This window comes from Modestobacter sp. VKM Ac-2983 (assembly GCF_026967885.1).
Taxonomy (GTDB): domain Bacteria; phylum Actinomycetota; class Actinomycetes; order Mycobacteriales; family Geodermatophilaceae; genus Modestobacter.
On record NZ_JAPVBK010000002.1, the window covers coordinates 514,256 to 569,427 of the forward strand.

Here is a 55,172-nt window from a genome sequence, read left to right on the forward strand (position 1 = left end):
TCACCTGCACCGGGTGCCCGGCCAGCAGCATCTCGCTGCGCAGGGACTCGGTGAACCCGCGGACGGCGAACTTGCTCGCGCTGTAGGCGTTGAGCGATGCCTGGCCCATGACCCCGTTGAGGCTGGACACGTTGACGACGTGCCCGTCCCCGGAGGCGATCAGGTGGGGGAGGAACGCCTTGGTGCCGTGCAGGACGCCGAAGAGGTTGATGCCCAGGATCCGGTCGTAGTCGGCCCACTCGCTGTCCAGCACCGTGCCGCCGCCCGCGACCCCGGCGTTGTTGTAGATCTGGTGCACCACGCCGAAGTGGTCGGCCACCGTGGTGGCGTACGCCAGGACGGCGGCGCGGTCGGCGACGTCGAGGACGTCGCTGTGCACCTCGGCACCGAGTGCCCGGGCGCGGGCGGCGGTCGCGGCGGACCGGTCCGCGTCCACGTCGGACACCGCGACGCGCGCACCGCGCCGGGCCAGTTCCAGGGCCAGCTGCCGGCCGATGCCCGACCCGGCGCCGGTGACGACGGCGACCTTGCCCTGCACGCTGCTCATCGGGGGTCTCCTGTCGGTGCCAGCGGCGCGAGCGGGGCGCCGGTGCTGCGGGCGAGGTCGGTGGTGAGCTCGACGAGCTGGTCGACGACGCCGGGGGCCAGGTGGTGCCCCAGGTCGGGGAGCTCGACGAACCGGGCGCCGGGGACGGCGGCCGCGGTCGCCCGGCCGCCGGTCGGGTGCACCATCCGGTCGGCCGACCCGTGCACCACGAGGGTGGGTGCGGTGATCCGCCGCAGCTCCGCCGTCCGGTCGCCGGAGGCCTGGATCGCGCTGATCTGCCGTGGCACACCGGCCCGGGCCCGCGCCCCGCCGCCCCGCTCCCACAGCCCCAGCGCCCAGGTCCGCTCCAGGTCGTCGTCGGGCAGGGCGGTCGGGGAGCCGATGTGCCGCAGCAGGGCGAGGTGGCGCTCGACCGACTCCTCGACCGTGCGCGCCGGCGCCTACGCCAGCCGCGCCAGGGTGGACCGGGCCGGCTGCCCGATCCGCCGGTTCCCGGTGGTGGAGAAGATCGACGTCAGGCTGGCGACCCGGTCCGGGTGCCGCGCGGCGAGCGTCTGGGCGATCATGCCGCCCATCGACATGCCGACCAGGTGGGCGCGGTCGACGTCCAGGTGCTCCAGCAGCCCGTGGGTGTCCGCCGCCATGTCCGCGAGGTCGTAGGCGTCCGGCCGTGGCCGGGCCAGCAGCTGGCGCAGCCGCCCCGGGGACCGGGTGCCGATCACGCTGGAGCGGCCGATGTCGCGGTTGTCGAGGCGGACGACGCGGAAGCCGTAGCCGGTGAACCCGTCGACCATCCGCTGTGGCCAGGAGGTGAGGTCCAGGCCGAGGCCGGCGACGAGCAGCAGCGGGACGCCGTCGTCCGGGCCGTCGGTGCGGTAGCAGAGCCGCGGCCCGGCGGGCAGGTCGACGAACCGGTCCAGGTCCGCGGCGCTCACGCGGCCACCTGCTCGGCCGCGCCGCTGCGGGCGAAGACGAGCTCCGGGTCGACGACGCTGTCGACCCGGAGCAGCTTGACGTCCGACCGGTAGTCCATCGAGGTCAGCCAGGGCATCCGGTCACCCTGCCGCGGCAGCTGGTGGACGGCCCGCTGGACGTAGCCGGCGGCGAAGTCGAGGAACGGCCGGGTGGGCATCTCCGGGTCGCGGGGCTCGGGGCGGACGCTGTCGTACCCGTGCGCGTCCAGGTGGGTGAGCAGCCGGGTGAAGTGCTCGCAGAGCAGCCCGATCTTCAGCGTCCAGGAGCTGTTGGTGTAGCCGACCGCGAAGGCGAGGTTGGGCACGCCGGAGAGCATCATCCCCTTGTAGGCGACGGTCTCGGGCAGCCGCACCTCGCTCCCGTCGACGGTGAACCGGACCCCGCCGAACGCCTGCAGGTTCAGCCCGGTGGCGGTGACGATCACGTCGGCCGGCAGCTCCCGGCCGGACGCCAGCAGCACCCCGGTCTCGGTGAAGGTGACGATCCGGTCGGTGACGACCTCGGCCCGGTCCTCACGGATCGCGCGGAACAGGTCGCCGTCCGGGACGGCGCACAGCCGCTGGTCCCAGGGGCCGTACGGCGGGTTGAAGTGCTCGTCGACCGGATAGCCCGCGGGGAGCTGCTTGGCGTTGACCCAGCGGATGAGCTTCCGGGCCCGCTCCGGGTGCCGCTGGCAGAACTGCCAGACCAGCCGGCTCGTGGCGATGTTCTTGCGGCGGATCAGCGGGTGGGCGCGCTCCTCGCCCAGCACCCGGCGCAGCCGGTTGGCCAGCTTGTCCTCGGCCGGCACCGGCATGACGTAGCTGGGCGTGCGCTGCAGCATCGTCACGCTCGCGGCGGTCTCCGCCAGCGCCGGGACGAGGGTGACCGCGGTGGCCCCGCTGCCGATGACGACGACCCGCTTGCCCGCGGTGTCCAGCTCCTCGGGCCAGTGCTGCGGGTGCACGATCTCGCCGCCGAACCGCTCGCGCCCCTCGAAGTGCGGGGTGAAGCCCTCGTCGTAGCGGTAGTAGCCGCCGGCGACGAACAGCCAGCCGCAGGTCAGCGCCGTCCGCTCGCCGGTGTCGGTGCGCTCCACCTCGACGGTCCACCGGGCCCGCGCCGACGACCACGAGGCGGCGACCACCCGGGAGTGGAAGCGCACGTGGCGATCGATGCCGTGCTCGGCGGCGGTGCCGCGCAGGTAGTCGAGGATCCGGTCGGCACCGGCGATGGACTGCGGGTCGCGCCACGGCGCGAACTCGTAGCCGAAGGTGTGCAGGTCGGAGTCCGAGCGGATGCCCGGGTACCGGAACAGGTCCCAGGTGCCGCCGGTGGCGCCGCGGGCCTCCAGCAGCGCGAAGGAGCGCTGCGGGTGGTCGCGCTGCAGGTAGTACGCGGCGCCGATGCCGGAGAGGCCGGCGCCCACGATCAGGACGTCGAGGTGCTCGACGGCGGTCGGGGTGCTCATGGTCGCTCCAGGTCAGCAGGGAGGGCGCTGTCTCGACCTTCCGGGACTGGAGAGCGTTCCGCCAGCACGATCCGCACCATCCTCGACGCCAGAGGGTGCACGATGAACCGGTGACCTCCGAGTGGCCCACCCCCTCGCCGGCCGTCCGGGAGCTCTTCCGGCGTGGCGCGGAGCTCGCCCTGGACCCCCGGGCCGAGTGGGTCGCGGAGCTGCACACCGCGGCGTTGAGCGGGTCCGGGATGCGCCCGGTCGCCGAGGACCCGGTGCTCGCCGAGGGGGCCCGGCGGGCCAACCGCGCCAACCTGCTGCGCTGGGCGGCGGCCAACGTGCAGCGCCCCGGTGAGCGGGTGACGGTCGACCTGGGGCCCGAGGTGCTGGAGGGGGCCCGGGACCTGGTCCGACGCGGGCTGGACCACCGGGGCCTGGACGCCTACCGCACCGCCCAGGCGGTCGCCTGGCGCCGGTGGATGGACATCTGCTTCCAGCTCACCGCGGACACCGCCGAGCTGCGTGAGCTGCTGGACGTGTCGGCGCGGTCGATCAGCACGTTCATCGACGACACCGTGGCCGCGGTGTCCGCCCGGATGGCCGCCGAGCGCGCCGAGCTGACCCGTGGTGCGCACGCCGAGCGCCGCGCCACGGTGTCGCTGCTGCTGGAGGGCGCGCCGCTGTCCCGGGCCCGGGCCGAGGCGCAGCTGGGCTACGGCCTCACCGGGCCGCACACCGCCGTCGTCGTCTGGAGCGATGCCGCCGGCGCCGGTTCCGGCCAGCTGGAGGCCGCGGCCGAGGCGGCGATGCGGGCCGGCGGCGCCACCCGCCGGTTGACCGTGGTCGCCGGTGCGACCGCACTCTGGGTGTGGCTGCCGATCGGCCGTGCGCCCGAGGTGGACGCGGTGGCCGCCGGGCTGGCCGGTGCCCCCGACGTCCGGGTGGCGGTGGGACGGCCGGGGCTCGACGTCGAGGGCTTCCGGCGCAGTCACCTGGACGCGGCGACCACCCAGCAGATGCTCGACCGGCTGACCTCACCGCAGCAGGTCGCCCGCTACGAGGACGTGCAGCTGGTGGCGCTGCTCACCAGCGCTCCCGACCGGGTCGAGGGGTTCCTCACCGACACCCTCGGCGGCCTGCTCGGGGCGGAGGCGGACACCCGCGAGACGGTGCGGGTCTACGTCCGGGAGCTCGGCAACGCCACCCGAACGGCGGCGCGGCTGTTCACCCACCGCAACACGGTGCTCCGCCGGCTGGCCCGCGCCGAGGAGCTCCTGCCGCGGCCGCTGGCGGAGAACACGATCGCCGTCGCTGCGGCGCTGGAGGTGCTGCGCTGGCGCGGCGCCCGGCCCTGATCGGGAGGCCGCCGGCGCCATCCGGGTCGGCGGCGGCCGCGCAGGTGCGCCGGAGGCCGCCGACGGGGGATGCTCACCCCCGAGCTCGCTCTTTCTGCAACGACGCGGAAGACCAGAGGTGCTGCATGACGCCTGACCTGCCGGAGCACGACCCGGACGCCGTCGTCCCGGTGTTCTTCCTGTCCGACAGCACCGGGATCAGCGCCGAGACGATGGGCAACGCGCTGCTCATCCAGTTCCCCGACGTGCACTTCGAGCGCACCCTGATCCCGTTCATCTCCTCGGTCGAGGAGGCCCGCGAGGTGGTGGCCCAGCTCGACGAGGCGATGGACGGGCCGGTCACCCCGCTCGTGTTCACCACCGCCGCGGTCGACGAGGTACGTGAGGAGCTGCTGAAGACCAAGGCCCCGATCATCGACTTCTTCGGCATCCACATGGACCGGGTCGAGGAGCAGCTGGGCACCCGCGGGCTGCGGGAGGCCCGGCGGCTGCACGGGGTCGGCGACGTCCGGCGCTACAACAGCCGGATGGCGGCGATCGAGTTCGCCATCGAGCACGACGACGGGCTGAGCCCGCGCGGGCTGGACCGGGCCGACGTCGTCCTGCTGGCGCCGTCCCGCTGCGGCAAGACGCCGACCGCGATGTACCTGGCGCTGCAGCACGGCCTGTTCGTGGCCAACTACCCGCTGGTCGACGAGGACCTGGAGACCACCGACCTGCCCCGCCCGGTGAAGGAGCTCCGGGACCGGTGCTTCGGGCTGACCACCACGGTCTCCCGGCTCAGCCGGGTCCGGCAGGAGCGGCGCCCGGACTCGCGGTACGCGTCGGAGGACCAGTGCCGCTACGAGCTGCGCCGGGCGACGGCGATGTACGAGACGCACTCCCTGCCCACGGTCGACACCTCGGCGGCCTCCGTCGAGGAGATCGCCGCCGTGGTGATCCAGACCCTGGCCCGGCAGCGGCGCGGCTCCGGCCGCCCGTCAACGGGCCACGACCTCCGGCGCGGAAGGACCACCCGAGCATGAGCACCGACACCACACCCGAGGCCCCGGCCGGCAGCACCCCGAACGGTGGCGTCCCGGGAGGCAGCGCGGACGAGGCCGACAACGTCCGCTGGTTCGCCGAGCTGGGGCTGGCCGACCTGGAGGTCGTGGGCGGCAAGAACGCCTCGCTGGGCGAGATGATCTCGAACCTGGCCGACGCCGGGGTCAGCGTCCCGGACGGCTTCGCCACCACCGCGGCGGCCTACCAGCGCTTCCTCGGTGACACCGGGCTGGCGGCCCGGATCGCCGAGCGGCTGCGCACGCTGGACACCGACGACGTCCGGGCGCTCTCCGCCGCCGGCACCGAGATCCGCCGGGAAGTGGTCGAGCAGCCGTTCCCGTCGGCGCTGGAGGCCGACATCCGGGCCGCCTACGAGAGGCTCGCCGGGGACGACGCCGAGGCCTCCTTCGCGGTCCGCTCGTCCGCCACGGCCGAGGACCTGCCGGATGCCTCCTTCGCCGGCCAGCAGGAGACCTTCCTCAACGTGCGCGGCATCGACGCGGTGCTCCAGGCGGTCCGGGAGGTCTACGCCTCGCTCTACAACGACCGGGCGATCGCCTACCGGGTGCACCACGGCTTCGACCACGAGTCGGTGTCGCTGTCCGCGGGCGTGCAGCGGATGGTCCGCTCGGACGTCGGGGCGTCGGGCGTGCTGTTCACGATGGACACCGAGTCCGGTTTCCGGGACGCCGTCTTCATCACGTCGGCCTACGGGCTGGGGGAGGGCGTGGTGCAGGGCGCGGTCAACCCGGATGAGTTCTACGTCTACAAGCCCGCCCTGCGCGCCGGGCGCCCCGCCGTCCTCAAGCGTGGCGTGGGGGAGAAGGCCACCAAGATGGTCTACACCGCGCACGCCGAGGTCGGCCGGACGACGGAGTTCATCGACGTCGACCCCGCCGACCGCCGGAGGCTGTCGCTCACCGACGACGAGGTGCACGAGCTCGCCCGCCAGGCGTTGAAGATCGAGGAGCACTACGGCCGGCCGATGGACATCGAGTGGGGCAAGGACGGCCTGACCGGGCAGCTGATGATCCTGCAGGCCCGCCCGGAGACGGTGCAGTCCCGCGCCGGCACCACGTCCGAGCGCTACCGGCTCACCGGCACCGGGGACGTCGTGGTCGAGGGGCGGGCGATCGGGCAGAAGATCGGCGCGGGTGCCGTCCGGGTGCTCACCGACATCGACGAGATGGACTCCTTCACCCCCGGTGACGTGCTGGTCGCGGACATGACCGACCCGGACTGGGAACCGATCATGAAGCGGGCCTCGGCGATCGTGACCAACCGCGGCGGCCGCACCTGCCACGCGGCGATCATCGCCCGCGAGCTCGGCATCCCCGCCGTCGTCGGCACGGGCACCGCGACCCGGGCGCTGCGCGACGGCGACCCGGTCACCGTCTCCTGCGCCGAGGGCGACACCGGGCTGGTCTACGCCGGCGAGGTGGGTTTCGAGGTGGCCGAGACGGAGCTGGACGCCATGCCGGAGATCCCCACCAAGATCATGATGAACGTGGGGACGCCGGAGCAGGCGTTCGCGTTCTCCCGGCTGCCGCACGCCGGGGTCGGGCTGGCTCGGCTGGAGTTCATCATCAACCGGCAGATCGGCATCCACCCGCGTGCGCTGCTGGAGCTGGAGACCCTCGAGCCGGAGCTGAAGGCGCAGATCACCGAACGGATCGTCGCCTACCCCTCGGCGCGGGACTTCTTCGTACAGCGCGTCGCCGAGGGGGTCTCGATGATCGCCGCGGCGTTCGCGCCGGAGCCGGTGATCGTGCGGATGAGCGACTTCAAGTCCAACGAGTACGCCAACCTCCTCGGCGGGGAGCGCTACGAGCCGCACGAGGAGAACCCGATGCTGGGCTACCGCGGGGCGTCGCGGTACCTGTCGGCCGACTTCGCCGACTGCTTCGCGATGGAGTGCGAGGCGCTGCGGTACGTCCGGGACGAGATGGGGCTGACCAACGTCAAGATCATGATCCCGTTCGTGCGGACCGTGGCGGAGATCGAGGGCGTGGTCCGCCTGCTCGGTGAGCACGGCCTGCGCCGCGGGGAGAACGGCCTGTCGGTGGTGATGATGTGCGAGCTGCCGTCCAACGCGCTGCTGGCTCATCAGTTCCTGGACCACGTCGACGGGTTCTCCATCGGCTCCAACGACATGACCCAGCTGGTCCTCGGCCTGGACCGCGACTCCAGCCTGGTGGCCGGCAGCTTCGACGAGCGCAACCCGGCCGTCCTGGCCGTGCTGGAGATGGCGATCACGGCCTGCCTGGAGCGCGGCAAGTACGTCGGCATCTGCGGCCAGGGCCCCAGCGACCACCCCGACCTCGCCGAGTGGCTGGTGGCCCAGGGGATCGAGTCGATGTCGCTGAACCCGGACACCGTCGTCGACACCTGGCTGCACCTGGCCAGGACCTCCCGCCCGGCCTGACGGCCTGTGGCCTGGACCGATCGGGGGTCTAGGCCAGGCCGTTGACGCTGATGCCGGCGGCGCGCAGGTCGTCCATGCCGGTCAGCCCCGTCGCATCGGTCTCGTCCAGCCCCAGGTTGACCAGCGTCCGGACCTGGACGAGCGGGGTGAGGTCGGTCAGCGGGTTGGCGCCCAGCTGGAGCTCCTGCAGCAGCGGCGCATCGGCCAGCCCGTGGACGTCGGCGATCTGGTTGCCGAAGACGTCGAGGACCAGCAGCGTGGGGACGGTGCCCAGCGGTGCCGGGTCGACGATCCGGTTCTGTGCCAGCCGCAGGGTGTCGAGGTTCGGCAGCCCGGCCAGCGGGGTGACGTCGGTGATCGTGTTGTCGGAGAGGTCCAGCATCCGGAGCGCGTCGTGGCCGGCCAGTGGGCCGATGTCGGTGACCTGGGCGGCTGCCACCCCCAGGGCGTTGAGGGTGGTCACCTCGGTGAGTGGCGTCAGGTCGCTGATCGGGTTCTGGGACAGGCCCAGGTCGAACAGCGCGAGGCCGGCCAGGGGCGCCAGGTCGCTGACCGCGTTGTCCGTCAGCGTGACCGTGCCCAGCTGGGACAGGTCGGCCAGCGGTGTCAGGTCGCTGATCTCGTTGCGGGGTGCGTCCAGGACGTCGAGGGCCACCAGCCGTTGGAGGCCCTCGAGTGACCGGATGGGTCCGAGTGTGGAGCTCTGACCATCGCAGTGCAGCTCCCGGACCTCGCCGAGGTCTGCGGCCGAGACGGCCACGGTCGCGTCGGACAGGCCGGTCGCGGCAGCCACGCACGCGGCCAGCGCAGGGTCGGCGATCACCTGCTCCACCGGCTGAGCGGGCCCTCCCAGCTGCTCGTCAGCGGGTGCGGCACAGGCGGCGAGCCCGGTCAGCAGGGTCAGGCATGCGCCGGCCACTGATCGGCGAACCGGCCTCGAGCGTGTGCTGTCGATGGTCGTACCTCCTGCTGGGAGGCTAGGACCCGGCGTCTCCTCCCGGCGGTCGACTCGCCACCTGGGTCCTCGTCGGCGGTGCTGCCCGCACGAGCGACCGATGGACGAGCCGTCGTGGGTGGCGGGGACAGACGCTGCTCAGTCCCGGCGGTGCGCCGGCCCGCGCTTGGTCCGGTACATGGCGGCGTCCGCGCTGGCGAGCAGCGATGCCGGGTCGTCGGCGTCGGCGGGGAAGACCGCGGCGCCGGAGCTGGCCCGGATCCGCAGCACCGTCCCGGGCAGCTGGAGCGGCGTGTCCAGGGCGGCCCGCAGGTGCTCCTGGACCCGCTGGACCATCTCCGCCGCGCTGGGGCGGCCGGCGTCGTCCGGCTGCGCGCCGCCGGGGAGCCCGGCGAGGACGACCAGGAACTCGTCGCCGCCCAGCCGGCCCAGCAGGTCGCCGGCGCGGACGGCCGAGCGCAGGCGAGCGGCCGCCCCGACGAGTGCGGCATCGCCCACGGCGTGGCCGAAGCGGTCGTTGACCGCCTTGAAGTCGTCGAGGTCCAGCAGCACCGCCGCCACGCTCCCGCCGCTGCGGCGGGCGCGACGCAGCTCCAGGTTCAGGTGCTCCAGGACGTGTGCCCGGTTGGGGAGCCCGGTGAGCTCGTCGTGGTGCGCCAGGTGTGCCGTCCGTCGCTCCCGGTCGACCCGTGCGGTCACGTCGAACTGGCTGCCGATGAGGTGGGTGACCTCGCCGTGGGCGTCCCGGACGGCGCTGATGTGCATCTCGTTCCAGAACGCCGAGCCGTCCCGCCGGTAGTTCAACAGGACCGCGTCGACGTCCCGGCCGGCGACCAGCCGCCGCCCGATCGGGTGCACCTGGTTCCGGTCGGTGTCCGGCCCCTGCAGGAAGCGGCAGTTGCGACCTAGCACCTCCGCCTCCGGGTAGCCGGTCATCCGCAGGAACGCGGCGTTCGCGTAGACCAGGGGCTGGTCGGGGCGGCGGGCGTCGGCGATGACGATGCCGTTGCGCGCGACCGAGACGGCTCGCAGCATCAGGTCTGGCAGCTCGGCCTCGGTGACCCGCGGGACGGGCTCGCCGGCGGCGGGGGCGGGGCGCGGCGTCGGGGCCGTCCCGGTGGTGGCCGGGCGGGTCTTCTCCAACAGCAGCCCGGCCGCCTCGAGCACGCGCCGCCGGTCGTAGGTGAGCACGTAGTCGAGTCGGCGACCGGCGGTGCCCACCGCGGCGCCCGGCCCGGTCCGGTCGCCGCGTTCGTCCAGCGGGACCTCGCGGGCGGCCAGCGCGGCCGCGAAGTGCGGGCTCACCACCGTCACGACCCACTGGTCGGTCAGCGGGTCGTCCACGTCCAGCGCAGTGCCCACCACGCCCGGCGCGGGCTCGTCGGGCATCCCCGCTCCGGTCACCGCGGTCAGTGCGGTGAGCCGGCCGAGCGTCTCGTACCGACGGCGGGTGCGGGCGCTCATCAGCTCGGCGTGCTGGAAGTTCGCGAGGACGACGGTCTGCTCGTCCAGCAGCAACGCCTGGCGCTCGACCTGGCGGGTCATCGATGCCAGCAGCGGCACCCCGGCCCGCTGCGGGTCCGAGCCCGCGGCCAGGACGGCGAACGGGGTCACCGGACCGGAGACCCCGGCGCCGTGCGCAGGGGGGACCGGCCGCAGGGGCAGGGCGCCCATGCCGCTCGTCGGCAGGTCCCCGGGACGGCCGAACATCCAGCCCTGACCGAGGCGCGCGCCCATCGCCAGGGCGCGGTCCAGGTGCTCCTCGGTCTCGATCCCCTCGGCCAGGACGAGCGCGCCGGAGCGCTCGGCGTCGGCACGCACGGCGTTGACCACCGAGGCCGCCTGCAGGCTGGTGCGGCCGCGCACCAGCGCCAGGTCCAGCTTGATCACGTCCGGCCGCAGGAACGACACGAGCGCGAGGCCGGCCGGCTCCGCGCCGACGTCGTCCAGCGCCACCCGCCAGCCGATCTCACGGGCGCCCCGCACGCCGCGGACGAGGTCGGCGGGGCGCTCCAGGAGGTCCCGCTCGGTCACCTCCAGGACCACCTGCACCCCGGCCGGGGTGAGCTCGGCCAGCTCGGCCAGGTCGGCGCCGGACAGGGTCGACAGCGTTGCCGGCTCGATGTTCACGAACAGCGTCGTCGGCCCGGCCACGGTCGCCACCCCGCACAGGGCGGCGCGCAGGCAGGCGGTGTCCAGCGCGGCGGTCGCCCCGGCTGCGGCGGCAGCTGCGAACAGCTCGGTCGGGGACTCGGGCGACCCGGCCCCGCCCCGGGACAGCGCCTCCACCGCCACCAGCGTGCCGTCGGACAGGTCGACGATCGGCTGGAACAGCGACCGCACAGCGTGCCCTTCGCACACCCGTGAGGTCATGGGTCGAGCCTTCCACGCCGGACGGGTCGGCGCCGGGTCGTGCGGCCGTGCCGATCCGGCGGGCGCAGGAATCCCGCTGCACCGTTCCCGCTGGTCGGCCCGGTACCCCGAGAGGAGGCCGGCGTCCCCCGCTCCGGGATGCTGTGCTCGTCAGCCTCGCCGGTGGCGGGCGCGACCCCGCCCGGGGTGCTGGCTGATCGGAACGACGGAGGAGACCCCCATGCCGGCTGACCAGCTGCTGGACGAGGCCACGCGGATCGCCGATGCGCTGCTCGACGTCCAGACCCGGGTGAACGCCCAGATCGATGCCGCACTGACCGAGCTGCTGCCCGGGGTGCAGCAGCGACTCGGTACGGCGCCGGCGCCGGACGTCGACGTGAGCGACCTGGGGAACGCCCGGATCACCGGCCTGAGCGTCGTCGTCACCCCGGCCGCGGTGGCGACCGTCGTCCCGCTGTCGGCGGAGTCGGCCGCCACGACCCGGGACGCGCGCCGGGTCACGGCCGCCATCGTCGGCGGCGCCGACGACCGGCTGGCCGTCATCGCCGGCCCCTGCTCGATCCACGACCCGGCCGCCGCCCTGGAGTACGCCGCCTTCCTCGCCCGGATGCGCGCGCGGCACGGCGCGGACCTGGAGATCCTGATGCGGACCTACACCGAGAAGCCGCGGACCGAGGTGGACTGGAAGGGGTTCGCCTACGACCCGTTCCTGGACGGCTCCAGCCGGATCAGCGTCGGCCTCGTCGCCACCCGGATGCTGATGGGCGCGATCACCGCGCTGGGCGTCCCGGTGGCAGCCGAGCCGCTGAACGCGCTCACCCCGCAGTACGTCGACGGGCTGGTCACCTACAACGGCGTCGGGGCCCGCAACGTCACCGACCAGACCGCCCGGGAGCGGGTGTCCGGCTTCTCCTCCGTCGTCGGCTTCAAGAACTCCCCGGAGGGCAGCATCGACGTGGCGGTCCAGGCCGTGCTGACCGCGCGGGCGCCACACCAGTTCCTCGGCGTCGACCACCACGGCGTGAGCGCGCAGCTGTCCACGAGCGGCAACGACACCGGCCACGTCATCCTGCGCGGCGCCAAGGACGGCCCCAACTACTCGGCCACGCACATCGCCGCCACCAAGCGGGCGCTGGCCGCCCGCGGCCTCCCGGAGGTCCTCGTCGTCGACGCCTCGCACGGCAACAGCCAGAAGGACCACCGCCGTCAGGTCGAGGTCGTCCACGACCTGGCCGGGCAGGTCGCCGGCGGTGAGCAGGCGATCCGCGGGGTGATGATCGAGAGCAACCTCGTGGCCGGGCGGCAGGACCTGGACCAGCGGCACCCCGAGCGCCTGGAGCACGGCAAGAGTGTCACCGACGCCTGCGTCGACCTCAGCACCACCGAGGAACTGCTGGCGGAGCTGGCCGAGGCCTCCCGGGCGCGGCGCGCGGCCTGACCGGCCGCGGCGTCAGGCCGTCGAGGCGAGCCGCCCGGCCAGGGTGACGTCGACGGTCAGCACGCAGGGGAGCCGGTGCAGCCGGGCGGCTACCAGGTCGACCTCATCGGGGGTGGCGATCAGGTCGACGCTGATCGTCCAGCGGTCGGTGCCGGCCTCCTCGGCCGACAGCCGGGTGAAGGCGTGGTGGCGCCCGGTCAGCATGGTGAGGACGCGCTGCAGGCCGAGTGCGTCGGTGACGACGACGCGCACCTTGGCCGCGTCGTGGGCGGAGCTGTGGCGGGGGGACATGGGGAGCCTCCGGGCCGGGTGGCCCTGGTCAGCGGGGGAGCGACCTCGATGGACGTGCCCACGGACCCGCCGGTGCGAGGGTCAGTCGCCGACGGGCCCGCACGGAATCCGCTGCCCAGCCACAGCCGCACGGTAGCCCCGGTGGTCGCCGCGGGACAAGGGGGCTCGACCGGTCAGGAACGGAGAAGCGCAGGCGGTGGGGACGCTCCTAGCGTGATGGCCCGGGGAGCACCGCCGGCCGGGCGCGAGCTCCCCACCGCACGCCGATCTGCGGCACGCTGGCCCCGCCGCCGCACCAGGACGCCGCATCCGCGACCACCGGACCTGCCCCGAGGAGACACGTGAGCACCGCACCGGAGCACGCTGCCGACACCCACGACCTGATCCGGGTGCTCGGCGCGCGGGTGAACAACCTCAAGGACGTCAGCGTCGAGATCCCGAAGCGCCGGCTGACGGTGTTCACCGGCGTCTCCGGCTCGGGCAAGAGCTCGCTGGTGTTCGACACGATCGCCGCGGAGTCCCAGCGGCTGATCAACGAGACCTACAGCGCCTTCGTGCAGGGCTTCATGCCGACGCTGGCCCGGCCGGAGGTCGACCTGCTGGAGGGGCTGACGACGGCGATCCTGGTCGACCAGGAGCGGATGGGCGCCAACCCCCGCTCCACCGTCGGCACCGCGACCGACGCCAACGCGATGCTGCGCATCCTGTTCAGCCGGCTCGGGACGCCGCACGTCGGCCCGCCCACGGCGTTCTCCTTCAACGTCCCGACGCGGAAGGCGAGCGGGGTGATGAGCAGGGAGAAGGCGGGTGGCCGGGTCGAGAAGGCCGTCGTGAAGGACGCCGTCTACCTGGGCGGCATGTGCCCGCGCTGCGAGGGCATGGGCTCGGTCTCCGACTTCGACCTCACCGCGCTGTACGACGAGAGCAAGTCGCTGGCCGAGGGCGCGCTGACCGTCCCCGGCTACAGCATGGACGGCTGGTACGGCCGGATATTCACCGGCGCGGGCTTCGACATGGACAAGCCGATCGGGAAGTTCACCAAGAAGGAGCTGCACGACCTCCTCTACAAGGAGCCGACCAAGATCAAGGTCGAGGGCATCAACCTCACCTACGAGGGCGTCATCCCCAAGATCCAGAAGTCGATGCTCGCCAAGGACGTCGACGCGATGCAGCCGCACATCCGGGCCTTCGTCGAGCGCGTGATCACCTTCCAGACCTGCCCGGAGTGTGACGGGACGCGGCTCACCCCGGAGGCCCGGTCCTCGATGATCGAGGGCAGGAACATCGCCGACCTCTGCGCGATGCAGATCAGCGACCTCGCCGCCTGGGTCCGCGAACTCGACGACGCATCGGTCGCCCCGCTCCTCACCGGTCTGCGGCACCTCCTCGACTCGTTCACCGAGATCGGGCTGGGCTACCTCTCCCTCGACCGGCCGGCCGGGACGCTGTCCGGCGGTGAGGCGCAGCGCACCAAGATGATCCGCCACCTGGGGTCCGCGCTCACCGACGTCACCTACGTGTTCGACGAGCCGACCATCGGCCTGCACCCGCACGACATCGAGCGGATGAACGACCTGCTCCTGCAGCTCCGCGACAAGGGCAACACCGTGCTCGTCGTCGAGCACAAGCCCGAGACCATCGCGATCGCCGACCACGTCGTCGACCTCGGTCCCGGCGCCGGCACCGGCGGTGGGGAGGTCGTGTTCGAGGGCACCGTCGACCGGCTGCGGACCAGCGGCACGCTGACCGGCCGGCACCTCGACGAGCGCGTCGGTCTCAAGTCCGCGGTGCGCGCCCCCACCGGGGCCCTCGAGGTGCGCGGTGCGGACAGCCACAACCTGCAGGGCGTCGACGTCGACATCCCGCTCGGCGTGCTGGTGGTGCTCACCGGCGTGGCCGGGTCGGGGAAGAGCTCCCTGGTCCACGGCTCCGTCGCGGACCGGGACGGCGTGGTCGTGGTCGACCAGGGCGCGATCCGCGGCTCCCGGCGGAGCAACCCTGCGACGTACACCGGGCTGCTCGACCCCATCCGCAAGGCCTTCGCCAAGGCCAACGGGGTGAAGCCGGCGCTCTTCAGCTCCAACTCCGAGGGCGCCTGCCCGACCTGCAACGGCGCCGGCGTCATCTACACCGAGCTCGGCGTCATGGCCACCGTGGAGTCCCCCTGCGAGGAGTGTGAGGGGAAGCGGTTCCAGGCCTCGGTGCTGGAGCACACGCTCGGCGGCCGCGACATCGCCGAGGTGCTCGCCATGTCGGTGACCGAGGCCGAGCAGTTCTTCGGCGACGGCGAAGCACGCACCCCGGCCGCTCACACGATCCTGGACCGGCTGGCCGACGTCGGGCTCGGCTACCTCACGCTCGGCCAGCCGCTCACCACGCTGTCCGGCGGCGAGCGACAGCGGCTCAAGCTGGCCACCCGGATGGCCGAGAAGGGTGGCGTCTACGTCCTTGACGAGCCGACCACCGGCCTGCACCTCGCCGACGTGGAGAACCTGCTCGGACTGCTCGACCGGCTCGTCGACTCCGGCACGTCGGTCATCGTCATCGAGCACCACCAGGCGGTGATGGCGCACGCCGACTGGATCATCGACCTCGGCCCCGGCGCGGGGCACGACGGCGGCCGGATCGTCTTCGAGGGCACCCCCGCCGACCTCGTCGCCGGCCGCGCCACCGTCACCGGGGAGCACCTCGCGGCCTACGTCGGCGGCTGACCGCGGCCGGCGCTCAGCGCAGGACGGCGGCGACCTTCCCGGCGGCGGCGACCACGGCCTGACCGACCTGCTCGACGTCGCTGTTCTCGTCCACGAACACCACGGCGAGCGCCGCGCGGGCCCCGCCGTCGGGGCCGAGGACCGGCGCGGCGATCGACCGGATGCCGGGGATCACCTCACCGTGCGAGCTGGCCCAGCCGGTCCGGCGGGCCTGCTGGAGTGCCGCCCGGTCGTCGTCCGCCGGTGGCTCCGGCATGAGCAGGGCCAGGCCGGGGGCGCCGCGGCCGACCGGGTGCCGCGTGCCCGGCCGGTAGGTGACGTGCGCCCGGGTGTCCTGCGGCTCGACGCTGGTCACCGTCACCGCCTCGTCGCCGGCCCGCACCACCAGGAACGCCGTCATGCCCAGCTCGGTGGACAGCGAGTTGAGCCGGGGGAGCGCAGCGGCGTTGAGGTCCGTGCGCACCCCGCGGGCCAGCGCGGCCACCCCCAGGCCGAGGCCGTAGTGGCCCAGCGGGTCGCGTTCGACGAGCTGGTGGTCCTCCAGGGTGCGCAGCAGCCGGTAGGTGATCGACCGGTGCAGGTCCAGGGCACGGCCGATCTCGGTCACCGGCTGCGGGGTGCCCGCACTGGCCAGGTGCTCGAGGATCCGGATGCCGCGGTCCAGCGTCTGCGACTGCGGAGCACCCCCGCTGTCGTTCGCTGGCATCGCCGTCCCCCTGTGGTCGTGGTGGTCCACCCTAGGCCGCGGGCACCGCCGCGGCCTCAGCCGTTGATCACCTGGGGGACCGCCACGGCCTTGAGGCCCTCCGCGCCGAACTCGAGTCCATAACCGGACTTCTTGTGGCCGCCGAAGGGGATCATCGGGTGCACGCCGCCGTGCGCGTTGATCCAGACGGTGCCGGCCTCCAGCCGGGCGGCGACGGCGCGGGCCGCGTCCCGGTCGTTGCTCCAGACCGAGGCGCCCAGGCCGACGTCGAGCCGGTTGGCCATGGCGACGGCGTCCTCGAGGTCCTCGTAGCGGATGATCGGCAGCGCCGGCCCGAACTGCTCCTCGGCCACCAGCGGGTTCTCATCGTCGATGTCGGCGACCAGGGTGGTGGGGTAGAAGTGGCCGGGGGCGTCGGCGTCGGGGTCGCCACCGGTCAGGATCGTGGCGCCGGAGTCGCGGGCGGCGTCGACCAGCCGGGCGACGATCTCGTACTGGGCGCGGTTCTGCAGCGGGCCGAGCACGTTCTGCTCGTCCAGGCCCCGGCCCATCGGCATCGCCTTCGCCACCTCGACCAGGGCCGCGCAGACCTCGTCGTAGACGTCGGTGTGCACGTACAGCCGCTTGAGCGCCGCGCAGGTCTGGCCGGTGTTGATGAAGGCGCCCCAGAACAGGCCCTCCGCGATCGCCTTCGGGTCGACGTCGGGGAGGACGATCCCGGCGTCGTTGCCGCCGAGCTCCAGGGTCAGCCGCTTCACGGTGTCCGCCGAGCTCCTGATGATCGCCTGGCCGGTGCGGGTGGAGCCGGTGAACATGACCTTGTCCACGTCGGCGTGGCTGGACAGCCGCGCACCGACGTCACCCTCGCCGGCCACGCCGGTGAGGACGTCGGCGGGGAGGACGCCGTTGAGGACCTCCAGCAGCGCGAGCACGCTCAGCGGGGTGTGCTCGGAGGGCTTGACCACGACGGTGTTGCCCATCCGGAGGGCGGGGGCGACCTGCCAGATCGTGATCATCATCGGCCAGTTCCACGGCCCGATGGCGCCGACGACGCCGACCGGTCGGTAGTGCAGCTCGGCGTGGGTGTCCCCGTCGTCCACGACGGTCTCCACGGGCAGCTCGGTGGCGGCGGTGGCGCGCAGCCACGCCGAGCAGGCGCCGACCTCGAACCGGGCGTTCGGGCCGTTGAGCGGCTTGCCCTGCTCCCGGGACAGCAGCTCGGCCAGCGGCTCGGCCGCGGCGTCGATCGCGTCGGCGGCGCGCAGCAGCAGGTCGATGCGCTCGGAGTCGGCGCGGGCCGCCCAGGCCGGCTGGGCGGCGCGGGCGGTGGCCACGGCGCGGTCCACGTCCTCGGCGGAGCCGAAGGCGACCCGGCCGACGACCTCACCGGTGGCCGGGTCGAGGACCTCCCGGCCGTCGGGGTCGGTGACGGCGGCCAGCAGGCGCTCGTACGTCGGGGTGTCCGCGTCGGTGTCAACGGGCGTGGCAACTGTGGGAGTGGTCATCGTCGGCCTCTCGGGTCGGGGGTGGTGCAGTGCGGGCAGGGGACGGTGCGGTCAGCGGGCCGGTTCGACCCGGCCGGTGACCTCGCCGAAGGCGATGCGGGTGCCGTCGGGGCCGGGTGCGGTGGCGGTGATGACCACCTCGTCGCCGTCCTCGAGGAAGGTGCGGGTGGAGCCGTCGGCCAGGGTCAGCGGCTCCTTGCCGCCCCAGGACAGCTCGATGAACGAGCCGCGCTGGTCCGGGCGGGGGCCGGACACCGTGCCGGAGGCGAACAGGTCGCCGGTGCGCAGCGACGCCCCGTTGACGGTCATGTGCGCCAGCTGCTGCGCCGGTGTCCAGTACATGAGGTCGAACGGCGGCCGGCTGAGCACCTCGCCGTTGAGCCGCACCTCCAGGCTGATGTCCAGCCCCCAGCGATCGTCGTCGTCCCGCAGGTAGGGCAGCGGCTGCGGGTCGCGGGCCGGCGGGTCGACGCGGGCCGACTCCAGCGCGGCCAGCGGCACGACCCAGGGGGAGACCGAGGTGAGGAAGGACTTGCCGAGGAACGGGCCCAGCGGCACGTACTCCCAGGCCTGCAGGTCGCGGGAGGACCAGTCGTTGACCAGGCAGACCCCGAACACGTGGTCGGCGAACCGGCCGACGGGCACCGCGGTGCCGAGCTCGGAGCCCGCGCCCACCACGAACCCGACCTCGGCCTCGATGTCCAGCCGCTGCGAGGGCCCGAAGGTCGGGGCGTCGTCGGCCGGGGCCTTGCGCTGACCGCAGGGGCGGACGACGGGGGTGCCGGAGACCTGCACCGTGCCGGCCCGGCCGTGGTAGCCGATGGGAAGGTGCTTCCAGTTCGGGGTGAGCGCCGCGGAGTCCGGGCGGAACATCGCCCCGAGGTTCTCCGCGTGGTGCTGGGAGCTGTAGAAGTCGACGTAGTCGGCGACCTCGATCGGCAGGTGCATCGTCACGTCGGCCCGCGGCACCAGGTGCGGTTCCACCTCGGCGCGGTGCGAGGAGTCGGTGAACCAGGCGACGAGCTGGGCGCGCAGCGCCGCCCAGGCCGCCGGCCCCTGTGCCAGGAAGGCGTTGAGCGTGCCGGTGGCGTGCACGTCCTTGCCGGTGGCTGCGGCGAGGTCCAGCACCTGGTCGCCGATCGCGACACCCGTCCTCGGCGCCGTGCCCACGGTGGAGAAGACGCCGTGGGGCAGGTTGGCCAGCCCGTAGCCGGTGTCGGCGGGCAGCTCCAGCCAGCTGTCGGTCACGCCTGTCGTGCCGGTCACGCCGACGGCCCGCGGCCGGACCAGGACCAGGCGTACTTCCCGTCGTCGGAGGCGACGCCGGCCTCGCCGAGGTCCAGCGGCCGGAAGGTGTCGACCATGACGGCGGTCTCGTCGAAGTACTCGGCGCCCAGCGACCGCTCGACCGCGCCCGGCTGCGGCCCGTGGCTGTGCCCGCCGGGGTGCACGGAGATCGAGCCCTTGCCGATGCCGGAGCCCTTGCGGGCCTCGTAGTCGCCGTCGACGTAGAACATGATCTCGTCGGAGTCGACGTTGGAGTGGTAGTAGGGCACCGGCACCGCGAGCGGGTGGTAGTCGACCTTGCGGGGCACGAAGTTGCAGATCACGAAGTTGTTGCCCTCGAAGACCTGGTGCACCGGCGGCGGCTGGTGCACCCGGCCGGTGATCGGCTCGTAGTCGGCGATGTTGAAGGCGTACGGGTAGAGGCAGCCGTCCCAGCCCACCACGTCGAAGGGGTGCTCCGGGGTCACGTGCACCGTGCCGGCCAGCCCGCCGGGGCCGTTGCCGCGGTGCTTGACGTAGACCTCGACGTCGGTGCCCTCGGCCACCAGCGGCTCGGTGGGGCCGCGGAGGTCGCGCTCGCAGTACGGGGCGTGCTCCAGGAACTGCCCGTACCGGGACAGGTACCGCTTGGGCGGGGCGATGTGCGAGTTCGCCTCGATGGCGTAGGTGCGCAGCGGCTCGGTGCCGGATGCCGAGCTGCCGGTCGGGACCCAGCGGTGCGTCGTCGTCCGCGGGATGATCACGTAGTCGCCCTGGCCGACCTCCAGCGCGCCGAAGGAGGTCTCCAGGACCGCCGACCCGCGCTCCACGTAGACGCACTCGTCACCGGTGGCGTTGCGGTAGTACGGGCTGGTCAGCGAGCTGACGGCGTAGGAGATCCGGACGTCGGCGTTGCCCAGCACGAGCCGGCGCCCGGTCACCGCGTCGGTGGCCTTGTGCTCCTCGCCGGGGAACAGGTCGTGCAGCTTCAGGTGTCGGGGCACCAGCGGGGCGTTGGGGGTCAGTGTCTGGTCGGGCAGTTCCCACGGACGGGCGTCGACCAGCGCCGAGGGGATGCCGGAGTGGTAGAGCAGCGCGGAGTCCGAGGAGAACCCCTCCTCGCCGACCAGCTCCTCGGAGTACAGGCCGCCGTCGGGCCGGCGGTGCTGGGTGTGCCGCTTGGGTGGGACGCTGCCCACCTGCCGGTAGAACGCCATCGGGATCTCCTGGGTCTCGCCACCAAAATGGCCATTTCGGTGGCAGGGGTGGGGTCAGGCGGGGACGGGGCTGGGGACAGGTCGGGAGAGCAGTCGGGCCACCGCGGGGGCGACGTCGGCGGGGCGGGTGAGCACGGCGGCGACGTGCGCGTCGGGGCGGAGCACCCAGGTCTCGTCGGGGCGGAGACCCAGCGCCTCGCGCAGGGTGCCGTCGGGGTCGAGGTCGCGGACCCGGTGCACGGCGACCGGCAGGCCGCCGGGCGGCTGCTCCGGCAGCGGGGCCAGCGCGGCGTCGTCCCCGACCAGCACGGTCACCCCCGCCCGGGCCAGTTGCCGCAGCCGGACGACGTCCGGCCGGCCGGGGACGGTGACCGGCGCGTCGGGCGCCAGCACCCCCGGCGCCGGCACCGGGACGTCGCCACGCACCGGCCGGCCGGGGAACGGGCGCCGGCCGTCGGGGGTGGTGAGCGGGGAGTCGACGTACCAGAAGGGCTCCGCCAGACGGCCGGAGTCGACCTCCGCCCGGGCCGCGGGATCGGTGGTGGCCCGCTCGAGCACCGTGAGCCGGTGCTCGGCCTCCGCCGGGGTGCCCGGCACGAGGAACCGCATGGTGGCGCCGGTGACGTCCAGGTTCTCCACGGCCGCGGCGTGGCGCTCGTCGTGGTAGCTGTCCAGCAGGCTGTCCGGCGCCCAGCCGCGCAGCACGAAGGCGAGCTTCCAGGCCGCGTTCTCGGCGTCCAGGACCCCGGAGTTCAGGCCACGGGCGCCGAAGGGGGAGACCAGGTGGGCGGCGTCCCCGGCCACGAGCACGCGCCCGACCCGCATCCGGTCCACGACCCGGGAGTGGAACCGGTAGACCGACTTCCAGACGATCTCGTAGGGCCGGTCGCCGATGACCTGGCGGATCCGCCGGTCCAGCCCGCCGGAGGCCTCCTCGGCGGCCAGGTCGAACTCCGGCGGCACCTGCCAGTCGATCCGGAAGGTGGAGTCCGGGCAGGGGTGGATGAGCACCTGGCGGCCGGGGTTCCACTCCGGGTCGAAGTAGAAGCGCCGCTCGGTCTCCCAGCCGGGCAGGTCGGTGCGGATGTCGCAGATGAGGAACTGGTCGCCGAAGGTCTGCCCCTCGAAGGTCAGGCCCAGGGCCGAGCGGACGACGTCGGCGCGTGGGCCGGCGCAGGCGACCGCATAGCTGCCGGCGACGGTCGTCCCGTCGGCGCAGGAGACGGTGACCCCGGCGCCGTCCTGCTCGATGCCGGTGACCTCGTGGCCCCAGCGCAGCTCGATCAGCGGCTGGGCGGCGATCGCTGCGTCGAGCAGCTCCTCGGTGAGGCACTGCGAGACGTTGACGAACGGCGGGAACGGGGACCGCCCGCGGTCGACGAACTCGAAGCTGAACAGCTCGTGGTCACGGTGGAAGGTCCGGGCGGTGGTCCAGGTGACCCCGCGGCGGGCCAGCTCTGCCCCGACGCCGACGGAGTCCCAGACGTCGAGGACGTCGCGCTGCTGGCAGATCGCCTTGCTCCCGACCAGGTCCCGCTCGGGGCGGCCGTCGAGCACGACGACCGACAGGCCCCAGCGGGCGAGCAGCAGGGCGGTGGTCTGGCCGACCGGGCCGCACCCGATGACGACGACCGGCGGCGTCCCGGAGCTCTCGGGGGTGGCCATCGCGCGTGAGGTCATCGCCCGATCAGCCCTGCAGCTCGTCCCACACCTGGCGGTCGCGCTCGGCGGTCCAGATGACCGGGCGCTCGATGCCGCTGAACTCGTCCCACAGGCGCTGCACGTCGAAGGGCAGGCAGTGCTCGAAGATCGGCCAGTGCCCGAACTTGGGCGCCAGGGCGGCGTGGGTGGCCTCGAACGCCTCCTTGAGCGTCCCGCCGGCGCGGTGCGCGGTGCCGACCGTCTCGTGCATGGTGGTGAGGAAGGCGCGGGTCTGCTCGATCGCGGCGTCCACCTCGTCGCGGCCGCGGGCGATGGCGCCCCGGCCGCCGATCAGCTGCTCGGCGCCGAGGGCCTTGATCCGGTCGAGGGTGCCGGTGGCCCAGTCGAAGTGGAAGGCGTCACCGGTGTAGAGCGCGGCCTGGGACTCCACGAGGTCGCCGGCGAAGAGGATCCCGTGCTTGGGGATCCAGGCGGTGATGTCGCCCTCGGTGTGGCCGCGGCCGTGGAACTCCAGCACCAGCTCGCCGCGGTCGCCGCCGAGCTCGATCGTCAGCTTGTCGCGGAACGTCATCGTCGGCCAGGTGAGCCCGGGGATCGACTCGGGCTCCTCGAACAGCCGCGGCATCCGGCCGTACTCGCTCTCCCAGTCCTGCTGGCCGCGCTCGGCGATCAGGCCCTTGGTCTGCTCCGAGCTGATGATGGCCTCGGCGTCGAACGCGCTGGCGCCGAGCACCCGCACGGCGTGGTAATGGCTGAGCACCAGGTAGCGGACCGGCTTGTCGGTGTGCTCCCGCAGCTTGGCCAGCCAGCGGCGGGCGGCGACCGGGGTGGCCAGCGCCTCGAAGCAGACGAGGAAGTCCTCGCCCTCGATGGCGCCGAGGTTCGGGTCGCCCTCGGCGGTGAGCGCGTACACGCCGTCGGCGAGCACCTCGAGGGTCTGCTCCTTGACGCCGAGGTCTGCGGATGAGGCGAAGGGCTTCGCGGCCATGAGGGCTCCCGTGCACGGTGGATGGTCGCTCGCATATCGAGCGATGTGTTCTCTTACCGGCTCAGCGTAGTGGCCTTGTGGTCTGGGACACAACCTCCCGGTGAGCTTCTGGACGAGGTCGTGCGCCGGTGCAGCAGAACGCGGCAGCCGGCGTGCGAGCATCGCCGGGAGCAGGCGCCGGGACCTGCCGTGGACGAGGGAGTCGAGCGCGTGCCGCACGAGGCGCCCACGGTCCGTCGCTTCCCGAGGCGGGTCTACGGAGCCGGGCGGGAACCGGACCCGCGGTTCAGCCTGGCGAACGAGCGCACGTTCCTCGCCTGGATCCGGACGTCGCTGGCACTGGTCGCCGCCGGGGTGGCCCTGGAGGCGCTGGAGCTGCCCATCGCGGAGGGTCTGCGGCTGGCCAGTGCGCTGGTCTTCATCGTGCTCGGCCTGCTGGCCCCCGCGCAGGCGTGGCTCGGCTGGGCGGCCACCGAGCGGGCGATGCGGGAGGGTCGTCCGCTGCCCGCGCCGCGTCTGGGCCTGGTGCTGGCCGTCGGCACCACGGTGGCCGGGCTGTTGGTCCTCGCCGGCCTGCTCCTGCGGTGACGCGCGGCTCCGACCCGGTCGTCGACCTCGGGCTCCAGGCCGAACGAACGGCGCTGGCCTGGCAGCGGACCGCGCTGGCCATGGCGGTCGGGGCCCTCGTCGCCGGGCGGCTGGCCGGCCCCACGTTCGGCGCCGTCTCCCTGGCGTTGGTCCTGCTGGGCGTGGTCCCGGCGGTGGTCGTGCTGGAGGTGTCCCGCCGCCGGTACCGCGCCGTCCACGACGCGCTCCGGACCGGGGGAGACCTCGTGGCCATCCGATCGGCCGGAGGCCCCATCGCCGCGCTCAGCTGCGCGGGCCTGCTGGTGGCGCTGCTGGCGCTGGCCTTCGTCCTGCTCCGCTGAGGACGGCCCGACTACTCGGCCGTCTCCTCGACGATCGTGGCCAGGAGGAAGGCCTCGTCCTCCCACTCCTCGTACTGCTCGTCCTCCAGGTCGATCCCGAGCTGCGTCTCGACCTCCGCCACGTCGAACTGCTTGGCGGCGGTGGCTGCCACGGTGACCAGCAGCCCCGGCGCGAGCCCCACGATCTCGTCGGCGGCCACGACCAGGACCGGCTCGACCGACTCGTCGCCGGGGCCGACGAGGGTGAAGGAGGTCGGGCTCAGCACCTCCTCGACCCGGCCGAGCACGGTGACCTCGGTGCCCGCGTAGACGTCGACGTCGTTGGCGAACTCCTCGTCGTACTCACCGGTGTAGGGGTCGGTGAAGTCGTCCTCGCCCCGGATGTCGGAGACGTCGGTCTCACCGACGGCGAGACTCCCGTCGCGCTCGTCCTCACCACCACAGCCGGACAGGGCGAGGAGGAGAGCAGAGGCGACACCCAGCAGGGGCGTGCCGGTGATCGGCTTGCCGCGGGACGACAGCATGACGGGACTCTCCTCGAGGGTGGGTCTGGCGAGGTGCGGACGGCTGTGTCCACCCCTTCCCACCGGGGCCACGGGGCCAAACCGGTCCGCCGTGTCGCCCGGAGACGTGGTGGGAGGAGGGGGCCGGGACTCCGCCGGGTGGGGGCCGAGCACAGCGGTGGAGCGCCTTCCTCCCTCGGGCGAGGGTTGCTCCCCTCGTGCCGACGCCTACCATGGCGTTGATCCGTTGGCGGCCCGGGCGACCGACTGCTGCGCCAGGCAGTCGCCCGGGCCACCGACAGGTGCCGGTGCTGCCCTGCACCTCACCCCCCGGCCTCTCCGCCACCCGTCCCCGGTGTGCGATGCCGACTGGCATCGTCAGGAAAGGCGAACATGAGCATCACCGACATGAAGGACCCGGCCATCAAGGACCAGGCCCCCACCGCCGACACCGACCAGGCCCCCACCGCCGACACGCCGCCGCCCATGACGGCAGCCGACGTCATCACCACGGCCGCGCCGGCCGAGGAGGAGACGACGGAGGACACCGACGGCGGCGCCGCCGCGGCCGCGTCCGAGTGGGACGACGAGGAGGACACCCTCGCGCTCCGCCAGGCGCGCAAGGACGCCGAGCTCACCGCGTCCACCGACTCCGTCCGCGCCTACCTCAAGCTGATCGGCCGCGTGAAGCTGCTCACCGCCGAGGAGGAGGTCGACCTCGCCCGGCGGATCGAGGCAGGCCTCTACGCCGGCCACAAGCTGCACGAGGCGATCGAGGGCGGCGGGAAGCTCGCCACCCAGCTGCGGCGTGACCTGACCTGGATCGTCCGGGACGGCGAGCGCGCCAAGGACCACCTGCTGGAGGCCAACCTCCGCCTGGTGGTCTCCCTGGCCAAGCGCTACACCGGTCGCGGCATGGCGTTCCTGGACCTGATCCAGGAGGGCAACCTCGGGCTGATCCGCGCGGTGGAGAAGTTCGACTACACCAAGGGCTTCAAGTTCTCCACCTACGCCACCTGGTGGATCCGGCAGGCGATCACCCGCGCGATGGCCGACCAGGCCCGCACCATCCGCATCCCGGTGCACATGGTCGAGGTCATCAACAAGCTCGGCCGCATGCAGCGGGAGATGCTCCAGGAGCTGGGCCGCGAGCCCACCCCGGAGGAGCTGGCCAAGGAGATGGACATCACCCCGGAGAAGGTGGTGGAGATCCAGCAGTACGCCCGGGAGCCGATCAGCCTGGACCAGACGATCGGTGACGAGGGCGACAGCCAGCTCGGTGACTTCATCGAGGACTCCGAGGCCGTCGTGGCCGTCGACGCGGTGAGCTTCACCCTGATGCAGGACCAGCTGACCAGCGTGCTGCAGACGCTGTCCGAGCGCGAGGCCGGCGTGGTGCGGCTGCGGTTCGGTCTCACCGACGGCCAGCCGCGCACGCTGGACGAGATCGGCCAGGTCTACGGGGTCACCCGCGAGCGGATCCGGCAGATCGAGTCCAAGACGATGTCCAAGCTGCGCCACCCCAGCCGCTCCCAGGTGCTGCGCGACTACCTGGACTGACAGATGGCCCCGTCCTCCTCAGGACGGGGCCGGGCAGCTCAGCGACGGCCGGCGACCCGATGGGTCGCCGGCCGTCGCTGTGTCCGGTGGTCGGGCGGGTGTCGGGGCGGTGCTGCTGCCCCTCAGCGGCGGCCTCGACGGCTCGGAGGTCTCGCGTCGGCCACGGCGCCGGTCAGGTCTGCTGGAGCAGCCGCCCGAACGCGGGGGAGCGGCGGAGGGCGACCGTCCGCCCGCCCAGGGCGGCGATGTCCAAGTGGTCGCGGACCAGCTCCAGCGCGGCGCCGGACAGCGAGGTCACCGACCCGGCGTCGATCACGTCCACCCGCACCGGCTCGCGGCCGTAGCGACGCTGGAACGCCAGGACGACGTCGGCGTCCACCGCGCCGGCCAGGCACAGCGCCCGCCCGTCGGCGGTGTTCAGCAGCCGGACGAGGCCGCGCGGGCCCGACGGGGACGACGTCACCCAGCCAGTGTGCGGCGGGATCGACGTCGGGGCTCGTCCGGTGTGACCTGCGCCCACCGACTAGGTTCACTCCGACGATTGCACGGTCGGCTCGATGAGGTGGGTGCAGTGGGCAGGTCGGTGCTGGTGACCGGTGGGAACCGCGGGATCGGGCTGGCCATCGCCCGTTCGTTCGCCGAGGCGGGTGACTCCGTGGCGGTGACCCACCGCGGCAGCGGCGCCCCCGACGGGCTGTTCGGGGTGCAGTGCGACGTCACCGACGCCGCCGCCGTCGACCGCGCCTTCACCGAGGTCGAGGAGCACCAGGGCCCGGTCGAGGTGCTGGTCAGCAACGCCGGGATCACCCGCGACGGGCTGCTGCTGCGGATGGGCGAGGACGCGTTCACCGACGTCATCGACGCCAACCTGACCGCCGCCTACCGGGTCGCCAAGCGTGCGGCGCCGAAGATGGTGCGGGCCCGGGCCGGGCGGATGATCTTCATCTCCTCGGTGGTCGGGCTGCTCGGCTCGGCCGGGCAGGTCAACTACGCGGCGAGCAAGTCCGGCCTGGTCGGGCTCGCCCGCTCGATCGCGCGGGAGCTGGGCGGGCGCAACATCACCGCCAACGTGGTGGCGCCGGGGTTCGTGTCGACCGACATGACCGCGGAGCTGCCCGAGAAGCGACAGCAGGAGATCCTCGGGCAGGTGCCGCTGGGGCGGCTCGCCGAGGCAGACGAGATCGCCGGCGTCGTCCGCTTCCTGGCGGGCGAGCAGGCGGGGTACATCACCGGGGCGGTCGTCCCGGTCGACGGCGGACTGGGGATGGGGCACTGATGGGCATTCTGGACGGCAAGAAGATCCTGGTCGCCGGCGTGCTGACCGAGCAGTCGATCGCGTTCTCGGTCGCGCGGCTGGCGCAGGAGCAGGGCGCCACCGTCGTCCTGTCCAACTTCGGCCGGGCCCTGTCGCTGTGCCAGCGGATCGCCAAGCGGCTGCCGCAGGAGGCTGCGGTGGTCGAGCTGGACGTGACGAACACCGAGCACCTGGCGACGCTGGCCGACCGGCTGCGCCCGCACCTGGGCGACGACGGTGCTGTTCTCGACGGCGTCGTCCACTCCATCGGCTTCGCGCCCCAGGAGGCGATGGGCGACGGCTTCCCGGAGGTGGCGTGGGAGCACGCGGCGACCGCGTTCCAGGTGTCGTCCTGGTCGCTGGCCTCGCTCACCCAGGCCTGCCGCCCGCTGTTCGGCGACACCGCCTCGGTGGTCGGGCTGACCTTCGACGCCACCGTCGCGTGGCCGGTCTACGGCTGGATGGGCGCGGCCAAGGCCGCCCTGGAGTCGACCTCCCGCTACCTCGCCCGCGAGCTCGGCCCGGAGGGCGTGCGGGTGAACCTGGTCGCCGCCGGCCCGCTGCGCACCATGGCGATGAAGTCGATCCCGGGCAGCGCACAGTTCGAGGAGGCCTGGGAGGGCCGCGCGCCGCTGGGCTGGTCCGTCACCGACACCGAGCCGGCCGGCAAGGCCGTCACCGCGCTCCTCTCGGACTGGTTCCCGGCGACCACCGGCGAGATCGTGCACGTCGACGGCGGCTTCCACGCCGTGGGGGTATGACGGTCTCGTGACCGACCTCGCAAGCCCCCGGCACCCCCTCCCCGCGGGTGCCTCCATCACCCCTCCCGACCAGCAGCCCGACCAGGAACCGTCGCTGGCCGTCCGCAACAACGGCGGCGTGGCCCCCTCGGCCGAGCCGGCCCCGGCCGGGCGCCGCGAGGCGCTGCTGGTGCTCGGCTTCGGTGGCCCCGAGGGCCACGACGACGTGATGCCGTTCCTGCTCAACGTCACCCGCGGCCGGGGCATCCCGCCCGAGCGGCTGGAGGCCGTCGCCGAGCACTACCACCACTTCGGCGGCGTGAGCCCGATCAACGACCAGAACAAGGCGCTGGTCGCCGCGCTCGAGTCCGAGCTCGCCGGGGCCGGCATCGACCTGCCGGTGTACTGGGGCAACCGCAACTGGGCCCCCTACGTCGAGGACGCCTGGCGGCAGATGGCCGAGGACGGCATCGAGCACGCCTACGTGCTCGCCACCTCGGCCTACGCCTCGTTCTCCGGCTGCCGGCAGTACCACGAGGACGTCGCCCGGGCCCGCGTCGCGCTGGAGCTCGACCCCACCGCGCCGACCGGCCCCACCGCGGAGAAGCTGCCGCACTACTTCGACGCACCCGGGTTCGTCCAGGCCAACGCCGAGGCACTGGCCGCGGCGATCGCCTCGCTGCCCGAGGAGGTCCGCGGCACCGCCCGGCTGGTGGCCACCGCGCACAGCATCCCCAACGCGATGGCCGCGGTGGCCGGGCCGGACGGCGGGGCCTACGAGGCCGAGCTGCAGCGGGCCGCCGAGCTGGTCGTCGAGGCGGCGGCGCCGGGACGGGGCTTCGACCTGGTGTGGCAGAGCCGCAGCGGGCCGCCGTCGGTGCCGTGGTTGGAGCCGGACGTGAACGACCACCTGCGGGCGCTCGCCGAGTCGGGGGAGACCGCCGTCGTCCTCTTCCCGGTCGGCTTCATCTCCGACCACCTCGAGGTCATCTGGGACCTGGACAACGAGGCCGAGGAGACCGCCGGCGAGCTGGGGCTGACCTTCGCCCGGGCGGCGACCGCGGGCACGCACCCGGCGTTCGTGGCGTCGCTGCGGGAGCTGCTGGCCGAGCGCCGGTCCGGCGGGGAGCCCCGGCTGGGCACCAACTGCCCGGCCGCCTGCTGCTTCGTGAAGCGCCCGGCCCGCCCGGCCGCCTGAGCCCGCTCTCGCGCACCCCCACCCGCTCTGACGCCGTTGCAGCGGCGTCAGAGCGGGTGGAACGGCGCAAGAGCCCCCGGGCTCAGCCGCGCGGGACCCAGTTGTAGGCGGCGGCCGTCGCTTCGCGGACGGCGGTGGCCAGCGGGCGCAGCGCCTCGTCGCGGGCCGCTGCCTGGGCGTGGGTGACCGCAGCCCCCGGCGCGTCGGCCATCGCCAGGTCCAGCACCTGGGACAACCGCTGCGCCCGGCCCAGCACCGACAGCGCCACCGGGTCGTGGTCGGCCGGCAGCCCCGGGGCGTGCACCGTGCGGGCCAGCCCGGCCAGGAGTCCGGGGACCTCGGGGTTCCACCGCGCCAGGTCCAGCGAGGCGAGGGTGCGGGCCGCATGGCCGACGGCGAGGTCCAGTGCCCCGGAGGCCGCCCGCAGGTTGCCCTCCGGCGGCGGCGCCAGGGGCGGGGCGCCGTCGAGGGGGACCGCCGCCCAGGAGACCGCCTCGGGCCCCAGCGCCTCCGGGACCAGGGCGAGCCGGGAGCCCACGGCGGCCTGCCCGGACTCCAGCCCCAGCGCCACCAGCTCCGGCACCGCCGGCAGACCGCGGGTGTCACCGGGGACCGGCAGCACCAGCCGCAGCCGTTGCTCGCCCAGCCCGCGCAGGGCGCTCAGCGCCCAGCCCAGCGGCACCGCCCCGTCGGTGCCGGGCAGCCCGACGACCCGGTGGGCGGTCTCGCCCAGCAGGACGTCGAGCGCCTCGTCGTAGGAACTGCGGCCGGTGAGCCAGGCGGTGGCCCAGACGGCGAACCGGCCGGCGGCGATGTCGTGCACGGTGAACGAGGCTACGACGGTCCCGCCACCGTCCGGCACAGACCGATCACGCCGGTGCGCCGCCGCCGCGGAGCCCGGTGCACCGCCGGGCGTGGGACGGGAGCCGGATCGCGCCTCCTCGTGCCAGACTCGGAGCGTGCCCGCCTGGTTGCTCTGGTTGATCGCCTCAGGCCTGTTCGCGGCCGGTGAGGTCGCCAGCCTGGACCTGGTCCTGCTGATGTTCGCCGGTGGCGCGCTGGGTGGCATGGGCGTTGCGCTGCTGGGCGGGCCGGTGCTGCTGCAGGTGATCGCCTTCATCGTCGTCTCGGTCGGGCTGCTCGTGCTCGTCCGGCCGGTCGCGAAGCGGCACCTGGTCGACCGGACGCCCGAGCAGATCGACGGCGTCGCGACGTACGTGGGCCGCGAGGCCGTGGTCAGCCAGCGGGTCGACAACGACGAGGGGCGCATCCGGCTCGGCGACGACGAGTGGACGGCGCGCACCCAGCTCGACGACGAGGCCTACGAGGTCGGTGCCGAGGTCCGCATCGTGCAGATCGAGGGCCCGATCGCCTACGTCAGCCACCTCTGAGCCCGCGATCGGGTGACCGGGGGCCCCAGGGGTGCCCGCGGGAAGCCGGACGGGGGAGGATCGATTCGCCGCACCACTCCTAGGAACGGAGCACCGCCCTCGTGGAACCCGCCCTGATCGCTCTGATCGTGATCGCCGTGCTCGTGGCCTTCATCCTGGCCAAGAGCGTGACGATCGTCCCCCAGGCGCAGGCGAAGGTGGTCGAGCGCCTGGGCCGGTACAGCCGCACCCTCTCACCCGGTCTGGCGCTGCTCGTGCCGTTCGTCGACCGGGTGCGCGCCACGATCGACCTGCGCGAGCAGGTCATCTCCTTCCCGCCGCAGCCGGTGATCACCGCCGACAACCTGCAGGTCGGCATCGACACGGTGCTGTACTTCCAGGTGACCGACCCGCGGCTGGCGGTCTACGGGATCGCGAACTACATCACCGGCATGGAGCAGCTGACCACCACGACGTTGCGCAACGTCGTCGGCGGGCTGAACCTCGAGGGGGCGCTGACCGGCCGGGACGGCATCAACTCCCAGCTGCGCGACGTGCTCGACGGCACCACCGGTCCCTGGGGGCTGCGGGTGGCCCGGGTGGAGATCAAGGCCATCGACCCGCCGGCCTCCATCCAGGACTCCATGGAGAAGCAGATGCGCGCCGACCGCGACAAGCGCGCGGTCATCCTGACCGCCGAGGGTCAGCGGCAGTCGGCCATCACCACCGCCGAGGGCCAGAAGGCCGCGTCGATCCTCTCCGCGGAGGGCAAGAAGCAGGCCGCGATCCTGGACGCCGAGGCCGAGCGGCAGAGCCGGATCCTGCGCGCCGAGGGCGAGCGCGCCGCGCTCTTCCTGCAGGCGCAGGGGCAGGCGAAGAGCATCGAGACGGTGTTCCAGGCCATCCACGACGGCAAGCCCGACCAAGGGCTGCTGGCCTACCAGTACCTGCAGACGCTGCCGAAGATCGCCCAGGGCGACGCCAACAAGATGTGGATCGTGCCCAGCGAGTTCAGCAAGGCGCTGGAGGGGCTGTCCAAGCTGGGTGGCGGCGACGACGGCGAGGGGCAGCGCAGCTGGCTGGACGTCGACGCTCCCTCCGGCGGGCAGGGTGCCGGTGCGACCCAGCCGCCGGCGTCGTCGCTGGACACCAGCAGCTGGTTCGACTCGAACCTGCCGCCGGCCGCTGACCAGCCCGAGGCCAAGATCTCGCTGTCCAGCATCGTCGACCAGGCGGAGGGGACGGCGCCCCAGATCCCCAAGCCGCCGCCGCTGTCCCAGGTCAAGCAGGACGTGCAGGACAGCGGCCCGGCCGCCGACCCGCGCAACCGCCCCGCGGACGACGACCCACTGGAGCTCCCCCCGTCCTGACACGAGAACGCCGATGGCCCAGAACTCGACGAGTTCTGGGCCATCGGCGTCCGGCCCCCTTGCAGGGTCCCGCCGCGAGCCTGCGAGCGGTGGGGGGCAAGGGGGTCCTTCCTCAGTCCTTGAGCAGGCCCTCGCGGAGCTTGGCCAGGGTCTGGCTGAGCAGCCGGGACACGTGCATCTGGGAGATGCCGATGTCCGCGGCGATCTGCGACTGGGTCATGTTGCCGAAGAACCGCAGGATCAGGATCCGGCGCTCCCGCGGCGGAATGGTGGCCAGCAGCGGCTGCAGCGACTCGCGGTACTCCACGCCCTCCAGGGCGGCGTCCTCCTCGCCCAGCGTCGCCGCCAGGGTGGGGGAGTCCTCCTCGCCGGAGAGGCGCTCGTCCAGCGAGCTGCTGCGGTAGGCGTTGGCCACCGCGAGGCCCTCGAGGACCTCCGCCCGGGGGATGCCGAGGTGCTCGGCGAGCTCGGACGGCGTCGGTGCGTGGCCGTTCTTCTGGGACAGCTCGCTGACCGCCGCGTTGAGCGAGAGGTGCAGCTCCTGCAGTCGCCGCGGCACCCGCACCGACCAGCCCTGGTCGCGGAAGTGCCGCTTGATCTCACCGGTGATGGTCGGCACGGCGAAGGAGAGGAACTCCACCCCGCGGCTCGGGTCGAACCGGTCGATCGCCGCGATCAGGCCGAGGGTGCCCACCTGGAGCAGGTCGTCGAAGGGCTCGCCGCGGTTGCTGAACCGGCGCGCGAAGTGCCGGACCAGCGGCAGGTGCTCCTCGACCAGGATCTCCCGCAGCCGCTCCCGGCGCGGGTCGCCCTTGTCCAGGGTGGCCAGCTCGGCGAACAGGGGCGCGGTCCGTTCGGCCCGCTTCCGGTTGTCCGACATCGGCACCGGGTCGGCGGGCGGTTCCGGGGTCGCCGCTGGGGTCTCGGCGGAGGGATCCGCGGCGGCGGGCTCCGTGGGGGGCGTTTCCGTGGGTTCCGTCGTCATCTGGGTCTCCGGGGCAGCGCCGGCGCCCGCAAGGGTCGCGGCGGCCGGGGTCGGGGACCCGGTGGGCTCACCCGGGCCGAGGACGGCGTCGTCGGCAGCCGGGGAGTCCGGAGCAGCCGACCGGGTCACCGTGCGACCGACACGTCGGGGTCGGACTGCTCGGAAAGGGCGTCGATCGTGCTGTAGCGCCGCAGCTTCTTGACCAGGCTGATGCAGGCGACCGGTGTGGCCTGGCCGTTGCCGGCCGGCACGACGGACTGGTTGCTGGGCCCGGCCTCGACCGTGTCGACCAGGGTGTGCAGGACCGCCCAGCCGAAGCCGTCCCGCGGCACGTCGACACCGGGCGCCGTCGGCACCCAGGCGTCGATCCGCAGGCCGTCGCGCGCGGCCTCGAACACGACCGTCAGCGGTGCGCCGCCCAGAGCGACGGAGGACAGCGTCGCGCAGGCCTCGTCGACGGCCAGGCGGAGGTCCTCGACCGCATCGAGGTCGAAGTCCATCCGCATCGCCAGGTCACCGGTCATCGCCCGCACCGCAGGCAGCTGGGTGGGCGAGGTGGGGACCCGCAGCTCCAGCCGCTCGGTGCGCCGCTCGCCGGTGGCGGCGCCCGTCGTGTCGACCATGCGTCGTTCGCTCCTTCGTCGTCCTCCGCGCCCCCGGACGGGAGCGCGGCTGTCCGTCTTCGCGCACCCGCCCCCGCGGCTCCAGCTCGGAGCGCGAGCGACGAACGGTCGCTCGGCGACGGGTGCCAGGCCTGACCCGGCTCCCTCGACGGTAGACCGACCGCCTGGCTGCGTTGCCCGCTGGGGCGTCCCGTCAAACGTCCCGTCGGGGGTCATGGTGCACGGCGACCGCCCGGCCGGGAAGCGTGGCGACCGCCCGTGTTTGGGTCGACCCGGTCGTGCGCATCCCCCGGTCGTGAGACTGCGGCGCAGTGACGTGCACGCCCCGGGCTGGACCCGGCGTCGCGCCGGCAAGGGCTTCTCCTACCTCGACGAGGCCGGGGTCCCGATCAAGGACGACCGGCTGGACCGGTTGCGGGCGCTGGCGATCCCCCCGGCCTGGAAGGACGTCTGGATCTGCCCGTGGCCCAACGGCCACATCCAGGCCGTCGGCACCGACGCCGCCGGGCGGCGCCAGTACCGCTACCACGACGAGTGGCGGGTCAAGCGGGACGCCGCCAAGCACCAGCGGGTGCTGGAGATCTCCCACCAGCTGCCCGACGTCCGGGACGAGGTGGCGTCCGCGCTGCGCACCCGCGGGCTCAACCGTGAGCGGGTGCTGGCGTGCGCCGTCCGGCTCCTGGACCTCGGCGCCTTCCGGGTGGGCAGCGAGCAGTACGCCGAGGACAACGGCACCTACGGGCTCGCCACGCTGCGCCGCGAGCACGTCGAGGTGCGCGGGGAGCGGGTCTTCTTCCACTACACCGCCAAGGGGGGCATCGACCGGGAGGTCGAGCTGCTCGACCGGCCGACCGCGACCGTCGTCCGGCAGCTGCTGGAGCGGCCGGCCGAGGAGGGCGAGGAGCTCCTCGGCTACCGGCTGGCCGACGGGAGCTGGCACGACGTGACCAGCGACGAGGTCAACGCCTTCCTGAAGGAGGTCAGCGGGGCGGAGATCACCGCCAAGGACTTCCGCACCTGGACGGCGACGGTGATGATGGCCGCGACGCTGGCCGAGAGCCCCACGCCGAGCAGCCGGACGGCGCGCAAGCGGGCGGTGCGGGAGGCCTACGTCAAGGTCTCCGAGCAGTTGGGCAACACCCCGACGGTCTGCAAGACCAGCTATGTCGACCCCCGGGTGGTCGATCGGTACGAGCACGGCGAGACGGTCGCCGACGCCCTCAGCGAGGCCGCGCAGGCGCCCGACGACCGCACGGCGCAGCGGACCATCGAGTCCGCGGTCTGCCAACTGCTCAGCGTCTAGACCCCGACGGTCGATCCCCCGACACGGCGACGGCGCCCCACCCGGAGGTGGAGCGCCGTCGTCGCGGTGTGTGCGGCCCCTGGAGAGAGGCCTTTCCTCAGGCCTTCTCGGCGATCGTGAACAGATCGATGAGGCCGGTGACCTCGAGCGGCCGGGTCACGGCGCGGGTGTTGGCCACCAGCCGCAGGCCGACGTCGCGGGAGCGCGCCGACTTCTGGGTCTCCACGAGCACGGCCAGGCCGGCCGAGCCGAGGAACTGGACACCGCACAGGTCGATGACCAGCGCGGTCGGCTGCTGCTCGAGCTGGGTGTCCAGGGACGCCCGGAGGACGGGGGCGGTGAAGGTGTCGACCTCGCCGACGACCGTCACGGTGACCGTGCCGTCGTCGTCGGTGGACGTCGACAGCGTGATCACGTCGTCGAAGGGTGCGTCGTTCGAGTCAGCAGGGGCTGACACGTCGCGCGAGCCCTCGGCGGGTGAGTCGGATGAGGTCACGGACTGCAGCTCCTCTCAGCGGCGGTGCCTGGCGGGCACGCGGATGCCCGGACAATGTACTGCGGTACACCGTCCGGACCAGACGCGGTCCGGGACACCGAGGTTCGTGAACACCTCCCGAGGAGTCCTCGGGCAGGCCACGGCTGGCTGCTCAACCGTGGCGCCCAACCTAGCGGCGTCATGATCGCGGCACCAATCCAGTGCTCAACCGCTCGACGGGCCGGCCACGCCCGGCCCGTCCGTCGGGCAACGGCAGGGCTCAGGTGCCCTCGACGACGTGGACGGCGCGCTCCTCGGCGCCCTCCCCGCCGACGGGCGCGTCGGCGAACGCCTCGACGTCGTCGCCGGTGCGGTTGGTGCCCGAGTCGCTGAGTCGATCGGTGTCCTCGTCCTGGTCGAGCTGGGCGAAGGCCCGGTCGGGGTCCTCGGCGGGGCGCACGTCGGGCGCGTCCTCCGGGATCTCCCGCTCCAGCCGGCCGCTGAGCGGCTCGCCCTCGGACTGCTCCCGCGCCGTCGTCCCGTAGTCGACGGCCTGGTGGGCGCGGTCGCCGGGCTCGGGCGCGAACTCCGGGTCCTCGGCGCGGGCCATGGTCGGGCTGTCGTCCTGGGAGACCTCGGGGATGCCGTTGTCCTCGGGGAAGACGTCGCGGGCGGTCTGACCCTCGGGGCCGACGTCGCCGCGGGGGCCGTCCGTCGTGCCGGTGAGCCCACGCTCGTCGTCGGGGAACTCGGCGTCGTTGAGTGCGGAGTCGCGGGCGGCGCGGTCCGGGTCGGTCATGGGAGTGCCTCCGTTCTGCGCGCCACAGGGGCGGGCGCGCTCGTCCGTCCGGGGGACGGGGGAGCCGGTCGGGTGACCGGCGTCGTGGTCGGCCCCTACCCGAGGCCCTGCCGGGCATGCGTGATCCCGCTCCCGCCGCCGCATGGCACCGAGGGTCGCGGGTACCGGCGCGGCATGGCGATCACAGACGAGGTCCAGCGGATCGGGCGGCCGGTCCGCCGCTGGGCCCGCACCCAGCAGGAGGAGTACACGCAGGGAGAGGCCCGGCCGCTGGCCGCGGACCTGGGGGCGATGAGCGTCTACATGGGCCTGGTGGGCGCGGCGGCCACGGCGATCCGGGTGTCGGGGCGCGAGCTCCCCAGCCGGATACCGCTGGGGGACGCCGTCCTGCTGACCATCGGCACCTTCCGGCTGGCCCGGCGGATCGCCAAGGACCCGGTCACCGCCCCGGTGCGCGCCCCGTTCGTCAGCTACCAGGGGACGTCGGGTGAGGCCGAGGTCGCCGAGGAGGTGCGCGAGCACGGCGGCGTCAAGCACGCCGTGGGGGAGCTGCTGACCTGCCCGTTCTGCATGGCCCAGTGGGTCGGCACGGGGTTCGTGCTCGGCTACGTGACCGCACCTCGGGCCACCCGGCTGGCCGCGCTGACCATGACGATGGTGGCCGGCTCCGACGTCCTCCAGTTCGTCTACGACGCCATCCAGAACGGCGGGCTGCGACCCGGTGGCGACGAGGACGCGGGGAGCCTCACCGGCCAGGAGGTCTGACCACGGGTCGGGCGTCACGCTGCGTGGCCGCCGGGTGCCGGCGGTCCGTGGCGTGCCGCCGGGTCCGTGTTCCCCGACCGGGTGAGGCGCTGCGCTCCGTGACCGTCTCGGGCTGCCGCGCCGGCATCTGGGCACCTATCCTGTGATCTTGTCGAGACGGCGGGCGTCACCGGACCCCGCGGACAGGAGGCGGTCATGCGGTCGATCTGGCGCGGCGCGGTCTCCTTCGGTCTGGTCAGCATCGCGGTGAAGCTGTACTCGGCCACCGAGGACCACGACATCCGGTTCCACCAGGTGCACAAGGCCGACGGCGGCCGGGTCAAGTACCGCCGGGTCTGCTCGGTCGACGGCGAGGAGCTCGAGTACGGCGACATCGCCAAGGGCTACGAGCTGCCCGACGGCCAGCTGGTCGTGCTGACGGACGAGGACTTCGACCAGCTCCCGCTGGGCACCACGCACGAGATCGAGGTGCTCCAGTTCGTCGACCAGGAGCAGATCGACCCGATCCACTTCGAGAAGACGTACTACCTGGAGCCCGACGGCGTCGCGACCCGCCCCTACGTGCTGCTGCGCACCGCGCTGGAGAACGCCGGCCAGGTGGCGATCACCAAGATCGCCATCCGGCAGCGGGAGTCGCTGGCCGCCCTGCGGGTCCGGGAGGGCGTGCTGGTGCTGCACACCATGCGCTGGCCCGACGAGATCCGCCGGCCTGCGTTCAGCTTCCTCGACGAGGAGGTGCCGGTCCGGCCGCAGGAGCTGGCCATGGCGGAGTCGCTGATCTCCACGATGGCCGGGGACTTCGACGCCACCCAGTTCACCGACGACTACCGCGAGGCGATGACCGCCCTGCTGGAGGCCAAGCAGTCCGGCGGTGAGGTCCAGCCCGCGCCCGACGCCGCCGACGAGGGCGGTGGTGCGGTGGTCGACCTGATGAGCGCGCTGCGGCGGAGCGTCGAGCGCGCCGGCGGCAGCACCCCCGCCGCCGGTCCGGACGACGGGTCGGACGACGAGAGCGACGCCGCCCCGGCGAAGACGACGACGGCGCGCAAGACGCCGGCCAAGAAGGCGGCCGAGGGCGAGAAGGCGCCGGCGAAGAAGGCCCCGGCCCGCAAGGCGGCGCCCGAGAAGGCTGCGCCGAAGCGGCCGGCGTCGGAGCAGGCAGCGGCCGGCGACGAGCCGGCGAAGCCGGCCAAGCGCGCCTCCCGCCCCCGCAAGACCGCCTGACCCCCGGTGGCCGCCGCCGACCCGCTGGCGTCCTACCGGGCCAAGCGGGACCCGACCCGCACCGCCGAGCCGGTCCCGCCGGCCGGGCAGCCCTTGCCGATCGGGGACGACGACACCTTCGTCGTCCACGAACACCGCACGCCGCGCGGCCGCACCGGCGAGCGGGTGCACTGGGACCTGCGGCTGGAACGCGGCGGCGTGCTGAAGAGCTGGGCGGTGCCGAAGGGCCCGCCGACCGAGCCGGGGGTGAACCGGCTCGCCGTCCCCACGGAGGACCACCCGCTGGAGTACGCGTCCTTCTCCGGCACGATCGCCGCCGGCGAGTACGGCGCAGGTGTGTCGACCATCTGGGACGCCGGCCGCTACGCCACCGAGACGTGGAAGGACGACCACGTCACCGTGGCGTTCGACGGGCAGCGGCTCACCGGGCGGCACGTGCTGTTCCGGCTGCCCGACGGCAGCTGGGCGCTGCGCAAGCTCGATCCCGACCCGGTGGTCGCCGGGCCGGTCGCCGATGGGGTGCCGGAGGACCTGCCGCCGATGCTGGCCGCGATCGGGGAGCTCCCCGCGGCCGGTGACCTGCGCTGGGGCTACGAGTTCAAGTGGGACGGCGTCCGGGCGCTGGCGCACGTGCGCTCCGGGCGGGTCCGGCTGCGGGCCCGCAGCGGCAACGACGTCACCGCCAGCTACCCCGAGCTCGGCCCGCTGCCGGACGCCCTGGTCGGTCACGACGCGGTGGTCGACGGCGAGGTCGTCGCGCTCGACGCCCGGGGCCGGCCGGACTTCGGGCTGCTCCAGGGCCGGATGCACCGCACCGGACCTGAGGTGGCCCGGCTGGCCGCGGCCGCCCCGGTCAGCTACCTCGTCTTCGACCTGCTGGCGCTGGACGGTGAGAGCCTGCTCGGGCTGCCCTACACCGCCCGCCGCGAGCGGCTGGACGCGCTCGGGCTGGGCTCGGACCGCTGGGTGACCACCCCCTGGTTCCGTGGCGACGCCGCGGGCGTGGGGCAGCAGGTACAGGCGGCCAGCCGGGAGAACGGCCTGGAGGGCATCGTGGCCAAGCGGCTGGGATCCGGGTACCGGCCGGGTGGCCGCGGACCCGACTGGCGCAAGGTCAAGAACCTGCGCACCCAGTCGGTCGTCGTCGGCGGCTGGCGCCCCGGGGCCGGGCGGCGGGCCGGCGGCATCGGCTCCCTGCTGCTCGGGGTGCACGACGAGGAGGGCCGGCTGGTCTTCGCCGGGCACGTGGGCACCGGCTTCACCGCAAGAGCGCTGGCCGACCTGGAGCCTCTGCTCACCCCGCGGGCGTCCGCGCCGTTCGGAGACCCGCTGCCGCGCGAGGTGACCCGGGATGCGCACTGGGTCGAGCCGGTGCTGGTCGGCGAGGTCGCCTTCACCGAGTGGACGCGGGAGGGCCGGCTGCGGCACCCGTCCTGGCGCGGGCTGCGCGAGGACCTGGCCCCTGCCGACGTCGTGGTGGAACCCGGATGAGCCGGCAGCGGGTGCAGATCGAGGGCCGCCAGCTGGAGGTCTCCAACCTGGAGAAGGTGCTCTTCCCCGAAGTGGGGTTCACCAAGGCCCAGGTGATCGACTACTACGTGCGGATCGCGCCGGTGCTGCTCCCGCACGTGGCGCACCGGCCGGTCACCTTCACCCGCTGGCCGTCCGGCGTCGAGGGCAAGGCGTTCTTCGAGAAGAACAGCGCCCGGCACGCCCCGGAGTGGGTGCGGTCGGTGACGGTGCCCTCGCCCGGCTCGTCCCGGGGGCGGGAGACGCTGGACATGGTCCTGCTCTCCGCCGTCCCCGACCTGGCCTGGTCGGCCAACCTCGCCGCGCTGGAGGTGCACGTGCCGCAGTGGCAGGTCGACGACGCCGGGACGGCGCAGCTGCCCGACCTGCTGGTGCTCGACCTCGACCCGGGCCCGGGCACCGGGGTGGTCGAGTGCGCGCAGGTGGCGCACCGGCTGCGCGCGCGGCTCGTCGCCGACGGGCTGGACCCGGTGGTGAAGACGTCGGGGTCCAAGGGGATGCAGGTGTACGCCCCGATCACGTGCGCCGACAAGGAGCACCCCAGCCGGTACGCCAAGGCGCTGGCCCAGGAGCTCGCCCGGCAGACGCCGGAGGAGGTGGTCTGGCGGATGGAGAAGGCGCTGCGGCCCGGCAAGGTGCTCGTCGACTGGAGCCAGAACAACACCGCGAAGACGACGGTCGCGCCCTACTCGTTGCGGGCCCGGCCGTTCGCCACGGTCTCCACCCCGCTGCGCTGGGCCGAGGTCGACGCGCTGCGCGAGGGCGGCGACCCCGAGTCGGTCCGCTTCCGCACCGACGACGTGCTGGACCGGGTCGCCGAGCACGGTGACCTGTTCGACGTCGTCCACCGCACCCGCGCCGTCCTGCCCTGACCGACCCACCCAGCGGCGCGGTCCGTCGCTGTTGAGATCATCGGGCGCATGTCAGCGCCACGAGAGCCCCACACGACCGACCTGGGGCGGCTGGTCGTCCGCTGCCCCGACCGGCCGGGCATCGTCGCGGTGCTCTCCGGGCTGATGGCCGAGGTCGGCGCCAACATCACCGAGTCCCAGCAGCACTCCTCGGACCCGCTCGGCGGCACCTTCACCCTGCGGCTGGAGTTCGTCCTCACCGACCTGGCGACCCGCCGCACCGAGCTGGAGGCGGCCCTCGCCGGCCTGGCGGGGGAGTGGCAGTTCACCTGGCGGCTGACCGAGGCCGCGCACACGCCGCGGCTGGCGGTCTTCGTCTCCAAGGCGGACCACGTGCTGCAGGAGCTGCTCTACCGGGTCGGCTCGGGTGACCTGCGGGCCGAGATCGCCGCCGTCGTCTCCAACCACCCCGACCTGGAGCCGGTGGCCCGGGCTCACGGGGTGCCGTTCCACCACGTGCCGGTCACCCCCGACACCAAGGACGCTGCCGAGGCCCGCGCCCTGGAGCTGATCGGGGACGTCGACCTCGTCGTGCTGGCCCGCTACATGCAGATCGTCTCGGCCGACTTCTGCAGTCGCTTCCCGGAGCGGCTGATCAACATCCACCACAGCTTCCTGCCGGCCTTCGTCGGCGCGAACCCGTACCGGGCCGCTCACGACCGCGGCGTGAAGCTGATCGGGGCGACCGCGCACTACGTGACCGCGGAGCTGGACGCGGGCCCGATCATCGAGCAGGAGGTGGCCCGGGTCGACCACCGCGCCACGGTCGAGGACATGCGCCGGATCGGTCGCTACGTCGAGCGCCAGGTGCTGGCCCAGGCGGTCACCTGGCACGTCGAGGACCGCGTCGTCGTCGAAGGGGACCGCACCATCGTCTTCGCATGATCCCGGCCGGCCCCGTGCAGGGCCCCGCCGCCAGCCTCCGAGTGGTGGGGGGCACGGGGTCCTTCTCTTGACTCAATCAAGAGAAGGGCGTTGACTGGTTGCTGATGGAGACGACCTGGGAAGAGCAGCTGCGGACGGCGGGGCTGCGTGTCACGCGGCCGCGGCTGTCCGTGCTCGGGGTGCTCGCCGAGCACCCGCACGTCGACGCCGACACCATCGCCACCGCCGCGCGCACCGTCCACCCCTCGATCTCGCCGCAGGCGGTCTACGGGGTGCTCAAGGCGCTCGTCGGCAGCGGGCTCGCCCGCCGCATCGAGCCGGCCGGTGGCCCGGCGCTGTACGAGCTGCGGGTCGGCGACAACCACCACCACCTGGTCTGCCGGGGGTGTGGGCTGATCGCCGACGTCGACTGCGTCGTGGGCCAGGCGCCCTGCCTGGCGCCCTCGGACGCGGCGGGTTTCGCCGTGGACGAGGCCGAGGTCGTCTTCTGGGGACTCTGCGCGAGCTGTCAGGTGTCGCGCGGAACGCACGGGTACGGAACGAGCAGTGCCATCGGAGAAGGAGTGATCGCATGACCGACGTCGCATCGCAGGGCCCCGCGGCCAGCGAGGCCGACCGGGCCGTCCTGACCAACCGTCAGGGACACCCGGTCTACGACAACCAGAACCAGCGCACGGTGGGCTCGCGTGGCCCGGCCACGCTGGAGAACTACCAGTTCCTGGAGAAGATCAGCCACTTCGACCGGGAGCGCATCCCGGAGCGTGTCGTGCACGCCCGTGGCGCCACCGCCTTCGGCGTCTTCGTGGCCGACGGCACCGTCGGCGACGAGCCGATCAGCACGTACACCCGCGCCAAGCTCTTCCAGGAGAAGGGCAAGGAGACCGAGGTCGCGCTGCGCTTCTCCACCGTCGCCGGTGGCCGGGACTCCTCGGAGGCGGCACGTGACCCGCGCGGCTTCGCGGTGAAGTTCTACACCGAGGACGGCAACTGGGACCTCGTCGGCAACAACTTGGGTGTCTTCTTCATCCGGGACGCCATCAAGTTCCCCGACTTCATCCACTCGCAGAAGCCCGACCCGGTCACCTTCGAGCGCCAGGTCGCCAACCGGGTCTTCGACTTCTGGTCGCAGTCGCCCGAGGCGCTGCACATGATGACGCTGGTCCTGAGCCCCCGCGGCCTGCCGGCGAGCTACCGCACCATGCAGGGCTTCGGCGTGAACACTTACAAGTGGGTCAACGCCGCCGGTGAGACGAAGCTGGTCAAGTACCACTGGCTGCCCAAGCAGGGCGTCAAGTCCTGGACCGAGGCCGACGCCGCGGTCGCGCAGGGCAAGGAGCTCGGCGTGCACACGAAGGACCTCTACGAGGCCATCGAGCGCGGCGAGTTCCCGTCCTGGGACCTGCACGTCCAGCTGATGGACGACCACGACCACCCGGAGCTGGACTTCGACCCGCTGGACGACACCAAGGTGTGGCCGGAGAACGAGTTCCCGCTGCGCAAGGTCGGCACCATGACGCTGAACCGCACGCCGCAGGACTTCTTCACCGAGAGCGAGCAGATCGCCTTCGGCACCGGTGTGCTCGTCGACGGGCTGGACTTCTCCGACGACAAGATGCTGGTCGGCCGGACGTTCTCCTACTCCGACACCCAGCGCTACCGGGTGGGCCCGAACTACCTGCAGCTGCCGGTGAACCAGCCCAAGGGCGCGAAGGTCGCCACCAACCAGCGCGACGGGGCGATGGCCTACGGCGTGGACCTGGGCCCCGGCCAGAACCCGCACGTCAACTACGAGCCGTCGATCCTGGGCGGCCTGCGTGAGGCCGAGTACCCCGCGCACGACGAGCAGGGCCCGGAGATCACCGGCCGGCTCACCCGCAAGCGGATCGAGCGCACCGACGACTACACCCAGGCCGGCCAGCGCTACCTGCTGTCCGAGCAGTGGGAGAAGGACGACCTCGTCGCCAACCTGATCGCCAACCTGTCGCAGTGCGACCGGCCGATCCAGGAGCGGATGATGTGGCACCTCTTCATGGTCGAGGACGAGCTGGGCCAGCGGGTCGGCGAGGGCCTGGGCATCAGCGCGGACGACGTCCGGGGCATGCAGCCGCTGCAGACCCAGACGCTGACCGAGGCGGAGCTGCAGCGTGCGGCCAACCTGGGCAAGAACGGCCCGCGGGACGTCTCGGGCCTGACGATGACGCACTGCGTGCCCAACGAGCACGTCGTCCTGGAGAAGTGACCCTCCGGGGCTGAGGCCCCACCGCACGACCTGCGGGCCGCGTCCGGGAGTTCCCGGACGCGGCCCGCAGTGCTGTGCAGGGTCGGTCAGGCCTGCGCGGCGACCGGGTGGGCGGTGGCGTCCGGCGTCGGCTCGGCGGCCAGGTCGGCCTGCCACAGGTCGGGGCCGAACACCTCGTACTGGATGTCCCGGCCCGGCACGCCGCGGTCGATGAGCGCGCTGCGCACGGCGCGCATGAACGGCAGCGGACCGCACAGGTAGTACGCCGCCCCCTCGGGCAGGTCGATCGCCCCGACGTCCATCATCCCGGCGTGCACGCCGGCGACGGGCAGCGAGCTCTCCGCACCCTGCTCGTACCAGACGTGCAGCGAGGCGTTGGGCAGCTGTTGCACGTCAGCGCTGATCTGCTCGCGCAGGGCGAAGGAGCCCTCGTCGACGTCGGCGTGCAGCAGGGTGATCGGCAGCCGCGAACCGGCCGCGGTCAGGTGCGAGATCATCCCGGCCATCGGGGTGATCCCGATGCCGGCGCTGGCGAAGACGACCGGGCGGCCGGAGTCGTCGAGGACGACGTCCCCGAACGGCAGCGACATCGTGAGCACGTCGCCGACCTGGACCTGGTCGCACAGCAGGTTCGAGACCTCACCGTCGGGCTTGTCGCCGCCGCGCACCCGCTTGACCGAGAACTGGCGGTGCTCGCCGTCGTCGGCCCGGGTCAGGCTGTACTGCCGGGGCTGGTGGACGCCGTCGGGCATGAGCATCTTCACCGATACGTACTGGCCGGGCAGGGAGGTCTTCACCAGCCGGTCGTCGATCCGCTTGACCCGGAAGGTGACGACGTCGGCGGTCTCCGCGGTCTTCTCGGCGACCTCCCACTCGCGCCACACCGTCTCCGGCCGCACCCCGCGGGAGCTGCAGAGGCCGCGCTCCATGTTGATCAGCGCGTAGGCCATCAGCCAGTAGACCTCGTCCCAGGCTGCGGCCACCTCCGGGGTGACGGCCTCACCGAGCACGTCGACGATCGCCCAGAACAGGTTGTCGTGGACGACGTCGTACTGCGCCGGGGTGATGCCCAGCGAGGCGTGCTTGTGTGCGATCCGGGCCAGCAGGTGCTCGGGCACCTGCTCCGGGTCCTGGACGAGCGCGCTGGCGAAGACGGCGACCGAGCCGGCCAGGGCGACCTGCTGGGTGCCCTCGGCCTGGTTGCCGCGGTTGAACGTCCCGTCGAGCAGCTCGGGGTGGGCGCCGAACAGGTGCGCGTAGAAGCGCCGGGCGATCTCCTCGATGTTCTCGGCGACGACCGGCAGGGTCGCCTCGATGACCGGACGTGATCGATCGGACAGCAACATGAGCTCCTTGCGTCGGGGTCGTGCTCTTCCCGCCACCGGGTGCCGGTGCGCGGAGGCACCCCGAGTCTGGTGGGGGTCGCCCGGTTCCGCAGCAGGTCTTTGGTCATCAGCGACGGTGGCGGCTGCGGTCGGGATCCGCTGTGCGGTCCGGCGCCGACCCAACGGGTTGCCACGACCGGCAGGCAGCGGGCATGGTCCGGGGCGGTGCCGGGCCCAGTCCTCGCGCCGGGCGCGGGTCGTACCGGCCGCCCGAGGTCCCGGACCGTGGAGAGGACGCGCATGAACGGCGAACGACAGGACGTGTGGGGGATGACCCGTGACCTGGCCGCCGCGGCGGCCGACGCGCACAGTGGGCGGGCGGCGCACACGGTCCACGGCGGCCACGAGGCGACCCTGCGGCAGACCGTGATCGCGTTGCGCGGGGGCGCGGGGCTCGCCGAGCACGAGAACCCCGGCGAGGCGACCCTGCTGGTGCTGGAGGGGCGGGTCCGGCTGACCTCCGCCGCCGCTCCCCAGGAGCTCGGGAAGGGCGAGCTGCTCGCCGTCCCGGCCGATCGGCACGCCCTGGAGGCGCTCGAGGACTCCGTCGTCCTGCTGACGGTGGCGAAGCTCCCGGCGTGAGCGCGGGCACGTACCGGTGACCGACCGACCTCAGGGGGCGGAGACCGAGTCCATGGACGACCCGGACGCCGGGCTGCTGCGGGCCGCAGCCGGCCGGCTCGAGGAGCTGGCGGCGCGGACCACCGGGGGCAGCTGGACGGTCGGCGGGTTGCTGGCCTCCCGGCCGGAGGTGGTCGCCCGCTCGGCGGACGGCAGCACCGAGCACGTCGCCGAGGCCCGGACCCGGACGGCGGAGTGGATCGTCACCCTGTCCCCGGCGGTGGCCGGTCCGCTGGCCGCCTGGTTGCGCTCGGCCGCCACCGCGACGCCGGTCGACCCGCAGGCGCTGGTGGTCGCCCGCCTGTTCGCCGGCTGAGTCGGGGCGTCACTCGGTGGGGCGGTCGCCGTCCTGCTCGGCGAGGAACCGCTCGATCTGCGCGCCGAGCTCGTCGCCGGTGGGCATCTCGCCACTGAACCCGAGCAGGCCGGTCTCCTCGCGGGAGGCGGCGAAGGAGTCGAACTGCTCCTCCAGGGCGTTGACCACCGCGGTGTTCTCGCTGGAGCGGGCGATCTGCTCGTCGACCTCGGTGCGGTGCGCCTCGGCCGCCTCGCGCAGCGTCTCGACCGGCACGTGCAGGCCGGTGAGCCGCGTCAGGTGCTCCAGCAGGGTGAGCGAGGCCGCCGGGTAGGTGGCCTGGGTCAGGTAGTGCGGGACGTGCGCGGCGATGCCCAGGGCGTCGACGCCGGCCTCCCCGAGCCGCAGCTCCAGGAGTGCGCCGACGCTCCCGGGGATCCGCATCTCTCCCCAGTACAAGGGATAGGACTCGATGAGCTGCCGCCGCGTCGCGTGCGCGGTCACGGTCACCGGGCGGGTGTGCGGCACCGGCATCGGGATGGCGTGCAGCGCGATCGCGGAGGTCACGCCCAGCCGGTCGACCAGCTGCAGCACGGCGGCGACGAACCGCTCCCAGGCGAAGTCGGGCTCGGCGCCGTGCAGCAGCAGGAACGGCGTCCCGCCGTCGTCCTCCAGGGCGTACAGCCCGATCTCGGGGGAGGAGATCGACACGTACCGGTCGCCGGAGAACGTCATCCGCGGCCGGTGGCCGCGGTAGTCGACCAGCGCATCGACGTCGAAGCGGGCGATGAGCCGGTTGGGGAGCGCATCGAGCAGGTGGGCTCCGGTGAGCGCCCCCGCGTGCGCGGCGTCGAACTCGCCGGCCAGGTCGTGGACGAGCACCAGACCCGTGCGCTGCTCGGGCGCGGACACGGCCGCCTCGCGGGCGAGGAAGGGCTCGGCCTCGGGGAGGACCTCGACGAGGTCCTCCGGTCGCTGCGGCACGGGGCGTCCTCCTGAGGGCTGGTCGGGCTGCACGTGGTCACCAGCCCCGCGAGCGGCCGGTGCATTCCCATCGTCCCCCCGCCGGGGATGCGCGGTCAGCTGTCAGCGGCCGAGTCGGCCGGCTCGCGCACCAGATGGGTCCCGGACGAGTCGTGGGTCAGCTGCCCCCGGGTGCCGTCGTCGTCGACCTCGGGGTTGTTGCCGTCGAGCACGTCACGGCCGTAGCGGTAGGCGACCGCGATCAGCGCGGCGACCGGCACCGCCAGGAACGCCCCGATGATCCCGGCCAGGCTGGCCCCGGCGGTGACCGCCAGGACCACCACGGCAGCGTGCAGGTTGAGCCCACGGCCCTGCAGGATCGGCTGGAGGATGTTGCCCTCGATCTGCTGCACCACGATGATCAGGCCCAGCACGATCAGCGCGGTGGTCAGGCCACTGTCGACCAGGGCGATGAGGACGGCGAAGCCCCCTGCGACGAAGGCACCGATGATCGGGATGAACGCGCCGAAGAAGGTGAGCACGGCCAGCGGCAGCACCAGCGGCACGCCCAGGACGAGCAGCCCGATGCCGATGAACAGCGCGTCGAAGAAGCCGACGAGGGCCTGCTGGCGGATGAACTCCGACAGGGTGCGCCAGGTCTTCAGCGACAGGGCGGCGACGTGCGGTGCAGCCTGCGGGCCGGTCTGGGCGGCCAGCCACGGCACCCACCTCGGGCCGTCCTTGAGGTAGAAGAAGGTCAGCAGCAGCGCCAGCACGAGGTTGATCAGCAGGCCGCCGATCGTGGTCGCGGTCGTGACGGCGTACCCGGCGATGTTCTGGGCGTTGCTCTGCACCGAGTCGACGATGGAGTCGGTGGCGTTCTCGACCTGCTGGGCGTCGATGTTGAACGGCGGCCCGGCCAGGTAGTCCTGCACCTGTTCCAGACCCTCGGTCACGCCGTCGGCGACCTCCTCGACCTGGCCGACCACCTGCGGCGCGATGACCGCGATGATCCCGCCGAACAGGGCCAGGAAGACCAGCAGGACCGTCAGCGAGGCCAGCGCCGGCGGCCAGGAGTGGTTGCGCAGGAAGCGGGTGGCCGGCCACAGCACGGTGGTGAACAGCAGCCCGAGGACGACGGGGAGCAGGACGACCCACAGCTCACCGATGACCCGCCCGATGATGAGCAGGGCGACGACGATGAGGATCAGCTCGCCCGAGACGATCGCCACCCGGCGGCTCGCGGCCTGCAGGCGCCGGGCGCGCTCGGGTCCGGGGATCGGCGCCCGCGTGGTGCCGACCTCGTTCTCGTCGGTCTCGGGGCTCGCCCCGTGCTCGCTCTCGGTGGTGGCCCGGCTCGCGCCGGTCCCCCCGCCGTGCTCGTCGTCGGGGGTCTCGGCGCCGGGGGCTGGGCGGCGTTCATCGGGCATGGCCTGATCCCAGCACACTCGGCGGGGTCCCACCGAACGGCTCGACGTGATCCTGTGCGGAGGCGGGCCGGCGTCGGGGCGCGGACCGTCGGAGGTACGTCGTAGGTTCCCGGCATGCCGAAGACCGCCACCGCCGACCGGGTGGACCGCGACGAACTGCTCGCCTTCCTGCGCCCCCGGCACAAGGCCCTCCTGCTCACCCGTCGCAGCGAGGGGAGCCCGCAGCTGTCCCCGGTGACCTGCGGCGTCGACGACCAGGGGCGGGTGGTGGTCTCCACCTACCCGCAGCGGGCCAAGGCGGTCAACGCCCGGCGCGACCCCCGGGTCTCGCTCTGCGTGCTCTCCGACGACTTCGACGGGCCCTGGGTCCAGGTCGACGGCCAGGCCGAGGTGCTCGACCTGCCGGAGGCGCTCGACCCGCTGGTCGACTACTTCCGGTCGATCAGCGGTGAGCACCCCGACTGGGACGAGTACCGGGCGGCGATGCAGCGCCAGGGCAAGGCGCTGCTGCGGGTCACCATCGAGCGGTGGGGGCCGGTGGCCACCGGGGGCTTCCCGCCGGCTCCGGACGGTTCCTGACCCGGCGCTGTCGACCGCCGCGCCGCGCCGACAAGGTCAGGAGCTTGCTTCTAGCCAAGCAAGCTGGTGGACTTGCTCCATGCCCTTCGTGCTCACGGTCGACCAGCGGGACAGTCGCCGCACCCCGGACCGGGTGCCGGAGGTGCTGAGTGCACTCGCTGACGTGCCCACGGTGCTCCGCTTCGAGCGCACCGCCGGTGACGAGTTCCAGGGCCTGCTCGACGACCCGGCGGTGGTGGTCGACGTCGTCCGCCGGTTGGTGCGGGACGGGGGGTGGAGCCTCGGGATCGGGGCGGGCCCGGTGCACACGCCGCTGCCGGGCAGCACCCGGGCGGGGGCCGGTCCGGCGTTCGTCGCCGCCCGGGCCGCCGTGGAGGCGGCCAAGCGTCGCCCCGTGCGGCTCGCCGTGCGGGGGGCGGCGCCCGAGTCGGCTGCTGATGCGCAGGCGGTGCTGAGCGCGCTCGCCGTGCTGGTCGAGCGGCGCAGCGACCAGGCATGGGAGGCGATCGAGCTGGTCGAGGCCGGACGCACCCAGGCCCAGGCGGCCACCGAGCTGGGGGTGACCCGGCAGGCGGTGGGGCAGCGGCTGGGCGCCGGCCTGTGGGACGTCGAGCGGGACCTGCACCCGACGGCGGCACGTCTGCTGGCCCGGGCGGCGGGATGAGCGCAGTGGGCGGTGGCATGGGCATCGCTGCACTCGTGTGCCTCGGCGTCCTGGCCGTGGCCGGAGGCGCACTGACCCCGCAGACCGACCGGCGGGGCAGCCGGTTCGGCGGGCTGCTGCTGGTGCTGCTGCTGGGCGCCGCGGCCGCGCTCGCCTGGCGGGCGGGTCGGGTCGGCGACGGGGCGGCGATCGGCGGGGTGCTGCTGGCGGTCGCCTCGGCCGCGTTGGGCGGGGGGCCGGTGGCCACCGCCGTGCTCCGGGCGGCCGACCCCGACCGGGTGCCCGGGCGGCGTCGCGCCTCGGACCCGGAGGTGCTGCGGGGCGGCGCCTGGATCGGCGTGCTCGAGCGCACCGCCATCGCCGTCACCGTGCTGGCCGGGTTCGCCGAGGGGCTCGCCGTGCTGATCGCGGTGAAGGGGCTGGGCCGGTTCAACGAGCTGAAGGCCCCGGTCGCGTCCGAGCGGTTCATCATCGGCACCCTGGCCAGCGGCCTCTGGGCCCTCGGCTGCGTCGGCGTCGCCGTCCTCCTCCGCACCTGACCTCTCCCACCGAGATGGCCATCTCGGTGGAGGGGGTCAGTCGTGGAAGACCTCGATCCGGGCGCCCATCTCGACCAGCCGCTCGTAGAGCTGCTCGTAGCCGCGGGCGATGATGTCCACGTTCCGCAGCACCGAGTCGCCCTTGGCCGCCAGCATCGCCAGCAGGATGCAGACCGCCGGGCGCAGCGCGGGCGGGCAGACGATCTCCGCCGCCGACCAGCGCGTCGGCCCCTCCACCAGCACTCGGTGCGGGTCGAGGAGGCGCACGTCGGCGCCCAGCCGGGTCAGGTCGGAGAGGTGGATCGCCCGGTTGTCGTACACCCAGTCGTGGATCAACGTGCTGCCGGTGGCGGTCGCGGCGATCACCGCGAAGAAGGGCAGGTTGTCGATGTTGAGCCCCGGGAAGGGCATCGGGTGCACCTTGTCGATGGGCGCCCGCAGCTGGGAGGGGTGGAGGGTGATGTCGACGAGCCGGGTCCGCCCGTTGTCGGCCGGGTACTCCGGGGACAGGTCGAACTGCAGCCCCATCTCGGCGAGGATCGCCAGTTCGATCTCCAGGAACTCGATCGGCGCCCGGCGCACGGTCAGCTCCGAGCTGGTCACGATCCCGGCGGTCAGCAGGCTCATCGCCTCCACCGGGTCCTCCGAGAGCGGGTAGTCGACGTCGGCGTCGAGCACGGGCTTGCCGGTCACCACCAGGGTCGTCGTCCCGAAGCCCTCGATCCGCACGCCGAGCAGCTCCAGGTACAGGCAGAGGTCCTGGACCATGTAGTTCGGGCTGGCGTTGCGGATCGTCGTCGTCCCGTCGTGCCGGGCGGCGGCCAGCAGCGCGTTCTCCGTCACCGTGTCGCCGCGCTCGGTCAGCACGATCGTCCGGTCCCGGGCCACCGGCGGGGCCACGGTCGCCCGGTACTCCCCGGCGTGCGCCTCGACCTCCAGTCCGAAGGGGCGCAACGCGATCATGTGCGGCTCGACGGTCCGGGTGCCCAGGTCGCAGCCGCCGGCGTAGGGGAGCCGGAAGTCCTCGGCCCGGTGCAGCAGCGGCCCCAGGAACATGATGATGCTGCGGGTGCGACGGGCCGCGTCGGCGTCGATGGCGGAGAGGTCGAGCTGCTCGGGGACGACGAGGGTGAGGTCCCGGCCGGTGGCGTCCCAGGTGGCGGAGACACCGATCGAGGTCAGCACGTCCAGGATCCGGTCGACCTCGACGATGCGGGAGACGTTGCGCAACGTCGTCCGGCCGCGGTTGAGCAGCGCGGCGCACAGCAGCGCCACCGCTGCGTTCTTCGACGACTTCACCGTGACGCTGCCCGACAGCGGAGTGCCCCCGCTGACCCGCAGGTGCGTGGGGCCGCTGCGGCCGACGGTGATCAGCTCGCTGTCCAGCGCGGCCGACAACCGGCCCAGCAGCTCCAGCGTGAGGTTCTGGTTGCCCTGTTCGATCCGGGCGATCGCGCTCTGGCTGGTGCCCAGGCGCTCGCCCAGTTGCTGCTGCGTGAGTCCGTGGTGTCGCCGGGCGTCCCGGACGAGCGCACCGATCTGGCGCAGGGACTGGGTCGTCGTCTCCTCGGTCAGCGTCATCGCGGGCCAAGGTATCTCACAGATGAGATCCGGCCGATCGAGGTGCGGAGCTGTCCGGTCGGTCAGGATGGGTCATGGTCTTCTGGATGGCGGTCGGCGTCGTGGTGACCCTCCTGCTCGGGGTGGCCTGGTGGATGGACCACTCGGCCCGCCGGCGCGGATCCCGCTCGCTGCACCACTCCGACGTCTGGCGCGAGGTCCGGGAGGGCCGGCGGGACGCCGAGGTCGTCAGCCCCTTCATCCGGGACAACTCGTGGACCAGCTGGAACCGGCGGAACCGTCGCTGAGCCCTCACCAGGGCCCCGGGTGTCGAACGGGTGGTCACCGGACATGATGGGGAGGCCGGAAACGGCCCTGCCTGCGAGGAGAACCCCGTGAACCAGACCCCGGCGCCGACCGGTTCCGTGTCCCACCCAGAGCTGCTGGCCGTCTACGTCAACGACCACCTCGCTGCGGCCGCCGGTGGCATCGAGCTGGTGTCCCGGATGATCGGGGTGCACCGTGGGACGGAGCGCGAGCAGCCCCTCCGCCAGCTCCTCGACGAGCTCCGTGAGGAGAAGGCCGCGATCACCGGGGTCGCGCAGGCGCTCGGCTTCCCGGTGCGCCAGTACAAGCAGGTGGCCACCTGGATCGCGGAGAAGGCGAGCCGGGCCAAGCTGAACGGTCATCTGCTCACCCGGTCCCCGTCCAGTGAGCTGGTCGAGTTCGAGTTCCTCGCCTCCGCGGTGCGGGGCAAGCGGAGCGGCTTCGAGACGTTGCGGATCGCGGCCACCGTGGACAGCCGGATCGACGCGGACCTGCTGGACCGGCTGATCCGACAGGCCAACCGCCAGCACGACTGGGTCACCGAGGTGCGCCGGGACGTCGCGGCGAGCGTCTTCGGGGGCGACCCGAGCGCACCGGACCGTGCCGCCGACGGCGGGAACGGGGACGGCGGTGGCGGCGACGCCGGCGGCGGGGCCACGGACGACCAAGGCTGAGCTCCCGCTGCGCGGGGGCGGGGGCAGCGGTAGACACGTCGGCATGTGCCACGACCACGACAGCCGCCCGCCTGCGCCGCCCACCGTCGGGGCGGTCGCCGAGCGGGGCACCCTCACGCTGACCGCCGCCGACGGCACCCGGTTCTCCGCCGCCTACGCCGCGCCGGCCACCGCGCCGCGCGCCGGGGTGGTCCTGCTGCCCGACATCCGCGGCCTGCACCCGTACTACGTCGCCCTGGCCGAGCGGTTCGCCGAGGCGGGGCTGGCGGCGGTCGCCGTGGACTGGTTCGGCCGCACCGCGGGGATCGCCGAGAACGGCACCCGCGAGGAGGACTTCGACTGGCAGACGCACATCCCGCAGACCACGCCGGCCGGTGTGGACGCGGACACCGCCGCCGGGATCGAGTACCTGCGCAGCCGCACCGACCCGACGCTGCCGGTGGTCACCGTCGGCTTCTGCTTCGGGGGCAGCCACGCCTGGCGGCAGTCGGCCGGGGACCTGGACCTGGCCGGGAGTGCGGGCTTCTACGGCCGGCCGAGCCTGGTGGGCGAGGCTGCGGACGGTGCCCGGAAGCCGGTCGTCATGATCATCGCCGGGGCCGACAGCGCCACCCCGGTGGCGGAGCAGCGGCAGCTGGCCGCCCGGATGCGCGCGGCCGGGGCCGACGTCGACGAGGTCGTCTACGAGGGCGCGCCGCACTCCTTCTTCGACCGGTCCTTCGACGAGTGGGCCGAGGCATGTCAGGACGCCTGGCGGCACGTGCTCGCCCTCACCGATCGGGTGAGCCGCTCCTGAACGGCCGGCCGGGTCACGCCGCCGGGCTCCTACGCTCGGTGGCGTGACCGAGCCGCAGCCTCCTCAGCAGCCCATCGACCCAGGCGTCATCGCGCTCGCCGCGAAGGTCTTCGACCTGGCGCGGGAGGGTGACACCGAGCAGCTGGTGGCCTACCTCGACGCCGGGGTGCCGGCCAACCTCACCAACGACAAGGGCGACACGCTGCTCATCCTCTCCGCCTACCAGGGCCGGGCGTCGACGGTCGCCGCACTGCTGGAGCGCGGGGCGGACCACACCCGGGTGAACGACCGGGGGCAGACGGCGCTGGCCGCCGCCGTCTTCAAGCAGTCGGCCGAGACGGTGCGCCTCCTGCTGGCCGCCGGCGCCGACCCGGACCACGGACAGCCCAGTGCCCGGGCGACGGCGCAGTTCTTCGACCTGCCGGAGATGACCGCCCTGCTGGAGCGCCCCACCGCCTGACCGCCGCGCGGGCGATCAGCTCTCGTCGTCCTGCTCGCGCAGGGCCCGCAGGACGCCGGAGAGACCCCCGTGCAGGGCGGCGAGCTCGGCCGGGTCCAGGGCCTGCAGCACGGCTGCGTCGGTCTCCACGTCCGAGGCCATCAGCCGCCGCACCACCCGGACCCCGGCCCGGGTGGGGGTGAGCACCCGGCCCCGGCCGTCCCGGCTGTCCGGGGTCCGGTCGACCATGCCGGCGCGGACCAGCCGGTCGACCAGGCCGGTGATGGTGGCCGGGCTCACCTCCAGCAGCTCGCTGAGGTGCTGCGGGGTCATCGACTCCTCGATCACCAGGAAGGTCAGCCCGCGCAGCTGCTGGAGGGTGAGCGGGGTGTCCAGCAGCGGCCCGAGGCGGCGGCGCATGCTGTAGTCGCCGATCTGGGCGCCGAGGCACAGCACCGCCAGGACCTCGGCGGGGAGGTCGCGCCAGCCCTCGGGCCAGTCGTCGGGCACGTCCTCGGAGTCGGGCACGCGGGGCTCGGTGGTCATCGTCGCCTCCTCCAGAGGGGTCGCCGGCGTGGACGAGTAGTTTGCTCGAAGCTAACTACTCGGGGCAAGCTGAGCGGGAAGTCCACTCCCGACACCGGCCCCGGCCGTGGAGGAACGCGTGTCCCGTCTCGCCGTCCTGTCCCTGCGCAACCGAGCCCTGGTGGCGCTGGCCACCATCGCGGTGCTCGTGTTCGGGCTGGTCTCGGCCGGCTCGCTGAAGCAGGAGCTGATCCCCAGCCTGCAGATCCCGGCGGCCGCCGTCGTCGCCGCCCAGCCGGGCGCATCGCCCGACGTGGTGGAGCGCCAGGTCGTGCTGCCACTCGAGCAGGCGATCAGCACCGTGGACGGCGTGGTCGCCACGACCTCCACGGCCAGCACCGGGTTGGGCACGGTCACCGTCGAGCTGGAGTACGGGTCCGACCTCGACCGCGCCACCGCCGCGCTGCAGACCGCGGTCAGCCGGGTGCAGGCCCAGCTCCCCGCCGACGTCGAGCCGCAGGTGCTCGCCGGGTCACTGGCCGACCTCCCCGTCGTGCAGCTGGCGATCGCCGCGCCGGGCGACGCCGCCGCCCTGTCCGACCGCATCGAGGCAGCCGTCGTCCCGCTGTTCGAGCAGGTGGAGGGGGTCCGCGACGTGACGGTCACCGGGGCCAGCGAGCCCCGGGTGCAGGTCACGCTGGACCCGGCCGCGCTCGCGGCGGCCGGGATCCCGGCCGCCGCGGTCACCACCGTGCTGGAGGAGAACGGCGTGGTGC

The 55,172-nt window shown here is 73.3% G+C and carries 56 protein-coding genes (2 of these 56 running past the window's edge); 31 read left to right on the top strand and 25 right to left on the bottom strand.

Translation table 11 applies throughout. The features are described from left to right. The 4 genes from O2W18_RS08880 to O2W18_RS08895 form a co-directional block, all read right to left on the bottom strand. Positions 1-547, bottom strand: partial view of an SDR family NAD(P)-dependent oxidoreductase gene (locus tag O2W18_RS08880; RefSeq protein WP_269187176.1) — the 5' portion only. 296 nt of this gene lie to the left of the window's left edge; 547 of the gene's 843 nt are visible here — the first part of the coding sequence; the start codon lies at positions 545-547; its stop codon lies beyond the left edge, outside the window. Then, the gene (locus tag O2W18_RS08885) at positions 544-834 is read right to left on the bottom strand and encodes an alpha/beta fold hydrolase (protein WP_269187177.1); all 291 of its coding nucleotides are present in this window, start codon (positions 832-834) and stop codon (positions 544-546) included. The genes O2W18_RS08880 and O2W18_RS08885 overlap by 4 nt, the downstream gene beginning before the upstream one ends. Positions 835-987: 153 nt before the next feature. After that, positions 988-1,482: an alpha/beta fold hydrolase gene (locus O2W18_RS08890; RefSeq protein WP_269187178.1), complete on the bottom strand. Its 495-nt coding sequence runs from the start codon at positions 1,480-1,482 to the stop codon at positions 988-990. After that, a complete protein-coding gene (locus O2W18_RS08895) occupies positions 1,479-2,972 on the bottom strand; it encodes a flavin-containing monooxygenase (RefSeq protein WP_269187179.1) in 1,494 nt (497 codons plus the stop codon). The genes O2W18_RS08890 and O2W18_RS08895 overlap by 4 nt, the downstream gene beginning before the upstream one ends. A 110-nt stretch (positions 2,973-3,082) precedes the next feature. On the opposite strand from O2W18_RS08895, the gene O2W18_RS08900 reads away from it, so the two are divergent. The 3 genes from O2W18_RS08900 (at position 3,083) to ppsA (ending at position 7,784) form a co-directional block, all read left to right on the top strand. Beyond that, complete coding sequence (locus O2W18_RS08900) at positions 3,083-4,315, top strand: PucR family transcriptional regulator (RefSeq protein ID WP_269187180.1); 1,233 nt, start codon at positions 3,083-3,085, stop codon at positions 4,313-4,315. Between the two features lie 125 nt (positions 4,316-4,440). Continuing rightward, on the top strand, positions 4,441-5,340 hold the full coding sequence (locus O2W18_RS08905) for a pyruvate, water dikinase regulatory protein (protein WP_269187181.1): 900 nt from the start codon (positions 4,441-4,443) through the stop codon (positions 5,338-5,340). After that, positions 5,337-7,784 (top strand): phosphoenolpyruvate synthase, encoded by a 2,448-nt coding sequence (gene ppsA, locus O2W18_RS08910; protein WP_269187182.1) that lies wholly within the window; start codon positions 5,337-5,339, stop codon positions 7,782-7,784. Before O2W18_RS08905 ends, ppsA begins: the two co-directional genes overlap by 4 nt. Before the next feature lie 28 nt (positions 7,785-7,812). Here the strand turns inward: ppsA and O2W18_RS08915 are convergent, their stop codons facing one another. Continuing rightward, positions 7,813-8,616, bottom strand: a complete 804-nt coding sequence (locus tag O2W18_RS08915) for a leucine-rich repeat domain-containing protein (protein ID WP_269187183.1) — start codon at positions 8,614-8,616, stop codon at positions 7,813-7,815. A gap of 261 nt (positions 8,617-8,877) precedes the next feature. Next, a complete protein-coding gene (locus tag O2W18_RS08920) occupies positions 8,878-11,112 on the bottom strand; it encodes a diguanylate cyclase domain-containing protein (RefSeq protein ID WP_269187184.1) in 2,235 nt (744 codons plus the stop codon). A 220-nt stretch (positions 11,113-11,332) separates the two neighbouring features. Between O2W18_RS08920 and O2W18_RS08925 the strand changes: the two genes are divergently transcribed. Further along, positions 11,333-12,550, top strand: coding sequence for a 3-deoxy-7-phosphoheptulonate synthase (locus O2W18_RS08925; protein ID WP_269187185.1), 1,218 nt, complete (start codon positions 11,333-11,335; stop codon positions 12,548-12,550). A 12-nt stretch (positions 12,551-12,562) separates the two neighbouring features. Here the strand turns inward: O2W18_RS08925 and O2W18_RS08930 are convergent, their stop codons facing one another. Further along, positions 12,563-12,841: a hypothetical protein gene (locus O2W18_RS08930; RefSeq protein ID WP_269187186.1), complete on the bottom strand. Its 279-nt coding sequence runs from the start codon at positions 12,839-12,841 to the stop codon at positions 12,563-12,565. Positions 12,842-13,182: 341 nt separating this feature from the next. Between O2W18_RS08930 and O2W18_RS08935 the strand changes: the two genes are divergently transcribed. Then, a complete protein-coding gene (locus O2W18_RS08935) occupies positions 13,183-15,552 on the top strand; it encodes an excinuclease ABC subunit UvrA (RefSeq protein WP_269187187.1) in 2,370 nt (789 codons plus the stop codon). Positions 15,553-15,565: 13 nt separating this feature from the next. Here the strand turns inward: O2W18_RS08935 and O2W18_RS08940 are convergent, their stop codons facing one another. Genes O2W18_RS08940 through O2W18_RS08965 form a run of 6 tightly spaced genes read right to left on the bottom strand, consistent with a single transcriptional unit; the run spans position 15,566 to position 22,896 of the window. Beyond that, positions 15,566-16,258, bottom strand: coding sequence for an IclR family transcriptional regulator (locus O2W18_RS08940; RefSeq protein WP_269187188.1), 693 nt, complete (start codon positions 16,256-16,258; stop codon positions 15,566-15,568). A 56-nt stretch (positions 16,259-16,314) separates the two neighbouring features. Then, positions 16,315-17,763 (bottom strand): aldehyde dehydrogenase family protein, encoded by a 1,449-nt coding sequence (locus O2W18_RS08945; RefSeq protein WP_269187189.1) that lies wholly within the window; start codon positions 17,761-17,763, stop codon positions 16,315-16,317. Between the two features lie 51 nt (positions 17,764-17,814). Beyond that, positions 17,815-19,029, bottom strand: coding sequence for a fumarylacetoacetase (fahA, locus tag O2W18_RS08950; protein ID WP_269187190.1), 1,215 nt, complete (start codon positions 19,027-19,029; stop codon positions 17,815-17,817). Continuing rightward, complete coding sequence (locus tag O2W18_RS08955; protein ID WP_269187191.1) at positions 19,026-20,246, bottom strand: homogentisate 1,2-dioxygenase; 1,221 nt, start codon at positions 20,244-20,246, stop codon at positions 19,026-19,028. Before O2W18_RS08955 ends, fahA begins: the two co-directional genes overlap by 4 nt. 54 nt (positions 20,247-20,300) lie before the next feature. Then, a complete protein-coding gene (locus O2W18_RS08960) occupies positions 20,301-21,926 on the bottom strand; it encodes an FAD-dependent monooxygenase (RefSeq protein WP_269187192.1) in 1,626 nt (541 codons plus the stop codon). Between the two features lie 7 nt (positions 21,927-21,933). Next, positions 21,934-22,896, bottom strand: coding sequence for an MBL fold metallo-hydrolase (locus O2W18_RS08965; protein ID WP_269160287.1), 963 nt, complete (start codon positions 22,894-22,896; stop codon positions 21,934-21,936). 189 nt (positions 22,897-23,085) lie between these two features. Between O2W18_RS08965 and O2W18_RS08970 the strand changes: the two genes are divergently transcribed. Both O2W18_RS08970 and O2W18_RS08975 read left to right on the top strand, forming a co-directional pair. Next, a complete protein-coding gene (locus tag O2W18_RS08970) occupies positions 23,086-23,484 on the top strand; it encodes a YidH family protein (protein ID WP_269187193.1) in 399 nt (132 codons plus the stop codon). Continuing rightward, on the top strand, positions 23,481-23,825 hold the full coding sequence (locus tag O2W18_RS08975; protein WP_269187194.1) for a DUF202 domain-containing protein: 345 nt from the start codon (positions 23,481-23,483) through the stop codon (positions 23,823-23,825). Before O2W18_RS08970 ends, O2W18_RS08975 begins: the two co-directional genes overlap by 4 nt. Before the next feature lie 11 nt (positions 23,826-23,836). Here O2W18_RS08975 and O2W18_RS08980 read toward each other — a convergent pair whose 3' ends face one another. Beyond that, positions 23,837-24,349, bottom strand: a complete 513-nt coding sequence (locus O2W18_RS08980) for a hypothetical protein (protein WP_269187195.1) — start codon at positions 24,347-24,349, stop codon at positions 23,837-23,839. Between the two features lie 372 nt (positions 24,350-24,721). Here O2W18_RS08980 and O2W18_RS08985 point away from each other — a divergent pair, with 372 nt between their 5' ends. Next, on the top strand, positions 24,722-25,888 hold the full coding sequence (locus O2W18_RS08985; RefSeq protein ID WP_331254069.1) for an RNA polymerase sigma factor: 1,167 nt from the start codon (positions 24,722-24,724) through the stop codon (positions 25,886-25,888). A 172-nt stretch (positions 25,889-26,060) separates the two neighbouring features. Here the strand turns inward: O2W18_RS08985 and O2W18_RS08990 are convergent, their stop codons facing one another. Then, the gene (locus O2W18_RS08990; protein WP_269187196.1) at positions 26,061-26,351 is read right to left on the bottom strand and encodes a hypothetical protein; all 291 of its coding nucleotides are present in this window, start codon (positions 26,349-26,351) and stop codon (positions 26,061-26,063) included. Positions 26,352-26,459: 108 nt separating this feature from the next. On the opposite strand from O2W18_RS08990, the gene fabG reads away from it, so the two are divergent. The 3 genes from fabG to O2W18_RS09005 are packed head-to-tail and all read left to right on the top strand — an operon-like array spanning position 26,460 to position 29,120. After that, positions 26,460-27,164: a 3-oxoacyl-ACP reductase FabG gene (fabG, locus tag O2W18_RS08995; protein WP_269184822.1), complete on the top strand. Its 705-nt coding sequence runs from the start codon at positions 26,460-26,462 to the stop codon at positions 27,162-27,164. Next, positions 27,164-27,943, top strand: coding sequence for an enoyl-ACP reductase FabI (fabI, locus tag O2W18_RS09000; RefSeq protein ID WP_269173341.1), 780 nt, complete (start codon positions 27,164-27,166; stop codon positions 27,941-27,943). The genes fabG and fabI overlap by 1 nt, the downstream gene beginning before the upstream one ends. A 7-nt stretch (positions 27,944-27,950) precedes the next feature. Further along, the gene (locus O2W18_RS09005; RefSeq protein WP_269187197.1) at positions 27,951-29,120 is read left to right on the top strand and encodes a ferrochelatase; all 1,170 of its coding nucleotides are present in this window, start codon (positions 27,951-27,953) and stop codon (positions 29,118-29,120) included. 82 nt (positions 29,121-29,202) lie between these two features. Here O2W18_RS09005 and O2W18_RS09010 read toward each other — a convergent pair whose 3' ends face one another. Next, the gene (locus O2W18_RS09010) at positions 29,203-29,943 is read right to left on the bottom strand and encodes a hypothetical protein (RefSeq protein WP_269187198.1); all 741 of its coding nucleotides are present in this window, start codon (positions 29,941-29,943) and stop codon (positions 29,203-29,205) included. Positions 29,944-30,079: 136 nt separating this feature from the next. On the opposite strand from O2W18_RS09010, the gene O2W18_RS09015 reads away from it, so the two are divergent. Together O2W18_RS09015 and O2W18_RS09020 are read left to right on the top strand one after the other, a co-directional pair. Continuing rightward, the gene (locus tag O2W18_RS09015) at positions 30,080-30,511 is read left to right on the top strand and encodes an NfeD family protein (RefSeq protein ID WP_269173338.1); all 432 of its coding nucleotides are present in this window, start codon (positions 30,080-30,082) and stop codon (positions 30,509-30,511) included. A gap of 101 nt (positions 30,512-30,612) precedes the next feature. Further along, a complete protein-coding gene (locus O2W18_RS09020; RefSeq protein WP_269187199.1) occupies positions 30,613-31,860 on the top strand; it encodes an SPFH domain-containing protein in 1,248 nt (415 codons plus the stop codon). A gap of 112 nt (positions 31,861-31,972) precedes the next feature. Here O2W18_RS09020 and O2W18_RS09025 read toward each other — a convergent pair whose 3' ends face one another. Together O2W18_RS09025 and O2W18_RS09030 are read right to left on the bottom strand one after the other, a co-directional pair. Continuing rightward, positions 31,973-32,740 carry an RNA polymerase sigma factor SigF gene (locus O2W18_RS09025; protein ID WP_036338840.1) on the bottom strand — a complete coding sequence of 256 codons (768 nt, stop codon included), beginning with the start codon at positions 32,738-32,740 and terminating at the stop codon, positions 31,973-31,975. A 230-nt stretch (positions 32,741-32,970) separates the two neighbouring features. Continuing rightward, positions 32,971-33,468, bottom strand: a complete 498-nt coding sequence (locus tag O2W18_RS09030) for an ATP-binding protein (protein ID WP_269187200.1) — start codon at positions 33,466-33,468, stop codon at positions 32,971-32,973. Positions 33,469-33,763: 295 nt separating this feature from the next. On the opposite strand from O2W18_RS09030, the gene O2W18_RS09035 reads away from it, so the two are divergent. Continuing rightward, positions 33,764-34,771 (top strand): DNA topoisomerase IB, encoded by a 1,008-nt coding sequence (locus O2W18_RS09035; RefSeq protein WP_269187201.1) that lies wholly within the window; start codon positions 33,764-33,766, stop codon positions 34,769-34,771. A gap of 97 nt (positions 34,772-34,868) precedes the next feature. Here O2W18_RS09035 and O2W18_RS09040 read toward each other — a convergent pair whose 3' ends face one another. Next, complete coding sequence (locus O2W18_RS09040; protein WP_269160889.1) at positions 34,869-35,267, bottom strand: STAS domain-containing protein; 399 nt, start codon at positions 35,265-35,267, stop codon at positions 34,869-34,871. Positions 35,268-35,526: 259 nt separating this feature from the next. After that, complete coding sequence (locus O2W18_RS09045; protein WP_269187202.1) at positions 35,527-36,045, bottom strand: hypothetical protein; 519 nt, start codon at positions 36,043-36,045, stop codon at positions 35,527-35,529. Between the two features lie 174 nt (positions 36,046-36,219). Here O2W18_RS09045 and O2W18_RS09050 point away from each other — a divergent pair, with 174 nt between their 5' ends. The 7 genes from O2W18_RS09050 to O2W18_RS09080 all read left to right on the top strand — a co-directional run bounded on the left by O2W18_RS09050 (position 36,220) and on the right by O2W18_RS09080 (position 43,599). Then, positions 36,220-36,810: a DUF1360 domain-containing protein gene (locus O2W18_RS09050; protein ID WP_269187203.1), complete on the top strand. Its 591-nt coding sequence runs from the start codon at positions 36,220-36,222 to the stop codon at positions 36,808-36,810. 195 nt (positions 36,811-37,005) lie between these two features. After that, positions 37,006-38,034, top strand: a complete 1,029-nt coding sequence (gene ku / locus O2W18_RS09055) for a non-homologous end joining protein Ku (protein ID WP_269187204.1) — start codon at positions 37,006-37,008, stop codon at positions 38,032-38,034. 6 nt (positions 38,035-38,040) lie between these two features. Beyond that, complete coding sequence (gene ligD / locus O2W18_RS09060) at positions 38,041-39,525, top strand: non-homologous end-joining DNA ligase (RefSeq protein WP_269187205.1); 1,485 nt, start codon at positions 38,041-38,043, stop codon at positions 39,523-39,525. Then, positions 39,522-40,436: a non-homologous end-joining DNA ligase gene (gene ligD / locus O2W18_RS09065; protein ID WP_269187206.1), complete on the top strand. Its 915-nt coding sequence runs from the start codon at positions 39,522-39,524 to the stop codon at positions 40,434-40,436. The genes ligD (O2W18_RS09060) and ligD (O2W18_RS09065) overlap by 4 nt, the downstream gene beginning before the upstream one ends. A gap of 48 nt (positions 40,437-40,484) precedes the next feature. Next, entirely contained in the window at positions 40,485-41,360 is an 876-nt protein-coding gene (gene purU, locus O2W18_RS09070; protein WP_269187207.1) for a formyltetrahydrofolate deformylase, read from the top strand. 104 nt (positions 41,361-41,464) lie between these two features. Continuing rightward, positions 41,465-41,935 carry a Fur family transcriptional regulator gene (locus O2W18_RS09075; RefSeq protein WP_269187208.1) on the top strand — a complete coding sequence of 157 codons (471 nt, stop codon included), beginning with the start codon at positions 41,465-41,467 and terminating at the stop codon, positions 41,933-41,935. Further along, positions 41,932-43,599: a catalase gene (locus O2W18_RS09080; protein ID WP_269187209.1), complete on the top strand. Its 1,668-nt coding sequence runs from the start codon at positions 41,932-41,934 to the stop codon at positions 43,597-43,599. The genes O2W18_RS09075 and O2W18_RS09080 overlap by 4 nt, the downstream gene beginning before the upstream one ends. 86 nt (positions 43,600-43,685) lie before the next feature. On the opposite strand, the gene O2W18_RS09085 is transcribed toward O2W18_RS09080, so the two are convergent. Further along, the gene (locus O2W18_RS09085; protein WP_269187210.1) at positions 43,686-44,945 is read right to left on the bottom strand and encodes a globin domain-containing protein; all 1,260 of its coding nucleotides are present in this window, start codon (positions 44,943-44,945) and stop codon (positions 43,686-43,688) included. Positions 44,946-45,224: 279 nt separating this feature from the next. On the opposite strand from O2W18_RS09085, the gene O2W18_RS09090 reads away from it, so the two are divergent. Both O2W18_RS09090 and O2W18_RS09095 read left to right on the top strand, forming a co-directional pair. Further along, positions 45,225-45,566, top strand: a complete 342-nt coding sequence (locus O2W18_RS09090) for a cupin domain-containing protein (protein ID WP_269187211.1) — start codon at positions 45,225-45,227, stop codon at positions 45,564-45,566. A 16-nt stretch (positions 45,567-45,582) separates the two neighbouring features. Beyond that, positions 45,583-45,921 (top strand): hypothetical protein, encoded by a 339-nt coding sequence (locus tag O2W18_RS09095; protein WP_269187212.1) that lies wholly within the window; start codon positions 45,583-45,585, stop codon positions 45,919-45,921. A gap of 9 nt (positions 45,922-45,930) precedes the next feature. Here the strand turns inward: O2W18_RS09095 and O2W18_RS09100 are convergent, their stop codons facing one another. Next, positions 45,931-46,884, bottom strand: a complete 954-nt coding sequence (locus O2W18_RS09100) for a proteasome assembly chaperone family protein (protein WP_269187213.1) — start codon at positions 46,882-46,884, stop codon at positions 45,931-45,933. A 95-nt stretch (positions 46,885-46,979) separates the two neighbouring features. Next, positions 46,980-48,293 carry an AI-2E family transporter gene (locus tag O2W18_RS09105; RefSeq protein WP_269187214.1) on the bottom strand — a complete coding sequence of 438 codons (1,314 nt, stop codon included), beginning with the start codon at positions 48,291-48,293 and terminating at the stop codon, positions 46,980-46,982. Positions 48,294-48,407: 114 nt separating this feature from the next. Here O2W18_RS09105 and O2W18_RS09110 point away from each other — a divergent pair, with 114 nt between their 5' ends. The 3 genes from O2W18_RS09110 to O2W18_RS09120 all read left to right on the top strand — a co-directional run bounded on the left by O2W18_RS09110 (position 48,408) and on the right by O2W18_RS09120 (position 50,075). Next, positions 48,408-48,872 (top strand): PPOX class F420-dependent oxidoreductase, encoded by a 465-nt coding sequence (locus O2W18_RS09110; RefSeq protein ID WP_269187215.1) that lies wholly within the window; start codon positions 48,408-48,410, stop codon positions 48,870-48,872. Between the two features lie 79 nt (positions 48,873-48,951). Further along, positions 48,952-49,536 carry a hypothetical protein gene (locus O2W18_RS09115; RefSeq protein WP_269187216.1) on the top strand — a complete coding sequence of 195 codons (585 nt, stop codon included), beginning with the start codon at positions 48,952-48,954 and terminating at the stop codon, positions 49,534-49,536. Then, complete coding sequence (locus tag O2W18_RS09120; protein ID WP_269187217.1) at positions 49,533-50,075, top strand: hypothetical protein; 543 nt, start codon at positions 49,533-49,535, stop codon at positions 50,073-50,075. Before O2W18_RS09115 ends, O2W18_RS09120 begins: the two co-directional genes overlap by 4 nt. Before the next feature lie 36 nt (positions 50,076-50,111). On the opposite strand, the gene O2W18_RS09125 is transcribed toward O2W18_RS09120, so the two are convergent. Next, positions 50,112-51,656 carry a helix-turn-helix domain-containing protein gene (locus O2W18_RS09125; protein WP_269187218.1) on the bottom strand — a complete coding sequence of 515 codons (1,545 nt, stop codon included), beginning with the start codon at positions 51,654-51,656 and terminating at the stop codon, positions 50,112-50,114. A gap of 74 nt (positions 51,657-51,730) precedes the next feature. Here O2W18_RS09125 and O2W18_RS09130 point away from each other — a divergent pair, with 74 nt between their 5' ends. The 4 genes from O2W18_RS09130 (at position 51,731) to O2W18_RS09145 (ending at position 53,892) form a co-directional block, all read left to right on the top strand. Then, entirely contained in the window at positions 51,731-51,943 is a 213-nt protein-coding gene (locus O2W18_RS09130) for a hypothetical protein (protein WP_269187219.1), read from the top strand. 87 nt (positions 51,944-52,030) lie between these two features. Further along, positions 52,031-52,636, top strand: coding sequence for a hypothetical protein (locus O2W18_RS09135; protein ID WP_269187220.1), 606 nt, complete (start codon positions 52,031-52,033; stop codon positions 52,634-52,636). 43 nt (positions 52,637-52,679) lie between these two features. Continuing rightward, positions 52,680-53,432, top strand: a complete 753-nt coding sequence (locus O2W18_RS09140) for a dienelactone hydrolase family protein (protein ID WP_269187221.1) — start codon at positions 52,680-52,682, stop codon at positions 53,430-53,432. A 43-nt stretch (positions 53,433-53,475) separates the two neighbouring features. Further along, positions 53,476-53,892 carry an ankyrin repeat domain-containing protein gene (locus tag O2W18_RS09145; RefSeq protein WP_269187222.1) on the top strand — a complete coding sequence of 139 codons (417 nt, stop codon included), beginning with the start codon at positions 53,476-53,478 and terminating at the stop codon, positions 53,890-53,892. 15 nt (positions 53,893-53,907) lie between these two features. Here the strand turns inward: O2W18_RS09145 and O2W18_RS09150 are convergent, their stop codons facing one another. Continuing rightward, positions 53,908-54,417 carry a MarR family winged helix-turn-helix transcriptional regulator gene (locus O2W18_RS09150; protein WP_269187223.1) on the bottom strand — a complete coding sequence of 170 codons (510 nt, stop codon included), beginning with the start codon at positions 54,415-54,417 and terminating at the stop codon, positions 53,908-53,910. A 118-nt stretch (positions 54,418-54,535) separates the two neighbouring features. On the opposite strand from O2W18_RS09150, the gene O2W18_RS09155 reads away from it, so the two are divergent. Then, on the top strand, positions 54,536-55,172 hold the beginning of the coding sequence (locus tag O2W18_RS09155) for an efflux RND transporter permease subunit (protein ID WP_269187224.1). Its footprint extends 2,489 nt past the window's final position; only the first 637 of its 3,126 coding nucleotides appear in the window; the start codon lies at positions 54,536-54,538; its stop codon lies off the right edge, out of view.

Excerpts from the sequence above, each read along its gene's own strand:
- O2W18_RS08895 (WP_269187179.1), bottom strand. The coding sequence starts at position 2,972 with ATGAGCACCCCGACCGCCGTCGAGCACCTCGACGTCCTGATCGTGGGC.
- O2W18_RS08905 (WP_269187181.1), top strand. The coding sequence starts at position 4,441 with ATGACGCCTGACCTGCCGGAGCACGACCCGGACGCCGTCGTCCCGGTG.
- ppsA (WP_269187182.1), top strand. The coding sequence starts at position 5,337 with ATGAGCACCGACACCACACCCGAGGCCCCGGCCGGCAGCACCCCGAAC.
- O2W18_RS08920 (WP_269187184.1), bottom strand. The coding sequence starts at position 11,112 with ATGACCTCACGGGTGTGCGAAGGGCACGCTGTGCGGTCGCTGTTCCAG.
- O2W18_RS08925 (WP_269187185.1), top strand. The coding sequence starts at position 11,333 with ATGCCGGCTGACCAGCTGCTGGACGAGGCCACGCGGATCGCCGATGCG.
- O2W18_RS08930 (WP_269187186.1), bottom strand. The coding sequence starts at position 12,841 with ATGTCCCCCCGCCACAGCTCCGCCCACGACGCGGCCAAGGTGCGCGTC.
- O2W18_RS08940 (WP_269187188.1), bottom strand. The coding sequence starts at position 16,258 with ATGCCAGCGAACGACAGCGGGGGTGCTCCGCAGTCGCAGACGCTGGAC.
- O2W18_RS08945 (WP_269187189.1), bottom strand. The coding sequence starts at position 17,763 with ATGACCACTCCCACAGTTGCCACGCCCGTTGACACCGACGCGGACACC.
- O2W18_RS08955 (WP_269187191.1), bottom strand. The coding sequence starts at position 20,246 with ATGGCGTTCTACCGGCAGGTGGGCAGCGTCCCACCCAAGCGGCACACC.
- O2W18_RS08960 (WP_269187192.1), bottom strand. The coding sequence starts at position 21,926 with ATGACCTCACGCGCGATGGCCACCCCCGAGAGCTCCGGGACGCCGCCG.
- O2W18_RS08965 (WP_269160287.1), bottom strand. The coding sequence starts at position 22,896 with ATGGCCGCGAAGCCCTTCGCCTCATCCGCAGACCTCGGCGTCAAGGAG.
- O2W18_RS08980 (WP_269187195.1), bottom strand. The coding sequence starts at position 24,349 with ATGCTGTCGTCCCGCGGCAAGCCGATCACCGGCACGCCCCTGCTGGGT.
- O2W18_RS08985 (WP_331254069.1), top strand. The coding sequence starts at position 24,722 with ATGAGCATCACCGACATGAAGGACCCGGCCATCAAGGACCAGGCCCCC.
- fabI (WP_269173341.1), top strand. The coding sequence starts at position 27,164 with ATGGGCATTCTGGACGGCAAGAAGATCCTGGTCGCCGGCGTGCTGACC.
- O2W18_RS09025 (WP_036338840.1), bottom strand. The coding sequence starts at position 32,740 with ATGTCGGACAACCGGAAGCGGGCCGAACGGACCGCGCCCCTGTTCGCC.
- O2W18_RS09030 (WP_269187200.1), bottom strand. The coding sequence starts at position 33,468 with ATGGTCGACACGACGGGCGCCGCCACCGGCGAGCGGCGCACCGAGCGG.
- O2W18_RS09045 (WP_269187202.1), bottom strand. The coding sequence starts at position 36,045 with ATGACCGACCCGGACCGCGCCGCCCGCGACTCCGCACTCAACGACGCC.
- O2W18_RS09050 (WP_269187203.1), top strand. The coding sequence starts at position 36,220 with ATGGCGATCACAGACGAGGTCCAGCGGATCGGGCGGCCGGTCCGCCGC.
- ku (WP_269187204.1), top strand. The coding sequence starts at position 37,006 with ATGCGGTCGATCTGGCGCGGCGCGGTCTCCTTCGGTCTGGTCAGCATC.
- ligD (WP_269187206.1), top strand. The coding sequence starts at position 39,522 with ATGAGCCGGCAGCGGGTGCAGATCGAGGGCCGCCAGCTGGAGGTCTCC.
- purU (WP_269187207.1), top strand. The coding sequence starts at position 40,485 with ATGTCAGCGCCACGAGAGCCCCACACGACCGACCTGGGGCGGCTGGTC.
- O2W18_RS09075 (WP_269187208.1), top strand. The coding sequence starts at position 41,465 with ATGGAGACGACCTGGGAAGAGCAGCTGCGGACGGCGGGGCTGCGTGTC.
- O2W18_RS09080 (WP_269187209.1), top strand. The coding sequence starts at position 41,932 with ATGACCGACGTCGCATCGCAGGGCCCCGCGGCCAGCGAGGCCGACCGG.
- O2W18_RS09085 (WP_269187210.1), bottom strand. The coding sequence starts at position 44,945 with ATGTTGCTGTCCGATCGATCACGTCCGGTCATCGAGGCGACCCTGCCG.
- O2W18_RS09090 (WP_269187211.1), top strand. The coding sequence starts at position 45,225 with ATGAACGGCGAACGACAGGACGTGTGGGGGATGACCCGTGACCTGGCC.
- O2W18_RS09105 (WP_269187214.1), bottom strand. The coding sequence starts at position 48,293 with ATGCCCGATGAACGCCGCCCAGCCCCCGGCGCCGAGACCCCCGACGAC.
- O2W18_RS09110 (WP_269187215.1), top strand. The coding sequence starts at position 48,408 with ATGCCGAAGACCGCCACCGCCGACCGGGTGGACCGCGACGAACTGCTC.
- O2W18_RS09115 (WP_269187216.1), top strand. The coding sequence starts at position 48,952 with ATGCCCTTCGTGCTCACGGTCGACCAGCGGGACAGTCGCCGCACCCCG.
- O2W18_RS09120 (WP_269187217.1), top strand. The coding sequence starts at position 49,533 with ATGAGCGCAGTGGGCGGTGGCATGGGCATCGCTGCACTCGTGTGCCTC.
- O2W18_RS09125 (WP_269187218.1), bottom strand. The coding sequence starts at position 51,656 with ATGACGCTGACCGAGGAGACGACGACCCAGTCCCTGCGCCAGATCGGT.
- O2W18_RS09130 (WP_269187219.1), top strand. The coding sequence starts at position 51,731 with ATGGTCTTCTGGATGGCGGTCGGCGTCGTGGTGACCCTCCTGCTCGGG.
- O2W18_RS09140 (WP_269187221.1), top strand. The coding sequence starts at position 52,680 with ATGTGCCACGACCACGACAGCCGCCCGCCTGCGCCGCCCACCGTCGGG.
- O2W18_RS09150 (WP_269187223.1), bottom strand. The coding sequence starts at position 54,417 with ATGACCACCGAGCCCCGCGTGCCCGACTCCGAGGACGTGCCCGACGAC.